General features: G+C 58.5%; 41 protein-coding genes and 1 other RNA gene (1 of these 42 running past the window's edge). 24 read left to right on the top strand and 18 right to left on the bottom strand.

Annotation, left to right across the window (positions count from 1 at the left end; all coding sequences use genetic code 11):
* Together EYB53_RS11560 and cdd are read left to right on the top strand one after the other, a co-directional pair.
* Positions 1 to 251, top strand: partial view of a hemolysin family protein gene (locus EYB53_RS11560; protein WP_254151031.1) — the end only. The gene continues 1,156 nt to the left of window position 1, outside the view; the window shows 251 of its 1,407 coding nt (coding positions 1,157-1,407); its start codon lies beyond the left edge, outside the window; the stop codon is at positions 249 to 251.
* Complete coding sequence (cdd, locus tag EYB53_RS11555) at positions 238 to 651, top strand: cytidine deaminase (protein ID WP_135478341.1); 414 nt, start codon at positions 238 to 240, stop codon at positions 649 to 651. Before EYB53_RS11560 ends, cdd begins: the two co-directional genes overlap by 14 nt.
* 59 nt (positions 652 to 710) lie before the next feature.
* Here cdd and ffs read toward each other — a convergent pair.
* Positions 711 to 807, bottom strand: an RNA gene (ffs, locus tag EYB53_RS11550) — signal recognition particle sRNA small type.
* Between the two features lie 293 nt (positions 808 to 1,100).
* Positions 1,101 to 1,670, bottom strand: coding sequence for a bifunctional nuclease family protein (locus tag EYB53_RS11545; RefSeq protein ID WP_135478380.1), 570 nt, complete (start codon positions 1,668 to 1,670; stop codon positions 1,101 to 1,103).
* Between the two features lie 143 nt (positions 1,671 to 1,813).
* Between EYB53_RS11545 and EYB53_RS11540 the strand changes: the two genes are divergently transcribed.
* Entirely contained in the window at positions 1,814 to 3,709 is a 1,896-nt protein-coding gene (locus EYB53_RS11540) for an SUMF1/EgtB/PvdO family nonheme iron enzyme (RefSeq protein ID WP_135478340.1), read from the top strand.
* Positions 3,710 to 3,718: 9 nt separating this feature from the next.
* On the opposite strand, the gene EYB53_RS11535 is transcribed toward EYB53_RS11540, so the two are convergent.
* The 3 genes from EYB53_RS11535 to EYB53_RS11525 are packed head-to-tail and all read right to left on the bottom strand — an operon-like array spanning position 3,719 to position 9,154.
* A complete protein-coding gene (locus tag EYB53_RS11535) occupies positions 3,719 to 5,092 on the bottom strand; it encodes a metallophosphoesterase (RefSeq protein ID WP_167857359.1) in 1,374 nt (457 codons plus the stop codon).
* 4 nt (positions 5,093 to 5,096) lie between these two features.
* Complete coding sequence (locus tag EYB53_RS11530) at positions 5,097 to 6,698, bottom strand: alpha-amylase family glycosyl hydrolase (protein WP_135478338.1); 1,602 nt, start codon at positions 6,696 to 6,698, stop codon at positions 5,097 to 5,099.
* The gene (locus EYB53_RS11525; RefSeq protein ID WP_254151030.1) at positions 6,695 to 9,154 is read right to left on the bottom strand and encodes a penicillin acylase family protein; all 2,460 of its coding nucleotides are present in this window, start codon (positions 9,152 to 9,154) and stop codon (positions 6,695 to 6,697) included. Before EYB53_RS11525 ends, EYB53_RS11530 begins: the two co-directional genes overlap by 4 nt.
* A gap of 130 nt (positions 9,155 to 9,284) precedes the next feature.
* On the opposite strand from EYB53_RS11525, the gene EYB53_RS11520 reads away from it, so the two are divergent.
* Together EYB53_RS11520 and EYB53_RS11515 are read left to right on the top strand one after the other, a co-directional pair.
* On the top strand, positions 9,285 to 10,280 hold the full coding sequence (locus tag EYB53_RS11520; RefSeq protein ID WP_135478337.1) for a polyprenyl synthetase family protein: 996 nt from the start codon (positions 9,285 to 9,287) through the stop codon (positions 10,278 to 10,280).
* Between the two features lie 88 nt (positions 10,281 to 10,368).
* A complete protein-coding gene (locus tag EYB53_RS11515; protein WP_135478336.1) occupies positions 10,369 to 10,695 on the top strand; it encodes a hypothetical protein in 327 nt (108 codons plus the stop codon).
* Positions 10,696 to 10,703: 8 nt separating this feature from the next.
* Here the strand turns inward: EYB53_RS11515 and EYB53_RS11510 are convergent, their stop codons facing one another.
* Positions 10,704 to 10,907, bottom strand: a complete 204-nt coding sequence (locus tag EYB53_RS11510; RefSeq protein WP_371879102.1) for a hypothetical protein — start codon at positions 10,905 to 10,907, stop codon at positions 10,704 to 10,706.
* An 8-nt stretch (positions 10,908 to 10,915) separates the two neighbouring features.
* Positions 10,916 to 12,595 carry a lipase family alpha/beta hydrolase gene (locus EYB53_RS11505; protein WP_135478334.1) on the bottom strand — a complete coding sequence of 560 codons (1,680 nt, stop codon included), beginning with the start codon at positions 12,593 to 12,595 and terminating at the stop codon, positions 10,916 to 10,918.
* A gap of 193 nt (positions 12,596 to 12,788) precedes the next feature.
* Between EYB53_RS11505 and EYB53_RS11500 the strand changes: the two genes are divergently transcribed.
* The 7 genes from EYB53_RS11500 to EYB53_RS11470 all read left to right on the top strand — a co-directional run bounded on the left by EYB53_RS11500 (position 12,789) and on the right by EYB53_RS11470 (position 23,439).
* The gene (locus EYB53_RS11500) at positions 12,789 to 15,854 is read left to right on the top strand and encodes a PAS domain S-box protein (protein ID WP_135478333.1); all 3,066 of its coding nucleotides are present in this window, start codon (positions 12,789 to 12,791) and stop codon (positions 15,852 to 15,854) included.
* A gap of 305 nt (positions 15,855 to 16,159) precedes the next feature.
* Positions 16,160 to 18,106, top strand: a complete 1,947-nt coding sequence (locus tag EYB53_RS11495; protein WP_135478332.1) for an ABC transporter substrate-binding protein — start codon at positions 16,160 to 16,162, stop codon at positions 18,104 to 18,106.
* 166 nt (positions 18,107 to 18,272) lie between these two features.
* On the top strand, positions 18,273 to 19,466 hold the full coding sequence (locus EYB53_RS11490) for an ABC transporter permease (protein WP_135478331.1): 1,194 nt from the start codon (positions 18,273 to 18,275) through the stop codon (positions 19,464 to 19,466).
* A 114-nt stretch (positions 19,467 to 19,580) separates the two neighbouring features.
* Complete coding sequence (locus EYB53_RS11485; RefSeq protein ID WP_135478330.1) at positions 19,581 to 20,573, top strand: ABC transporter permease; 993 nt, start codon at positions 19,581 to 19,583, stop codon at positions 20,571 to 20,573.
* Between the two features lie 69 nt (positions 20,574 to 20,642).
* Positions 20,643 to 21,596 carry an ABC transporter ATP-binding protein gene (locus EYB53_RS11480; protein ID WP_135478378.1) on the top strand — a complete coding sequence of 318 codons (954 nt, stop codon included), beginning with the start codon at positions 20,643 to 20,645 and terminating at the stop codon, positions 21,594 to 21,596.
* A 23-nt stretch (positions 21,597 to 21,619) separates the two neighbouring features.
* Positions 21,620 to 22,624 (top strand): ABC transporter ATP-binding protein, encoded by a 1,005-nt coding sequence (locus EYB53_RS11475; protein WP_135478329.1) that lies wholly within the window; start codon positions 21,620 to 21,622, stop codon positions 22,622 to 22,624.
* A 38-nt stretch (positions 22,625 to 22,662) separates the two neighbouring features.
* Positions 22,663 to 23,439, top strand: a complete 777-nt coding sequence (locus EYB53_RS11470) for an enoyl-CoA hydratase-related protein (RefSeq protein WP_135478328.1) — start codon at positions 22,663 to 22,665, stop codon at positions 23,437 to 23,439.
* A gap of 199 nt (positions 23,440 to 23,638) precedes the next feature.
* On the opposite strand, the gene coaE is transcribed toward EYB53_RS11470, so the two are convergent.
* Together coaE and EYB53_RS11460 are read right to left on the bottom strand one after the other, a co-directional pair.
* A complete protein-coding gene (gene coaE / locus EYB53_RS11465; protein WP_135478327.1) occupies positions 23,639 to 24,268 on the bottom strand; it encodes a dephospho-CoA kinase in 630 nt (209 codons plus the stop codon).
* Positions 24,269 to 24,272: 4 nt separating this feature from the next.
* Positions 24,273 to 26,237, bottom strand: coding sequence for an amidohydrolase (locus EYB53_RS11460; RefSeq protein WP_135478326.1), 1,965 nt, complete (start codon positions 26,235 to 26,237; stop codon positions 24,273 to 24,275).
* A 456-nt stretch (positions 26,238 to 26,693) separates the two neighbouring features.
* On the opposite strand from EYB53_RS11460, the gene EYB53_RS26375 reads away from it, so the two are divergent.
* The 5 genes from EYB53_RS26375 (at position 26,694) to EYB53_RS11435 (ending at position 32,706) form a co-directional block, all read left to right on the top strand.
* Complete coding sequence (locus EYB53_RS26375; protein WP_135478325.1) at positions 26,694 to 28,805, top strand: alpha-amylase family glycosyl hydrolase; 2,112 nt, start codon at positions 26,694 to 26,696, stop codon at positions 28,803 to 28,805.
* Positions 28,806 to 29,138: 333 nt separating this feature from the next.
* On the top strand, positions 29,139 to 30,182 hold the full coding sequence (locus EYB53_RS11450; protein ID WP_135478324.1) for a histone deacetylase family protein: 1,044 nt from the start codon (positions 29,139 to 29,141) through the stop codon (positions 30,180 to 30,182).
* Positions 30,183 to 30,185: 3 nt separating this feature from the next.
* On the top strand, positions 30,186 to 30,878 hold the full coding sequence (hisH, locus tag EYB53_RS11445) for an imidazole glycerol phosphate synthase subunit HisH (protein WP_135478323.1): 693 nt from the start codon (positions 30,186 to 30,188) through the stop codon (positions 30,876 to 30,878).
* On the top strand, positions 30,878 to 31,591 hold the full coding sequence (gene hisA, locus EYB53_RS11440) for a 1-(5-phosphoribosyl)-5-[(5-phosphoribosylamino)methylideneamino]imidazole-4-carboxamide isomerase (protein ID WP_135478322.1): 714 nt from the start codon (positions 30,878 to 30,880) through the stop codon (positions 31,589 to 31,591). Before hisH ends, hisA begins: the two co-directional genes overlap by 1 nt.
* A 14-nt stretch (positions 31,592 to 31,605) precedes the next feature.
* Positions 31,606 to 32,706 carry a coiled-coil domain-containing protein gene (locus EYB53_RS11435; RefSeq protein ID WP_135478321.1) on the top strand — a complete coding sequence of 367 codons (1,101 nt, stop codon included), beginning with the start codon at positions 31,606 to 31,608 and terminating at the stop codon, positions 32,704 to 32,706.
* Positions 32,707 to 32,777: 71 nt separating this feature from the next.
* Here EYB53_RS11435 and EYB53_RS11430 read toward each other — a convergent pair whose 3' ends face one another.
* From EYB53_RS11430 to EYB53_RS11420, 3 genes are read right to left on the bottom strand one after another with little or no spacing between them, the layout of a single operon-like run.
* The gene (locus tag EYB53_RS11430; RefSeq protein WP_135478320.1) at positions 32,778 to 33,818 is read right to left on the bottom strand and encodes a methyltransferase domain-containing protein; all 1,041 of its coding nucleotides are present in this window, start codon (positions 33,816 to 33,818) and stop codon (positions 32,778 to 32,780) included.
* A gap of 20 nt (positions 33,819 to 33,838) precedes the next feature.
* On the bottom strand, positions 33,839 to 34,576 hold the full coding sequence (gene trmD / locus EYB53_RS11425; protein WP_135478319.1) for a tRNA (guanosine(37)-N1)-methyltransferase TrmD: 738 nt from the start codon (positions 34,574 to 34,576) through the stop codon (positions 33,839 to 33,841).
* Entirely contained in the window at positions 34,573 to 35,481 is a 909-nt protein-coding gene (locus EYB53_RS11420) for an alpha/beta hydrolase (protein WP_135478318.1), read from the bottom strand. Before EYB53_RS11420 ends, trmD begins: the two co-directional genes overlap by 4 nt.
* 129 nt (positions 35,482 to 35,610) lie before the next feature.
* Here EYB53_RS11420 and msrB point away from each other — a divergent pair, with 129 nt between their 5' ends.
* Complete coding sequence (msrB, locus tag EYB53_RS11415; RefSeq protein WP_135478317.1) at positions 35,611 to 36,054, top strand: peptide-methionine (R)-S-oxide reductase MsrB; 444 nt, start codon at positions 35,611 to 35,613, stop codon at positions 36,052 to 36,054.
* 59 nt (positions 36,055 to 36,113) lie between these two features.
* On the opposite strand, the gene phnE (EYB53_RS11410) is transcribed toward msrB, so the two are convergent.
* From phnE (EYB53_RS11410) to phnD, 4 genes are all read right to left on the bottom strand, one after another.
* Complete coding sequence (gene phnE, locus EYB53_RS11410) at positions 36,114 to 36,926, bottom strand: phosphonate ABC transporter, permease protein PhnE (RefSeq protein WP_135478316.1); 813 nt, start codon at positions 36,924 to 36,926, stop codon at positions 36,114 to 36,116.
* A complete protein-coding gene (phnE, locus tag EYB53_RS11405) occupies positions 36,926 to 37,732 on the bottom strand; it encodes a phosphonate ABC transporter, permease protein PhnE (protein WP_135478315.1) in 807 nt (268 codons plus the stop codon). Before phnE (EYB53_RS11405) ends, phnE (EYB53_RS11410) begins: the two co-directional genes overlap by 1 nt.
* A gap of 2 nt (positions 37,733 to 37,734) precedes the next feature.
* Positions 37,735 to 38,562 carry a phosphonate ABC transporter ATP-binding protein gene (gene phnC / locus EYB53_RS11400; RefSeq protein ID WP_135478314.1) on the bottom strand — a complete coding sequence of 276 codons (828 nt, stop codon included), beginning with the start codon at positions 38,560 to 38,562 and terminating at the stop codon, positions 37,735 to 37,737.
* A 113-nt stretch (positions 38,563 to 38,675) separates the two neighbouring features.
* The gene (gene phnD, locus EYB53_RS11395; RefSeq protein WP_205712637.1) at positions 38,676 to 39,737 is read right to left on the bottom strand and encodes a phosphate/phosphite/phosphonate ABC transporter substrate-binding protein; all 1,062 of its coding nucleotides are present in this window, start codon (positions 39,735 to 39,737) and stop codon (positions 38,676 to 38,678) included.
* A 160-nt stretch (positions 39,738 to 39,897) separates the two neighbouring features.
* On the opposite strand from phnD, the gene EYB53_RS11390 reads away from it, so the two are divergent.
* The 4 genes from EYB53_RS11390 (at position 39,898) to EYB53_RS11375 (ending at position 44,440) form a co-directional block, all read left to right on the top strand.
* Complete coding sequence (locus EYB53_RS11390; protein ID WP_135478313.1) at positions 39,898 to 41,283, top strand: sensor histidine kinase; 1,386 nt, start codon at positions 39,898 to 39,900, stop codon at positions 41,281 to 41,283.
* 98 nt (positions 41,284 to 41,381) lie between these two features.
* Positions 41,382 to 42,251, top strand: a complete 870-nt coding sequence (locus EYB53_RS11385) for a UbiA family prenyltransferase (RefSeq protein WP_135478312.1) — start codon at positions 41,382 to 41,384, stop codon at positions 42,249 to 42,251.
* On the top strand, positions 42,248 to 43,585 hold the full coding sequence (locus tag EYB53_RS11380; protein ID WP_167857358.1) for a protoporphyrinogen/coproporphyrinogen oxidase: 1,338 nt from the start codon (positions 42,248 to 42,250) through the stop codon (positions 43,583 to 43,585). Before EYB53_RS11385 ends, EYB53_RS11380 begins: the two co-directional genes overlap by 4 nt.
* A gap of 150 nt (positions 43,586 to 43,735) precedes the next feature.
* Positions 43,736 to 44,440, top strand: coding sequence for a DUF1269 domain-containing protein (locus tag EYB53_RS11375; RefSeq protein WP_135478310.1), 705 nt, complete (start codon positions 43,736 to 43,738; stop codon positions 44,438 to 44,440).
* Between the two features lie 118 nt (positions 44,441 to 44,558).
* Here EYB53_RS11375 and EYB53_RS11370 read toward each other — a convergent pair whose 3' ends face one another.
* Together EYB53_RS11370 and EYB53_RS11365 are read right to left on the bottom strand one after the other, a co-directional pair.
* Positions 44,559 to 45,731 (bottom strand): glycosyltransferase family 4 protein, encoded by a 1,173-nt coding sequence (locus EYB53_RS11370; protein WP_135478309.1) that lies wholly within the window; start codon positions 45,729 to 45,731, stop codon positions 44,559 to 44,561.
* A 12-nt stretch (positions 45,732 to 45,743) separates the two neighbouring features.
* Entirely contained in the window at positions 45,744 to 45,986 is a 243-nt protein-coding gene (locus tag EYB53_RS11365; protein ID WP_097654551.1) for a cyclic-di-AMP receptor, read from the bottom strand.
* 421 nt (positions 45,987 to 46,407) lie between these two features.
* Between EYB53_RS11365 and EYB53_RS11360 the strand changes: the two genes are divergently transcribed.
* Entirely contained in the window at positions 46,408 to 48,573 is a 2,166-nt protein-coding gene (locus EYB53_RS11360) for a sensor histidine kinase (protein WP_254151029.1), read from the top strand.
* A gap of 49 nt (positions 48,574 to 48,622) precedes the next feature.
* The coding region (locus tag EYB53_RS11355; RefSeq protein ID WP_135478307.1) for a Calx-beta domain-containing protein at positions 48,623 to 57,671 on the top strand (9,049 nt) is incomplete at its 3' end.

The following is a 57,671-nucleotide window of genomic DNA, read 5'->3' as shown; positions in this document are numbered from 1 at the left end:
GACGGGTTCCACGGGTAGACGATGCGATCGTGCTCGACGAATTGACGGTACGGGTGCTGGCAGTCAAAGGGATTCGTGCCCAGAAACTGCAACTGATCCGCTCCTCGCCGGCACTCGACGACATGCCCCACACGTCAGGCATGCCCAATGTTGCTGCGCCTAGTCAACCAGGAATGCCAAGTTCCAGTACCCCAGGGCTTGCCGTCGCGATGAGTATCTTGAACGAAGGAGGTAAGCATGACCCTGGTTGACTACGAGGCGCTCGCTACCGCCGCGCAGAACGCTCGCAACCTGGCCTACGCGCCCTACTCACGTTTTCAGGTTGGGGCAGCAGTCTTGACTGCGTCGGGCAAGATCTTTTGCGGCGGAAACATCGAGAACGCGGCCTATCCGTTGACGATGTGCGCTGAGCGCGTAGCCATCTATAGTGCCTATGCCGCCGGCGAGCGTGAAATTCTGGCGCTGGCGGTGGTCACCGCTACTGATGATGTTGCCAGCCCATGTGGGGCGTGTCGTCAGGTGATGATCGAGCTTGCGCCACAGTGTGAGGTTCTTCTGCTCAATCTCCAGGGTGACGAGCGCCGTACCTCACCTCACGAATTGTTGCCACATAGTTTTGGGCCGAGCCAGCTGGATGAAGCAAACCGGTAGAAGCTTTTGACAACAACAACAAACGCCGCCCCCAAGGGGCGGCGTTTTGTCATTCAAAAGATTTGGCACTTCCAAACACCCAGAGGAACGCACCTACCGTTGCTGCCTTTCGGCCCTGGCGGGGTTTAGCACGTATCTGCCGTTTGTCAGTGCCAGAGGTATTATACCATATTCATGATCATGTTGATAAAAGGAGAAGGATCATAGCAATGACAGTAGGCATGTGGACAACGTGGATAACGTCATTGATTCGCCAGCCCGATGCCTCAAAGCAAGCTGGGCACGGATTGTGGATAGCCGATCACAAGGTGGGGAAAACTGGTGTCTCTTCTTGCCACAGTGAATTCTGTACACACATCATCCACGAGTCAAGCGAAGAGTTATCCACAATTGTCGAAAGTTATCCACAGATATGCGCCAGTTATCCACACAATCGTACGCTTTGGATGCTAGGATGCCTGTTCTGGCCCGCCCTTGGGTGGATCGTCAAGATCGAGGGTGTTGATAAAATTACGAAAAATCGACATTGAATCATCATTTAGTTCAGATTCAACTTCGCCTTCAGATTCACCTTCTGAGGTTCCGGGTGTTTGCTCGCTGATCTCAGCTTGCTCGTCTTCATCAAAAAAGACCCCGGCCTGATCAATCACATGATCTTCAACAAAAATGGGTACTTCTGTCCGGACCGCCAGGGCTATGGCATCACTCGGTCGAGCGTCGACCTCAACGGTATTCCCTTGTTGGTCAATGACAATGCGGGCAAAGAAGGTGTTGTCCTGGATGTCATTGACAAAGATATGGGTAATACTGCCGCCCAGATCGCCGATAGTTGCTTTGAGCAGATCATGGGTCATCGGGCGCTGCGGTTCGTGGCCCTGGATGGCCATGGCAATGGCATCAGCCTCAAAGGGTCCGATCCATATGGGGAGGTAGCGCTTGCTGTCGGTTTCGCGCAGCACAACGACCCTGTTCTGGGTGAGCAAGCTGACGCGAATACTGTCTACCACGACGCGTATCATCTCCAGGCCTTTCGTCGAAAGGATTGCTGAGCGTTTGCCCAACAATGTTATACTTGTGTGGATGTTACCACGTTCTGAAAGGGTACGTCAAGGATGATCCGTTGCCTCTTTTGCCCTGAAAGCCTCTCCGAAGAAGGGGTGATATGTCAATGAATGACATCGAGGTCAATTTCACTCAATTTCTGGACGGGTATCTGCAGGCGTTCATTGCTGAGCATGCCCAGCTTGCGTTTGATGGCGTGCCCGTCGGGTCGACTGGGGGCGAGGCTTCGCTTCCTCTGCTCAAGGTCTATACGCCCTTGCTCACCGATGGTGGCTCAACGCTGGCGAGTGTCGTTGGTTCATCACGTCGTCTTGTGCTGCTTGGTGGCCCTGGTTCCGGTAAGTCGGTCGGTCTGCGGCATCTGACGCTCTCGTTGGCAACCAGTCTGCGCGCTGGTCGCACGACGTTGCGTCTGCCCTTGCTCTGCTCGTTGCCTGAGGTTGCGCGTGTCCTCCCGCATGATCCAGCGCATGATTTCGATCACCTGCTGTCGTTCATCTTTCGTCCTTTTGCTGACGCTGGCCTGCTAAAGGAAGCGCTGTACGCGTTGCTTGTTCAGCGCAAGCTCTTGCTCTGTCTCGACAGTCTCGATGCGGTGAGTCCTGTTGCTCAACCTGCCGACGTCGGCCTGCCGTCGCCGCGTCAGCGCCTCGTTGAGGCCATCAAGCGGTTGCCGCAGGTCTACCGCAAGGCATCAGTGGTGGTGAGTTGCCGTACGCACGCCTATACGCAAGGCCCTCAGTTGCCACCCGAGGAAGGGTGGCGGGTGCGGCACTTGAGGCCCTTTGATGACGCACAGGTGCGGCAGGCGCTGAAACGTTGGTATGTTGCAATGACTGGTTCTGCCGATCAGGGTGAGGTGCTGGATCACTGGTTGCACCACCCTGACGGGCAACAGGTGCGCCGTCTGACCAGCTCGCCCCGGTTGCTCGCCACGCTGCTTGTGCGTACCTATAACCCCCACGGTGCGCCGGGGCTACGTTCGACCCTCCCCCAGGAACTAACTGACGCGCTGGGCACCATGTATGGCGAGCAGGCCTTTGTTGAGCCTGACCTTGTGCGCTATGTGGCGCAGCGGATTGAAATGCCCGCGCTGCCGCTTGCCGACCGGTTGCGTCTGGCCGAGCGGCTTGGGCGCACCGGTGATCCACGGCTGCCTGTGCAGCTGGAGGCGTGGCGTTCTACGCTGGCTCAACGAGACGGCGAGGGCTACTGGTGTGCGATGCCTGCCGGCACCTATCAGATTGGTGGATGGGGCGCGGGTGAAGCACCCGCCGACGTCAACCTAGCCTCGTTCTGGCTGGCGCGTTATCCGCTCACGGTTGCGCAGTATGCCCCTTTTGTCGCCGAGGGCTATGGTGATGAGGCCGAGCAGTGGTGGACGCCCGAGGGCTGGCGGTGGAAGTGTGAACAGGGCAGCTACGAACCTGCTGGTTGGGCTGAGATGCGTTATGCAGGCGCAAATCAGCCGGTCACCAATCTCAACTGGTACGAAGCAACTGCATTTTGCAACTGGCTCAATGCGCAGCCTGGGCTACAGCTGCCTCTAGGCTATCGGGTGCGCCTGCCCACCGAGGCTGAATGGGAAAGCGCTGCTGCCTATGACCAGACTGGTGTTCGGCGTCGCTACCCCTGGGGCGCAGTGCCAATCACCAGCGAGCACGCCCTCTTTGCCCTCGAGCGCGACGGCCGTGCTGCACCGGTTGGATGTTTCCCCGCAGGAGCGGCGCCTTGTGGGGCGCTCGATCTGCTTGGCAATGTCTGGGAATGGACGTGCAGCGATGCGCGCGCCTACCCTGCGCAGAGTGGCACGCCGCTTGCCGATGTTCCGTATACGCAGGGCTTCTTGCCCGAACGTGCCACGGTCGCCCAGCGGGGCGGTTCGTGGCACGATCATGGCGCTTTGCTGCACTGCGGAACCCGCTATCGGCTCTTGCCCGACTTCAACTATCGTTTTGGCACCCGTGGCTTCCGCCTCTGTCTCGGGCCTGCGTGACGCCGCGGTTTATGCCTGCTCTTCGTGGAACCAGCTATGGAGTGACGGCACATAGCCGCCCTTGCCATCCGGGTCGAGTTTGATATAACTGAAGAGCGTGGTGTAATTATTTTCGTCGCCTATCTCTTGCCAGCTATAACTCTGCGCGCCGTCGTCAATCAGGTGGCGGGTCCAGGTGCCACTGTTGAAATAGGCGCACTGGCGACCGTCGGGCAGGCTGATTGGATGTTCGTTGCCGTCAATCTTGGTATGGGTATGGCCCATCAGCACCGTCGAGAGGGTGGGGTCAGCCATCACAATGGCACGGGCTGCCCGGCGATAGGCATCCTCGCTGCGCCCGCCGCCAAGCACGACGATCTCATCGTCTGGCTCAGTGGTCACTTCTTCGAGGCTCATCGAGGCCAGTTCGCTATAGGCAACCATTGCGAGTTGCGTTGGATCGGCCTCGTCGATCACGCGCTCGAATTCGGCGCGGGCCGCTGGATCAGCGAGGTGAGCGCGTACAGCTGCCTGGAGCGCCGGATCGGCAATGCTATCAGCCAGCGCATCAAGGTCTGGTGGCGTTGCCTCGCTCTCTTCGATGCCCCCGAGAATGAGCGGTGGCAGCCCACTGACCATCAAGAAGCGTACGACAAGGGCAATTGCGGTTGCGGTAAAGATAAAGTCGTTGCGTAGCCCGAGCTGGATGACCCGCATGATTGGTTTGACATTGTCGATAAACCAGCGTTCGCGCTCGAGTTGATTGAAGACCTTGTCGACAAACAGGGTGCCCCAGCAGCGCTTGAGCCGTTGCATCCCCAGGTTATCCACCCCAAAGGGGCGGCTCATCATATCGCCAAAACGATTGGCGCGATCGTATTCGTGCCCGTGCTCGATAAAGACGCGGCCCTGGGTTCCGTCGCCGACGGTATGGCTATAGTTGACGAGCCGCAGATCGCCCCACGCGCCCGGCGGATAGATCGTATCAAAGACAAGTGCCCAGACCTTCTTCCAGAGCAGATCAATATCGTGGTTGCCGGCAATGATCGTGATCGAGTGGCCTTCCATCATAAAACGGCGCAGCGCCGTGAAAACCCGAGGATGGCCGCTTGAAATCTGTGGCTCGTACCCGAGGATCACGCGTGCCCGGCGCAGCGACTCGCTCTCGGTGCTCCCCAGACTATCTTCGGGCGAAGCAAGGCCAATCTCGGGCAAGGTCTGACAGAATTCGAGGAAATCGCCCGCGATGACGAGTTCGACCAGGTACCCCTGGGTACCAATATGGTCAAGAAAATGGATCAGCGCCTCATCTGAGGTGAAATCTTCGAGCGGATCAGTACGGCCATCAGGCAACCATCCCGGCCCCAGATGCAGGTCGCTGATGACATAGACAACGTGTTCCATAGGTTCATTCCTCATCAATGGCGATGACCAGTCCTTCCACGGCATCGAGCATGATCGCATCGAGGGTGACGTGGCCGGTACGCTGCATGCCCGTACTTGCGGCAATTGTTCCCGTTGGCCCAACGCTGCTGAGGTCGAGGGTCACCGGCGTTGCCCCCATATTGAGAATGACCAGGATCTGTTCACCCCCTGCCCGGCGCAGATAGGCAAAGAGATCCGGCTCGCTGGTGGCGACGGTGGCATAGCTACCACGGTTGAGCGCTGCCGAAGCCTGCCGTAGCTCGAGCAGGTGGTGCGTCAGGACCAGCATGCTCTGCGGGTCGTCTTGCTGACGTGTGACGTTGCGGGTGGCATAGTCAGCGGCGATCGGCAGCCACGGCGTGCCTGTGGTAAAGCCGGCCCCCGGCGTGGCGTCCCATTGCATGGGCGTACGCTCGGGGTCGCGCCCGTGCCCCGGTGTTCGGATGCCTTGCGGGTCAACCACAAGCTCGGCGGGAATGGGCACATCTTCCATGCCGAGCTCGTCGCCGTAATAGAGCGTTGGGGTGCCGCGCAGGGTCAAGAGCAACATCTGGGCGAGTCGCGCCATTGGCTGGCCCAGACGTGAAGCGATGCGGGGTTGATCGTGGTTGCCAAGCACCCAGTTGGGCCAGCCACCTGGCGGCAAGGCCCGTTCGTAGTGCTCGACCAGTTCGCGGATCGCGTGGGCGTTCCACTCACCAAGCGTCACGAGATTGAAATTGAAGGGCAGATGCACGCCATCAAGGTTTTCGCCATAATAGGCGACCAGATCATCAATGGGAAGGTAAATCTCGCCAATCAAGACCCTGTCCTGATACTCATCGGCGACCATGCGCATCTCGCGAATGATCGCATGCACCTCGGGTTGATGCTGATCGTGCCGCCGCAAGAGCCGGTGCTGTTCAGGTTGGCCTGGTTTCCACTGCGGATCAGGCGGGTTATCGGGCAGATCGGGATGTTTGATCAGCATCCAAATGACATCAATGCGAAACCCGTCAATGCCGCGGGCAAACCAGAAACGCATCGCATCATAGATCGCCTGGCGCACCGCCGGATTGCGCCAGTTGAGATCGGCCTGCTTTGGGTCAAAGAGATGCAAATAGTACTGCCCCGTGGTATGGTCGAGGCTCCAGGCAGGGCCACCAAAATGGCTGAGCCAGTTGTTGGGCGGGCCGCCATCGGGGGCCGGATCACGCCAGATATACCAATCGCGATACGGGTTGTCGCGTGAACTCCGCGCCGCGACAAACCAGGGATGTTCATCAGAGGAGTGATTGGGCACAAGATCGAGCAGTACTCGCATCCCGCGCTGGTGGGCTTCGCTCACGAGTTGATCGAGCTCGGCGAGCGTGCCAAACATTGGATCAACATCAACATAATTGGCGACATCATAGCCAAAATCGGCCATTGGTGAGGGGAAGATCGGCGAGAGCCAGATCGCGTCAATGCCGAGCCATTGCAGATAGTCAAGCCGTTGCCGAATGCCAGGAAGATCGCCGATACCATCGCCATTGCTGTCTTGAAAACTACGTGGATAGATCTGGTAGACTACGTCGGTTTGCCACCAGTGATAAGATGCTTTCATGCTGACTCCAGGATCAATGTCTCGACCGTGTGCCGCTCGACGGCTTCACGGGTCCAGAAGAGAGGAAGATACCCGCCGGTTCGCCACGTACTGGTCAGGCTGGCGTAGTGCTTGCTGGCGGGATGGCCGCTTTGCCCAGTTGGAATGATGACTCGTGCGTTATCCCAGTCGCCTGGATCGAGGATCTGACGATATGAGGGACCATTATAGGCTGGCCCTGCTGCCGTTTCGCGCGGCACATACTGGTGATTGACCGTGTCAACATCACCGACCATCGGCCAGGGGCCACGGTTGAAGAGCGAGGCAAGGGCCGGGACGCTCCCCAGGGGATGCCGCAGGGTCAGCGTATGGACGCGTTTATAGACCCAGCGTTTTGGATCGGTGCCGAGGCGGTTGCGCAACTCGGTGACAGCGCGACTGAAAGCCTGCGCGAGCACCTCGTTCCAGGTGCGCCCGTTGCCGAGCCAGGGATCGGGTCGATCAGGGAGGGGGGCTGCTTCGATGCGTTCCAGAAGGGTTGGCAGCGCATGTTCGAGATAAATATTCGCGGGAATTGCGCTGAACGCACCAACAGCTGCGGCCACCCCAATCAGCCCGTCGAGTTCGCGGTAGGTCACTCGCGTAAGGTGGTAGCGCAGGCTATCATAGACGGTTGCCGCACTGCTCTCGATATTCAACACGCCATCCCAGGCAACCAACAGATCGCGGGCGGCCTGTTCAAGCGGATCTGACAGTTCAAGAGTTGCGATCAAACGTGCCAGCTTCAGCCCTGGAAGCGCGAGCGCATCCTGCTGGATCTGGGCAAAACTCCGGGTATCGTGACGTTCGGTCGCCTCAAGCAACGTGGTGATGCGCTCGGCGCGATACGGGTTGGCATATTCGCCTTGGAGCAAGGCCGCAAGCGGATGGTCGGGGCCAACGATGCGGTTATTGGCCGTGACGACCATCCCATCGGGGGGGTTAAGGCTGGCCGGTACGTGCTCGGGGGGAAGAAAGCCCTGCCACTCATACGCACCATCCCAGCCTGGCACAGGCAGATGCGGATGGCCGTGGGGACGGAGCGGGATCTTGCCGGCGAGCGCGTACCCAATCTGACCATGGGTGTCGGCATAGACAAAATTCTGGGGCGGCACATGCCAGTCGGCCAGCGCCGCACGAAACTCGTCCCAGTTCCCAGCCCGGTTGAGTTTGAGCACCGCCCGACTGAGGTCTGGCGATGGATCGAGCGCTGTCCAGCGCAGGGCAAGCGCCGTATTGGGCGCGGGATCAATGATAGCATCGCCAATCCGCCCGCGCACCTGATCAATGATCGGCCCGTGATGGGTCAGATGCACATCAACCAGCACAACCTCTTTTTGCCCCTTGACCACAATCTCTTCGCGCAGCGTCTCCATCGTACGCCACTCGCCCTGCCAGGCATACCGGGTCGGATCTTCTGGATGCAGACGTTCAAGATAGAGATCCTGGATATCAAGCGGCGCATTGGTCATGCCCCAGGCGATATCGCGATTATGGCCGATGACCACGCCACAGGTACCGGGCATCGTCACCCCGGCGACATGAAAATCGCCCCCTTCGAGATGGGCCAGATACCAGAGGCCCGGCAACCCAAGGCCAAGGTGGGGATCGTTGGCCAGCAGAGGCCGCCCGTGGACGGTGCGGTCACCGCTGACGACCCACGCATTCGAGCCTTGTGGCCCACTTGTATCGCCGGTAAAGCGCGTTGCATCGCCGGCGATGCGCAGGATTGTTGCCCCGAGATCTTCTGGGTAACTGGTTCCCCGGGGCAAGGTCAGCATCTCAGGCTGGCAAGACCGCGCCGCGAGTGCGGTGGCCCGTTCTTCACCAACGAGCGCAACCATCTGAGCATTGAAGAGCTCGCTCATCCAGTTAGTTGAAAGATTCAGCGCCATCATCTTGGGCCACGCGAGAATATCGACAAGATCCCAGGGACGTGGTTGAAACCCGAGGATCGTATATTCGAGCGGGAGGCGACCGCGCAGGGTCTCGACGCCTTGATTGATGCCGGTGACATAGGCTTCAATCAGCGATGCCGTCTCAGCATCAATCAGTTCAGCTTCACGTTCAGCCACGCGTGAAAAACCGAGGGTACGGATAAACTGATCTGAACTGAGGGCAATTGGTCCGAAGATCTCGGCCAATTGGCCGCGGGCGGTACGGCGATGCAATTCCATTTGCCAGAGCCGATCCTGGCTATGGACAAAACCGAGGGCGGCGAAGAGATCTTGATTCGTGCTGGCATAGAGATGAGGAATACCCCAGCGGTCGCGGTGAACCGTGGCACGAGCCGTCAGACCCGGCAGTGCCACGCGCCCCGTTGTGCGTGGCAAAGGGCGGCGCAGGGCTGCAAGGGCACCCACACCAGCGGCACCGGCGGCGAGGCCCATCGTGAGCCCGAACGCTCGGGCAAGGCGAGAAAAGTCAAACATTGACATAGCTTCTCCTGGTGGCCTGTGGCCCTCGTTCCATCAAATTCAGCGTGAAACGGATTATCAGCACAATTGTGAGTGTGCTCGGCTATAATGTCAACCCACAGCGAGGCCGAAACAACGTATAATAAATTGTATGATACCGTCATCCATTTTATCAAAGCTTGCAACCGAGCTTGGCTACGTCCAGACTATTGTACGGCAACGCACCGCGCAACGTACGGCGATTATCCAGGTTGTTGAGACGCATCTCTTTGCGACCGAGGATGCCTATGTGCGTGCGGCGCTGGTCATTCTTGCGGCACAGACGGGAACCTACCATCCTGAGTCGGTCGCGCATGTTGCTGCCGCCGTTGAATTGATTCATGCGGCCACCCAGACGCATGACGTGCTTGTTGACGCTGCTGCGCGTCGGCGTGGTTTCTTGTCGGGCGATCCCTGGTCGCACGGGATTCCTTTGATGGTGGGTGACTATCTTTTTGCCTTGGCCTCGGGTGAAATGGCCTTGAGCCCTGATCGACGCGTCATTGATGTCTATGCCGAGGCGGTGATGCAGATCAGCGCAAGTGCGCTTGCCCCCGTGATCAACCTGGTTCCCTTCGACGAAGCGCGCCGTGCTCACTATGATCATATGACTGACGCTCATGCCGCGCTCTTTAGGGCTGCCTGTCGCGCCGGGGCAATCTGTGGCGGGTTTGGCGAGCAACACATTGATGATCTTGGCCGCTTTGGGGCCGCGCTCGGGTGTGCCTGGCGCCTCATCGATGAAGTGAGCCTCTTCGCTGACGTTGCAGTGGATGCCCATGCTGCTGCGGTGCGTCTGGGCATGGCAACAGTGACGCTCCCTATGATCTTCGCTGCGACGCAGAGCGACAGCGAGCGCCTCGCTGCGGCACTGGATACCACTGATCCCGCCGAGCAGACGTGGGCTATCAATGAAGTGCGGTGTCTCGGGATCGCACCGACGTGCCACGAAATCCTGCGCCTCACCGACTATGCCCAGAAGGCCTTGAGCGATCTCCCGCACTGTCAGGCGCGTGACGATCTGCTCACCATTGCTCAGGCAATTGGACAATCTTCTCATCCAGATCTCATTCAGCAGCGATCTGTTCATCATCACGATTCGCTATAATTTGAAGAGAAGGTTTTCTGCTGTTGGAAAAAACCAGCTTTGCTGGCTTTTTCCAACAGCAACGAAGTAGATGCGAAGGAGAAGATCGATGCGGGTGCGTCGTGATGGGAGATATAAGCTGAATCCACTGCTTCGGCGCACACTCGGGCTAGCTTTGCTTGGTGTCTGGGTGCTTGGCATGGTCTTGCCAATCATTCCTGGTTGGCCTGCCTTGGTTCTGGCAATTGTTCTGCTTGGTCGGCGTGATCGAATGCTGCGCCTAGCCCATCTCTCGTGGCGGCGTTCGTTGCGCTGGTTGCGTCGGCACCCGGTACCCTCATTGCGCCAGACGGGGCGCTGGCTCTCGGTACGTTACTATGAGTTGCGTCGCGCTGTTACGCCGCGCATTATTGCCGCCGAGCGTGTCTTTGGCTAGGACAAGCCTCACATCTTCTGCTTGAAACGCCCCATGGCCCAGCCCAACCATGTGCCCCCTATTGCGAGTAGCAACACGGCACCACCGAGCCCAAAGGCCAGGTGGTGCCAGCTAAAAGCCCCGCCGATCAACCACCAGGCCAGCAAGGTTGGCCCTGCAATCAGCAGCGCGGCCACGAACAGCAGCGGGATGGCACCGCGCAGAAAGAGCACAACCCGTTTCACTTGACGGCGCGTAGCTGCATAATGACTGCCTCGGCCAGATCTTCGTTGTGTGGCCCCAGCATATGCTCGGCGAGATTGCAGAGGGCGTCAACCTGATCCGAGGGTTCGGTGGCACTCCGCATGGCGGCATTGACCATCTCGTCGCCCTCACTGCCCCCACCGAGCACGGTCGGCTCGGTTGTTTGCATTGCCGTGCGCAAGCGTTCTACGGCATGGTTCATGGTTCTCGTCTTATCGAGCCACATCGCCGGGGCTACATCGAGATGCTGACAATCAACGGCAAAGAAGAGTTCGGTTCCAGCCGCAACCTGCCCATGACGAGTTGTGATGGACGTGTTCTCTGAGCGATTGATGGAGCCCTCGCTCGTTTCACTCCCACCAAGCACGGTTACCTCTTCACCGCCGATCAGCATCGCCCCAACGGCAAACACGCCGGTGGCGGTGCCGGTCACATGCACGCTATATGAACCAGCAACGGGCTGCGGAATCACCACCATATTGAGGTGTTTGCCCTGATGGCCGTGGTCGCGCCCTTTGATCACCCGTTTACGGCGCGTTGGTGCCTGTTCGGGTGTGCCACCAAGGACAGTTGGGGCCTGCATTGCTCTGCCAGTGGGCATTTCGACCTGCATCGTCACAGGCGAGGCGGTCATAATCACCAGACGCGGCTCGGTAACAGGAATACCGCCGAGCACTGGGGGCGGATCGGCTTGGAGTGAGGCAAAGATACGCTCGATGGTCGCGGGATGATCGGGCATTGTCCCGTGGCCGACATCGTGCAAGGGTGGACTATTGTTGACCTGGGGATGATCGACCTGGGCATTCGAGCGTAACACCGTACCATCGCCATCACTGCTACTCTGATCGCTGACTGGTGCCCCATCGGGAAAGCGGGGCGGATCGCCCGGTGGGATAGGGGGCGACGTTACGGTAATGGTCGCGATGGTTGCTCGGCCAATACCGCTGATGGTCGTGACAGGCACCCGTGACAAGAGCGTCTCGAGACCGGGAGGCTGATTGAGCATATCGCCCACAAGATTGCGTTCAACCAGGGTCGCGGGGCGTTTAGGGAGTGCAGGCCCACCCTCATTGAGCAAAAAGCCATCAATTGGCAAAAGGTCGCGCACCCCTGGTACCAGCGTACGCATGGCGCGCAGGCGATCCAGTTCAGTCTGGAAAGGATGGGCATGGCGGAGGTACCAGAGATAGACATCGAAGACAAGCTTGATCTGCCCATCCGACTTTGGTTCGCCGCCACCCCAGGCATAGTAGGAATCGGCGGCACCGCGATGGGGTGTCCCGAGTGTGATCAGATGGGCAACATCATCTTCATACGCAGGGCTTTGCAGGTAGCTACGCGCCACCAGGCCACCCATGCTATGGCCGATCAGAATCACGGTTGCCGCCCCCGAGCGCTTCTTGGCCAGGTCGATCCAGGGCTTGAGATAGGTTGTCGCACTATCCTTGACCGACATCCGCCAGTCATAGAAGGCGACAAAAAAGTCGTGGTCACGACGATAGCCAGCCGCTGTGAACGCTGCCGTCAACTGCTTGCCATAATCGGTAAAAGGCGGAAAATTCCAATCCTTTAACGTTGATCCTCGCCAGTTGAGCAGCACCCCCAGGTTAAACGAACCAGTGATGCCAGGGATAAAGAGCACCGGTAGACGGGTCATCGAGTTTCTCCTCTTCTGGGAGGCCCCTACAGAATGGCGATCTTGTGCATCAGGTATTCAAATTGTACACCCTACATGGTACACTAGGAAAGGGTATCCAAACCCTGTTTTCATCATGCTGTCGTGCTGGATTATTGTGATGCGTACCTCATCCTGACCTGAGAACGCAGTTGCGCTTGCCAGGCTGTTTCACATGGATACGAGTCATAACCACCCGGTGCATCACAACTTGCTACAAGTTCAGAGTTATGTCACTGCGATGATCGAGGCTGCCCCGCAGCCTATCTACACCATCAGCCTCGATGGTCTTGTCCTTACCTGGAATGCAGCTTCAGCACGGATCTTTGGTTGGTCAGCCGCCGAAGTGATTGGGCGGCCATTGCCCATTGTCAATGCAGCGCAACGCGGAGAATTTGATGAATTGCGCCGCCGTGTCGTCCGTGATGGTTTGATCACGGGTGAGGAGGTTGCACGTGAGCGTCGTGATGGGCACACGATTTTTCTGCTGATTTCAGCCTCGATGGTCTATGATGCCGCGACCGGTATGCAATCGATCATCACTGTGGCGATGGACATCACTGAGCAGAAGTTGGCTCATGAAGCGGTACGCGCCTCTGAGGTCCGTTTTCGCACGATGGCGGAACATGCGTTTGATGTAATCTACCGTTATCGCCTGGTTCCCGAGCCTGAACTTGAGTATATCAGTCCGTCCATTGTACAGTTGACCGGGTATCATGCCGATGAATTTTATGCGCATCCTGAACTGGTGCATCAACTGGTACATCCTGACGATCGAGAACAGTTCAAATGTGCGATTGCAAGCAAACAAGCGCATACCACCCTGGTCGTGCGTATCTTGACCAGAGATGGCTCGCTCAAATGGGTTGAGCAGAGCAGTAGCCTGGTTACCGATGCCGACAACAAGGTGCTTGCGCTGGAAGGGGTGGCTCGGGATGTCACGATGCGGGTCACGGCCCAGCGTAACCTAGAGCGTTACCGCTTGCTGGCGGAACATACCCGCGATATTGTCTTCTTTGTGCGCCCCACGGATGGACAGATCATCGAGGCCAACCAGGCGGCCAGTGAGGCATATGGTTACACCCATGGAGAGTTGTTGCAAATGACGATGCCCCAGTTGCGTGCTCCTGAAACACAGGATCTGGTGCCACAGCAGATGGCCGAGGCCTTGAAGAGTGGGATCATCTTCGAGACACGCCATCAACGCAAAGATGGCACCTACTTTCCGGTTGAGGTGAGTGCAAGCTCGGCAATGATTGATGGTGAAACGATCATCCTCAGTGTTGTCCGCGATGTGAGTATGCGGCATCAAGCTATGCACGACCTTGAACTGCTGCGCACGGCATTGAATGTTGCCGCTACTGCGATGGTGATCACCGATCTCAATGGCATGATCGAGTGGGCCAATCCTGCGTTTACGGCCTTGACCGGCTATAACATTGGTGAAGTTATGGGCCGCAAGACGTCGGTGTTGCGTTCAGGTCATCATGATACGGCCTTTTATACCGAGATGTGGCAGACCGTGTTGAGCGGAAAGGTCTGGCGTGGTGAACTGATCAACAAGCGCAAAGATGGCAGCCTCTATAGCGAAGAGATGACGATCACCCCGGTGCTGGTGGATGATCAGTTGAGCCATTTTGTGGCGATCAAACAGGAGATCACGAGCCGGGTTGAGCGTGATCGCGAGCGTCAGGCGCTGCTGACATTAGTTGATGCCATGCGCAATACTTCCAGCCGCCTGGAACTGCTACCAACCCTGCTGGCGCAGACCTGCATTCTCGTCGGGGTCGAGGCGACCGCTCTGGCGATGCGCGACCCGCGGAGTGGCGAGACTGTCTTTGAGCTCGGACTAGGGCCGTGGGTGCATCTGCGCGGACTCCGCCTTCCAGCAGGGGTTGGTGTAAGCGGACATGTGATGGAGACCGGTGCGTTGTATCACTGCAATGACCTTGCGAACGACCCCTCCATTCAGCCAGCCGCCGATCTCAATGGCGTGCAGGCGGGCGTGTGCGCCCCGTTACGTACCGACGATACGATCATCGGCGTGTTGTGGGCTGGGCGGACGGCCCCCATCAGTGAAGCTGAGGCACGGCTGGTGGGGGCGATTGCCGACCTTGCGGCGAGCACGCTCTATCGGGTAACCTTAATCGAACAGACGGAACGACGGTTGCAGCGTCTAACCTCCTTACGTTCCATTGATCGGGCGATCACCAGTAGCTTTGATGTGCGGCTCACGCTTGATTTTCTGGTTGAGCAAACGATCCAGCAGCTTGGTGTCGATGCAGCCGCCGTGTTGCTGTTGCATCCGCACACCCTCACGCTCGAATATCATACTGGACGCGGCTTTCGTACCGGGTTGATCTTGACCTCACGGGTACGGATCGGCGAGGGGTTGGCAGGTCGGGCCGCCCTAGAGCGGCGTACGATCATTGAGCCACACCTGACTAGTCCTGCGAGTATTTTTCTTCGGAAGAGCCTGATCGTAGGTGAAGGCTTTGAAGTCTATATTGTGGTACCCTTGATCGCCAAGGGCCAGGTGCGAGGCGTGCTCGAAGTCTTTCAGCGCACCCCCCTTGAGCTCGAATCGGAATGGCTCGATTTCCTTGAAACATTGGCAGGGCAAGCAGCGGTAGCGGTTGACAACGCCGAACTCTTTGAACGGATGCAACGGGCCAACCTGGATGTGACGCTGGCGTACGACACCACGTTAGAAGGCTGGTCGCGAGCGCTCGAATTGCGTGACAAAGAGACGGAAGGCCATTCACAACGGGTCACCGAGATGACGGTGCAAATGGCCCGTGCGATGGGGATCAGTGAAGAAGAGATTGTTCATATCAGACGGGGTGCCCTGTTGCATGACATTGGCAAAATGGGCATTCCCGACGCGATTCTGCTCAAGCCGGGGCCATTAACTGAACCCGAACGTGATGTGATCAACCTGCACCCAGGGTACGCCTACGAACTCTTGCGCCCGATCCCCTTCTTGCGACAGGCGATCGACATTCCCTACTGCCATCACGAAAAATGGAATGGCACGGGCTATCCACGTGGCCTGCGTGGCCTCGAAATCCCCCTTGCAGCCCGCATCTTTGCGGTCGCCGATGTTTATGATGCCGTGACCTCAGATCGCCCGTATCAGCGGGCGTGGCGTCACGAAAAGGCGATTGCCATGATTCGCGAAGAGGTCGGTGCCCATTTTGACCCCGATGTGGTGACAATCTTCTTACAACTGTACGAATAATTTTGACAGTGCCCTACTTGCAACGTATAATTAGTGCCAAACACTTGAAACTCGCTGCATAAGACTACAAAGGCCGTTGTTTCCACGTACGATACCCCCCACAGAAGATGATGCACTCTCTTGCAGACAGGCAGCTGTGTGGGTTTGGTCGCGTACTCCTGAAACAGCGTTATCCTGAGGTCTCTTGTCGAAAGTGACGAGTGTTCTGGCTGCGAACCCAGATCTCCCCCAGATACGCGGTAAAGCAGCACCCCGTTCGACGTGTGTTTCGAAGAGCGGTTTCGTTAACGGAGGGAAAAGCCAAGATGAGTATTGCTTTCAGACGTGCTGTCGTAGTGACCCTACTGGCGGTATTGGTTCCCATTCTCGCAGCCTGTGGTGGCGCAGCGCAGACCGAGGTTGTGCGAGAGACGGTCGTGGTAGTACAGACTGCTGAGCCGGTACGCGAGACGGTTGTCGTTGAGCAGACCGTAGTTGCCGAGCCGGAGCCCGGTGAGCCGGTGACGGGTGGGGCGTTTACGACCCCGCACCCAGTTTTGAGTGACATTAATGTGCGTCAGGCAATTGCCTACTGCACCAATCGCCCCGAGTTGATTGCCTCGGTCTATCCGTTCCTTGATGAGGAGCAGCAGACCGGCTTGTTGATGGATACCTTTATCCCCAAGAGCCACTGGGCCGTCAACACTGATGTGACTACCTATCCGTTTGATCCCGAGCAGGGTCAGGCGCTGCTTGAGGCGGCTGGCTGGACAGGAACCCCGGTTCGTGCCAATGCTGATGGTGATCCGCTCGCTCTGAGCTTCACCACCACCAATGCCCAGTTCCGTCAGACCTGGTCGGCGGTCTTTATTCAGCAGATGGCTGCGTGTGGCATCCAGGTCATCCCGACCTATGCCCCTGGCTCGTGGTGGTTTGGCAGCAGCACCGGCCTGGCGCGCCGCGACTTCGAGCTTGGTGCCTTTGCCTGGGTTGGTCAGACTGACCCCGCTGGCCGTACGCTCTATGCCTGTAACCAAATTCCGACCCCCGATAACAACTGGGAAGGTCAGAACTACATGGGTTGGTGTAACGAGCGTGCCAGCCAGGCCATCGTTGCTGCCAACAATACGCTTGATCGCGACGAGCGCATCCGCCAGTACGCGATTGTCCAGGAAGAGTTCGCCAATGATATGGTGAGCTTGCCCGTCTTCAACCGCCTTGAGGCTGCTGCTGCCAGCAACCGCATTGAGGGCTTCATCGCCGACCCGACCGAATACTACACCGCCAACATCGAAGAGTGGACGCTCACCGATGGTGGTGACACCGTGGTACTTGGCTTTACGCAGGAGCCGGCTACGCTCTGGAGCTTGATCGAGAGTGCTGCTGTCCAGCGTACGGCTTCGTTCTTGCTGAGCTACCCCTTTGCCACTGAGTATAGCTACGACTATCAGGCCAAGGGTCAGACTGAGCTTTCAACCATCGAGTCTGGTCTTGCGACCAACGAAGACATTGAAGTAACGGCGGGCGACATTGTCTGGAATATTGATGGCGAAGCCGTCGAACTCGCCCCCGGCGTGACGGTTGTTGACGTCAATGGTGAGACGGTTGTCTATGAGAGCGGCACAGTCACCCTCAAGCAACTGGTTGCGACCTACAACTTCGTTGAGGGTCAGGTCTGGGAAGATGGCGAGCCACTCAAGCAGGCTGACTTCGAGCTTGCCTACAGCATCAACTGTGACCCTGACTCGGGTGCGGTCTCGTTTGCTACCTGTAACTCGATTGCTGAGATTGATTTCAGCAGCGACACCAGCTACACCGTGACCTATCATCCTGGCGTGCAGTGGCCGACCTACTTCCTGGCACCGATTGGGGCCTACCCGTCGCACCAGGAGATCAGCGATGGCCGCGTGCTGGCTGATGTGCCTGCTAGCGAGTGGAGCAGCCTGCCCGAGATCGTTGAGCAGCCGTTGAGCAATGGCCCCTTCATCCTGGAGAGCTGGGAGAAGGGTCAGAGCATGACCTTCCGTGCGAACCCGAACTTCTTCCTGGGTGAGCCAGAGGTCAAGACGGTTGTGATCAAGTTCATTGCCGATACCAATCAGGCCGTAGCCCAGTTGCTGACTGGTGAGGTTGACGTGCTTGGTTCCGAGACCCTGGGTGCCGGACCTGAGGTCGAGACGGTGCTGCAGGCTGGTGTCGCTGGTGATGTTCAGGCCTTTACCATTGCAAGCTCGACCTGGGAGCATATCGACTTCAACCTGAACGTCAGGTAAAAGTTGTGCCTCACGCGTATCTGGGGGTATGGGGTAACGTAAGCGGCTGCCAGGGGCTTTGCCTCTGGCAGCCGCGCCTACGAATGACGTACAGGCGGAAGTTTGTGATCAAGCCTGGACGATGCAAGGTCTACGACCACATGGGACCAGGGCGAATGGGTTGGCGATGGTAGCATTTCTTGTTCGACGCATCTTTCAGATGTTTGTGGTGACGATTGTCGCGGCTCTGCTCTCGTATGGGTTGCTCTATCTCGTCCCTGGTGGCCCTGTTGATGCGTTGCTGGCTGAACGTCAGAATTCGGGGCAGGATCGGATCAATCAGGCTGATATTCAGCGCGTGCAACAGCGCTTTGATCTTGATGTCTATCTGCCCTTTCGCTTTACGCGCTGGCTGATCGGTTGGCCCTCAGGCCCGCTCTTTGGTTCGATCGGCGCTGACTGGGCGATTGGCTGTCAGACGCCCGGGCAGGTGCGCCTGGTCTATCCTGATGGTACGTTTGAACTGGTGGAAGAGGGTTGTGCTGATTACTTGACCCTAGCCGAACTCGAGGGGCGCCGCGTGAGTCGTGGGGTCTTCTTTGGGGATTTTGGGGTGAGTCAGGTGATTTTGCGTGATCGCCCCGTAAGTGACCTGATCGCAACCCGTCTGCCCTATACGCTCTCGCTGATGGGGGCTTCGATTCTCTTCGCGATCCTGATCGGCGTCCCAATCGGGATCTACTCGGCGGTCAAGCAGTATTCACGCTTTGACTATACGATGACGACGATTGCCTTCATTGGTTCCTCGTTACCCAGTTTTGTCTTTGGTATTTTTGCGATTCTGATCTTTTCGATTCTGGCCCAACGGGCCGGTTTGCCCTTTTTGCCCCCTGGCGATGCCGTCGGTGTGCGCGACTATACCATTCCCTGGATTGGCACTGTGGAGGCTGGTTCGTTCCTCGACCGTTTCCTGCGCTTCTTGATGCCGGTTAGCGTGCTCACGTTTATCAATATTGCTGGCTGGAGCCGCTTTGTACGGGGCAGTATGCTTGAAGTATTGCAGCAGGATTATGTACGTACCGCCCGTGCGAAGGGTGTCCGTGAACAGGTTGTGATTACCAAGCATGCCCTGCGGAACTCGCTGATCCCGTTTGTGACCCTGCTGGCTGGTGTGCTTGCGGCCCTTTTTGGCGGCGCATTGATCACCGAGTCGGTCTTTAACTGGCCTGGCCTCGGGCGGCTCTTTATTGATGCGCTTGGGCGTAATGATTACAATGTGGTCATGGCCCTGCTCTTTATCAATGTGGTGTTGCTGTTGATCGGTATTCTGATCACCGATATTTTGTATACGATCGTTGATCCCCGGATCCGTTTGGGTTAAATGTGTATATAAGACAAGGTTTCAGGGATCAGGGGGCAGATCGTGCGTCACAAAACGCGGTGCATAGCCCTGAACTCTACAGTAGCCTGAAACCTTGCATAAGGAAAAGAGTGGATGACTGCAACAACCACAGTTGTACCAGGTGACGAGACCTCACGAGCACCATCAGAAACGCAATGGCAAATTGTGCTCCGTCGCTTTCGCAAGCATAAAATTGCCGTCGTTAGCCTGGTCTTGCTGGTGATGCTGGTGATCATTTCTGCGCTTGCCCCTGTGATTGCTCCCTTTCCCCGTGATGCGCCCAATTTGCAGACCCGCTTTGTACCCCCGTTTACCGTCGACTCGCAGGGTAATTTCCGGCTTTTTGGCACCGATCACCTGGGGCGCGATTTCTATACCCGTTTGCTCTATGCATCGCGGGTGTCACTCGGGACGGCCTTTTTTGCGACCTTGATTGCCTCGACCATCGGGATTCTGCTTGGGATGATTGCAGGATATTTTGGTGGTTGGGTGGATATTGCCATTAGCCGTACCCTTGAGGTGGTCGCAACGTTTCCAACCCTGCTCCTTTTGCTGATTATGTCTTCGATTCTGGTACAGAATATTAACAGTATTCCAATACCAGATTTCTTTGCGAACTTTCTGGCCTGGATTTTTGCCGTGAGTCCACGTGAGGCGCGCATTATTTTTGCCGTCATCCTGGTACTCTCGCTCTTTGGGTGGACCGGAACCGCCCGTCTGATGCGCGGGATGGTACTTTCGGTGCGTGAGAATGTCTATATCGAGTCGTCACGTGCGCTCGGGGCTTCGAATGTGCGCATCCTTGGTCGTCACGTCTTCCCTAATGCGTTACCACCGATGATTGTCGACTTTACCCTTGGCATCAATGCGACGCTCGTAGCTGAGTCGGCACTCAGTTTTCTCGGGTTCGGGATTCAAGATCCGACGCCAACCTGGGGTAACATGCTTTCCTTTGCACAGAGCTATATGTTTCAGCATCCCTGGATGCCATTGATTCCTAGTTTGCCCATTCTCTTCTGCTCGATTGCGATTAACTATATCGGTGATGGTCTGCGTGATGCGCTTGATCCGCGCCAGAGAGGATAAGAGTCTGTGGCTACCGCACCAGAGACGTCTGCACGGGTTCAACAAGCAGTTGATAGTAGTGACAAGCGCATTTTGTTGCGCGTAGAGGGCCTCAAGACCCATTTTTTTACCGATGAAGGGGTTGTGCAGGCCGTAGATGGCGTTGACTTTGAAGTCAAACGTGGCGAGACCCTCAGTATTGTCGGGGAGAGTGGTTCGGGCAAGAGTGTGACGTCACTCTCGATTTTGCGCTTGATCAGCCGCCCTGGTCGTGTGGTCGAGGGGCGTATGATCTTTGATGGCGAGGATCTGCTGGCCAAGAGCGAAGAGGACATGCGCAAGATTCGGGGTGACCGGATCTCGATGATCTTTCAGCAGCCGACGACCGCGCTCAATCCTGTCTTTCGTGTCGGCGCTCAGATCACCGAGACGCTCAATATTCACCAGGGTTTGACGGGCGACGAGGCCGATCGCCGGTGCATCGAGTTGTTGACGATGGTGGGTTTGCCTGACCCGGCGCGCCGGATGAGCCAGTATCCGCACGAGTTGTCGGGTGGGCAGTGCCAGCGTGTGATGATTGCCATGGCGCTCGCCTGTACCCCCGAGTTGCTCATCGCTGATGAACCCACGACGGCGCTTGATGTGACGATCCAGGCCCAGATCCTCGATCTGATGCGCGAGATGCGCGAAAAGATTGATACCGCGATTATCCTGATCACCCATGATATGGGTGTTGTTGCCGAAATGGCTGACAATGTGATCGTGATGTATGCCGGTCAGGTGGTCGAGTATGCCAGTGTCAGGGCGATCTTTGCTGAACCGAAACATCCCTATACGGTCGGGTTGCTCAATTCGATGCCGGTGCTCGGTGAGGTGCGCGAGGAGCTCGCCGTCATTCCCGGTACGGTACCGAGCCTGATCAATCCGCCGACAGGGTGTCGCTTTGCCTCGCGGTGCAGCCATCGGTTCGAGAAGTGCGATGAGGCACCCCCGATGGTCTCGCTCGAACATGGACGCAAGGTGCGTTGCTGGTTGTTTGAATGATGGTAGGTTGAGGAAGAAGACGTATGACAACAGTACCAACATCTGCGCCAGCAGATCCCAATGTGTTGCTTGAAGTGAATGATCTGAAAAAGCATTTTCCGATCAAAGGTGGTGTGTTGCGCCGGACGGTGGCGACGGTCAAAGCGGTTGACGGGGTGAGTTTTGTCGTCAAACGCGGCGAGACGCTTGGTCTGGTGGGCGAGAGCGGTTGTGGCAAGACGACGACGGGTCGTACCGTGCTGCGCCTTGAAAAAGCAACGTCGGGCGAAGTGCTCTTTGAGGGCAAAGATGTTCTCCGCTCTGGCAGTCGTCAGATGAAGTTGCTGCGCCGCGATATGCAGATTGTCTTCCAGGATCCCTACGCTTCGCTCGATCCCCGCATTACGGTTGGTGAGAGCATCGCCGAGGGTCTGGTGATCCATAATATCGGCTCTTCGGCTGAGCGTCGTGAACGGGTGCGCGAAGTGCTCGGGCGGGTGGGGCTGCATGCCAATCAGATGAACCGCTTTCCGCACGAGTTTTCGGGTGGGCAGCGTCAGCGCATTGGTATTGCGCGGGCATTGATCATGGAACCCAAGCTGGTCGTGTGTGATGAGCCAGTCAGTGCGCTCGATGTGTCGATCCAGTCGCAAGTGCTGAATCTGCTCAAGAATCTACAGCGTGAATTTGGCCTCACCTATCTCTTCATTGCCCACAACCTGGCCGTTGTTGAGCACATCAGTGATCGCGTTGGCGTAATGTATCTCGGCAAGATGGTCGAACTGGCAGGCCGTGATGATCTCTTCCGTGAGCCATTGCATCCTTACACCAAAGCGTTGATCTCGGCGATTCCGAGTGCTGATCCAACGACGCGCCGTGATCGCATTGTGTTACAGGGCGATGTGCCGAGTCCGATCAATCCGCCGCAGGGATGCCGCTTTCATCCCCGTTGCTGGATTGCCCGTGATATCTGCAAAGAACAGGATCCGGTGTTTGAAGAGAAACGCAAAGGTCACTGGGCCGCCTGCCATTTTGCGGGAGAGTTTTAAGGGGTTCAAGCACTTTTCATCATCAGGGTCACGTCACTATGCTTGAATTGACGCGTGATGGTGCTATGGCAACGCTGACGCTACGTCGCCCCGAGGTGCGCAATGCCTTCAATGCGGCGTTGATTGCCGCGCTGCGCGAGGTGTGCGCCGGGTTGTCACGGGATCGTTCGGTGCGCGTGCTCGTCTTGCGGGGTGAGGGTGCGGCTTTTTGTGCCGGGGCCGATCTACACTGGATGCAGGCGAGCATGGCTTTTAGTCATGAAGAGAATCTTGAGGATGCCGGATATCTTGATGCGATGCTGGCCGCCCTCAATGAATTGCCCCAGGCGGTGATCGGGTGTGTGCATGGCGCAGCACTTGGTGGTGGGGTCGGGTTGGTTGCCTGTTGCGACATGGTGATCGCCACTGAGACGGCCACTTTTGGCTTTACCGAGGCCCGCCTGGGCTTGCTGCCGGCGGTCATTGCGCGCTACGTGATACCCAAAATTGGCCTGGGCCATGCCCGTGCGCTCTTTACCAGTGCGCAGCGTTTTTCGGCCCAGCATGCGCTGGCAATTGGCCTGGTGCATGAAGTTGTCCCCGAAAGCGAACTTGAGACGGCGGTTGCGCGTGCGATCGAAGCGTATCTGGCCTGTGGCCCGCAGGCGGTGGCTGAAGCCAAGGCTCTCGTTGCCGCCGTCAGCATGCTGTCACCAATCGAAGCGCGTGATTATGTGGTAGGCGCGATTGCTGCTGCTCGTACCAGTGCCGAGGGGCAAGAGGGCTTGCGGGCCTTTCTTGAGAAGCGACGCCCTGCGTGGAGCACCCTCCCGTAGGGGCACGGCGCCGCCGTGCCCCTACGGGGGCGGGCAGGGGCACGGCGGCGGGGCACGGCGGGGGCACGGCGGGGGCACGGGCAAGCCGTGCCCCTACGGGGGCGTCGGTGGGGCACGGCGGTGGGGGCACGGCGGCTGTAGGGGCACGGCGGCGCCGTGCCCCTACGCGGGGCGATGCGGGCACGGGCAAGCCGTGCCCCTACGGGGGGGTGGACGCCCAGGCGGCTTCCACCTGGGCGCGTAGGGTGGTCAGTGAGCCACTGTTGTCGATAACGACCGTCGCGTAGGGCAAGCGGTTTGCCTGGGGTACCTGGGCGCTGACGCGCTGGCGGGCTTCGGCTTCGTTGAAGCCACGGGTGGCCATGAGGCGGGCGATCTGCTGGTCTTCGGGGCAGGTGACGACCCAGACCTGGTCACATTCGTTGATCCAGCCTGACTCGATCAGTTTGATGGCGTCGAGCACGACAACTGGGCGTGCAAAGCCTGGTGGGGGCGTTGCAGTACCAGCCGTGTCGAGGAAGGCGCGGATTTCGGTGCGCACTGCCGGGTGGACGATCTGCTCGAGCTCGCGCAGGCGGGCGGGATCGCTGAAGACAAGCGATCCCAGTTGCCGTCGATCGATTGGTGCGCCAGGGGCAGGCACAATCCCGGGGCCAAAGGCAGCCAGGATCTGTTCGTAGACAGGGGTGCCGGGCACCTGGACACGATGGGTTACCTGGTCAGCGTCGAGCGCTTGGGCACCAAGTTCCTCCAGCAGCTTGAGTACCGTACTCTTGCCACAGGCGACACCTCCCGTGAGGCCAAGCAGATAGATACTGGTCTTCTTCACCCCGTTACCCCATCTCTACATACTCTTGCTTGACCAGATTGCGCTCGTTGAGACCGGCGAGCGTCAGAAGTTCACCAATCAACGTGGCCCGGTGAGCGGCGTCACGGCTACTCCATGTACGGGCTTTAATTTCGAGGTAGGGGCCAGGGTCAGCGCTGTCGGCGAGCGTATCGAGGTTGAGGGCAAAATCATAGCCCTTGTAGAGAATCCGCCAGCGTCGGCGCTGCTTCTCGAGTTCGTGAACTCGGTCGGGCTGGAAATACTCGCGATAAAAACGGGCACTGTGATCGGCAGGGGCTGTGTAGCGTGCCCGTGAGAGCACGATCGCGTGCGGATATTCGCCACGAACGGCTTCGGCGACCAGGGTGATCGTATACTTGGGTTCGGGACGTGCACCGGGATCGGTGCGATGATCTTCACGAATGCGGATGCGTTCCTCATTCTGGAAAAGAAAGTACGTATCGTACTGGGTACGCACACTCTGCTTGCTAATCGTAATCTCGGGGCTCTTGAGCAGCACTCCAACGGCGGCCTCACTATCGAGGTGCGCCTTGACCTGGATCTCAAAGATCTCGGCCTGTTCGACCCCACCGAGGGCAATAATCTTGGCGAGCAGGTCGCGTTCACGGCTGGCGAGGAAGGCATTGATGCGTTCGGCGATCACCTGTGACTGGCGCAGGATCGCCTCTTCATCAAGCGTTTGCAGGGCACCATTGAGCAAGAGTGCTCGACCATCAACGAAAACATCGCGCACATCGGCGGCGCGGGCACCATAGACGAGGTGCGAATAGATCGCATCGTTACTGTAGGTGTAGCGTGGTGCGCTATGCAAGCGTCCGAGCCCCACGACCGCGATATCAGCCTGCTTGCCGGGCTCAAGCGAGCCAGTCAAATGGTCGAGATGGATCGCACGGGCACCCCAGCAGGTTGCCATGGCGAGCGCATCGCGGGCGGGCACGGCAGTTGGGTCGCCGCTGACACCTTTGGGGAGCAGCGCAGCGAGCTGAATCTCGGTAAACATATCCTGGTCATCATTGGAAGCCGGCCCATCGGTACCGAGGCCCGTGCGTACGCCGACTTCGATCAGGCGGCGAATGGGCGCGATGCCACTAGCAAGTTTGAGGTTACTTGTTGGACATGGCACTGCGCCGACCTGAGCCTCGCGGAGGAGGCGCATATCATCTTCGGTAGCGTGGACGCAATGGGCGGCAATGCAGGGCACATCAAAGGCCCCGACACGCTTGGCATAGCGAATCGGGGTCACCTCGCGATCACGGATGCTCTCTTCGACCTCGCGGGCCGTTTCCGAGAGATGGGTAATCAGTGGTACGCCAAAAGCCTTGCAGAGCGCCGAGGCTTCATGGTAGATCTGGTCGGTGCAGGTATAAGGAGCGTGCGGGGCAATTGTCGGCACAATGCGCTCGTGGGTATGCCAGGCTTCCATAAAGCGACGTGAGCGCTCGATACCCTCGTCAAACGAGGCGGCATCGGGCGTGGGCAAGCGCATCACGGTCTGCCCGCAGATAGCGCGCATACCGGACTCGTCGGCGGCGCGGGCGACCTCCTCTTCAAAATAGTACATATCAACAAAGGTCGTCGTGCCCCCACGGAGCATCTCGGCACACGAGAGCAAGGTACCGACATAGGAAAACTCAGCATCAACAAACTGGCTCTCGACAGGGAACATATAACCAAAGAGCCAGACGTCCAGTTGCTGATCGGCAACCATCCCGCGCAACAGACTCATTGGGACGTGCGCGTGGGCATTGATCAGACCGGGCATAATCGCGCACCCGGCGCAATCAATGATCGTGTCTGCGCTATACTGGTCGACGATCATCGGGGTTGGGCCAACGGCGAGGATTCGTTTATCTTTCACCGCCACGGCACCATCGGCAATGATTGTCCAGTTGGCATCCATCGTCACCACGGTACCCCCAATGAGGAGCACATCTATCTTTTCTTGCATGGTCAGCAATCTCCTTTCATATGACTGATGATATTCTACCTCACTTTCCAGGGGCGGTCTGTACAGATAACAACCCTAACCAGGGGGGGGGTTGGCATCTTCTGCCGTCGCCGTGATGGTCTTCTCAATGCTTGCAAGCTGCGCTTGCGGCATTGAGTGGGTACGTAGTGCATTTTTCAGGGAGGACTTGCCCTCCCTGAGACCCTCCCTACCGCAACTTCTCCTATCCGCTTTAGCGTAGGTGCGCTAAACGGCTTGGCTCGTAGTTTGCGATAGGCCACCTTTATGGCATGAGCCAACCGGCGCAGGTCGGCTTCGCCATATATATATAGGGTCGGGATGCTATAATAAAACCTGAGTTCATCATGCTTGAGCACCTAAACCGGATGAACACTCTTTTGCTGATCGCCCGCTCGCTTTGTTCGAGCGGAAGATCTAGAACCAGGGCATAGCATTGTGCAAGGCGATCTGATCGAGACAGGTAGTGAAGTGCGTTTGCGCACCGCCTTCCTTGAGCTTGGCTGGTCGCGTGAGAATGGCGCTCTGGTTGTGCTGGCACGTCCTGGTGGTTTGAATGTACTGGGGCATGGGCCGCTTCAAACGGGCCTGGATCTTGCGCTTGGCCATGTAACAGGATGGACAGCGGCGCGTTCCTTTCCGCGGTTTCTCTGGCACACGCTGGCTGAGCGTGATGATGTGTTAGAGATGATGATCGCGATCGGGTTGGGGCCACTGAAGGTGCGAGAGTATTACACCTTGCGTGGTGATCTGGTGAAGCGTTCGGTGCAGATCGAGAATGTTGGCCTGGATGCAGTACGGATCTATGGCTTGCGATTCTGGTTGCCGAACGTACGGGTGGGCAACCCGCAGCAGTGTCGCGTCGAGGCACCTGGCAATAGTGTGCGCCCACGGGTACCGCTCGATCTCGCGAGTACCCAGCGACGGGATGTCTTGCCGCGACGAGTTTTTGCGCCGGGCCTGCGTGGTGGGGGAGCGTTTGAGCCTGCGCCAACGCAGGGCATTGGCCTGCTCGCAATGCATGGGGGCCTTCCAGATCAGACCTTGCTCTGTTGGTACGACAGCATGACCGATGCCGCAGTGCCCTTTGTCGAAGGAACACCGGGTTGGGTGGATGCCGTCTCGTTTGCTCACGAGGTTGGCGTTGTGGGTGCGCTTGAAGCGAACGAACGACTTGAGGTTGGCGCGCAGTATCTCCTCTTGCTTGATGAAGCGTGGCCGAAAGCGCGTGAGCGTTTTGCCCAGGTGACTCGCCCTGATATGTATGGACCGCAGGTTGATCGGTTTGAGCGAACGGCGATCTATACGACCAGTGCAGTATTGCATGGCGGCTTAGCAGTCCTGGCCCATGAAATGGATCGGCTTGCTGACCTGGGGATCGGGACGCTCGTTTTGCGCCCGATCCACACTGACGATAGTCAAGCTGATGCCTTTTCCGATCTTGCGACGCTTGCGCCTGCTCAGGGAACCGATGCCGATCTGCGCTACCTGGTGGCACGGGCGCATGAACGAGCGGTGAAGGTCATCCTTGACCTCCCCTTGCAGGGGTGTACCCCTTTGTCACGGTATGTTCATGAGCATCCCGACTGGTTTGTGCGTGACGAAATGGGCCGCCTCGCATGGTCTGAGCCTGAGGAGGTACCGGCGGTGAGTCGACACCCCGGGGCTGTGGCGTATCCTGGCGGCTATTATCTTGATTGGCACAACAGCGAACTGCAAGCGTTGTTGCTCGATCATGTTTGTCACCTGGCCGAGACCTTTCAGCTTGATGGGTTTCGTGCCCTGGGGCCATACAGTCCGTTTGCCAACTGGAAACGTTCGATGCCAGGGCATGCCAGCGATCACGCGCTGATTCCGCTCACCTGGTTGAGCGATGTCCGTCGCACGTTTGCCGAACGGGGTTGGGCGTTCACCCTCTTCTCGACGCACGCGGGAGCGGCTTCGAGCGCCGTGTGTGATGGCGTCTATGATTATGCAGCGCATCATATGTTTGTGCATACCGCGCTGCAACGCCTGGAAGCAGCCGAGCTTGGGGTCTATCTGGATGATCTGTTCCAGACACGTCCATGGGGTGCGGCCCGGATCGGTTTTACCGAGAGTCACGACACAGCCCTGATCAACCCGCTGGCCGATGGTTTGCGTGGCTCGCGCTTGAGTCGGATGATGCTAGCAGGCATGGTCATCTGCGGCTTTATTCCCTCACTCTGGATGGGCCAGGAGCGCCACGACGAGGCGTTTGTGCGGGCTTTGCTGAAACTCTGGCAGGCCGAGCCAGCGTTACGGTATGGTCGTGCTTTGTTTCGCGACGTGCGCTGTGATCGATCGCAGGTGATGCTTGTGATCCGTGAATATGCGGGACGGCGGTTGTTAGGGGTGATGCACACAGGAGCGATACCGATCACAGCGACCATTGAACTGCCAGGGCGTTGGAAGCGGGGCAAACTCGTGGATCGGCTTGGGCTTGCACCATTTGGTGCCCCGCATACCGAAGCAGCGAGCATCCGCCAGCTTGAACTGGCCCCGTTCGGGGTCTATTGTTTTGAGCTTTAGATACGTAGTGTGTAACGTCAATTTACTAGTCTGTAACCTAAGGTTTCTGCTCTCGGGCTTGGCTTCGACAAGCTCAGCCAACGGCGGACGATGGGCGTTGCGAACGGACGAAGGCTGAGCCTGTCGAAGCCCCCGTTGGTAGAAGAAAACTTCGTTGACAGACCATTTACGCTGACGGTATGGGCGCATGGGGATCTTCCGCCGGCCTGACGGGGTGCATAAAGGGAAGAGGCAATCGTCTTAGGGGTGCAAGTGAGCATGTGTCGGTCTGGGCTGATGTGCGGTACAATACGAATATGACAGATATCGCTACACTGGTGATAGGGAGTGCCGATGAGCAGTAGTGTCATTCTCACTGATCCGTCTTTTGATGCCCATACATGGCATGGTCATGTAGAGATAGCATCACGTCTTGTAGCGATTCGGCAGGCGATCACGCGGTCGGGTTTGCATCAACAGTTGCAACATCGTTTCCCTCAACCTGCCGCTGAGGCGTGGCTCGAAGCGGTGCATACGCCGCGTCTGTTGCGGTTGGTGCGCCAGATGGCAAGCTATGGTGGGGGGCAGTTTGACTCAGATACCTATGTGACTGCGGACTCGTGGGACGTTGCGTGCCTTGCTGCCGGGGCAGCGGTTGGGGCGGTCGAGGCGGTGGCTGGTTCAAGTGTGCGCCATGCTTTTGCGCTGGTGCGCCCACCAGGGCATCACGCGACCCCTGGGCAGGCGATGGGCTTTTGCCTGATCAATAATATTGCAGTTGCGGCACGCTATGCGCAGCGTCAACTCGGGGTACAACGGGTTGCCATTGTTGATTATGATGTACATCATGGCAATGGTACCCAGGATATCTTCTACGACGATCCGCATGTGCTCTTCTGTTCGACCCATGCGGCCCCTTTTTACCCTGGAACCGGTAGCCTGGCCGAAATGGGTGATCGCGTTGATGCACTAGGTCAAACACTCAATGTGCCGTTGCCCTTTGGGACAGGCGATCGTGGGTATGCCACGGTCTTCCGCGAGGTCATTACCCCTGCGTTGCAGCGTTTTCAGCCCGAGTTGATCATGGTTTCGGCTGGGTACGATGGGCACTGGTCTGATCCACTCGGGCCGATGATGCTCTCGGTTGATGGTTTTGCGGCCTTGAATCGACAAATGCTTGATCTGGCTGATGAGTTGTGTGATGGTCGGATGGTGATGGTGCTCGAGGGTGGTTATAATCTGGAAGCCTTGAGTGCCTGTGTCGTTGCTTCACTCCGTCAATTGCTCGGCCTGTCACCAGGGCCTGATCCGATTGGAGCGATGTCTTCGCCGGAACCGATGGAGGAGATCGAGCAGATTATCACGACCTTGCGGGCACGTCACCCGCTGTTAGGCTAGCGTATGAAAATTGCCGTGATTAATTATGGGGCAGGCAATCTGCCCAATGCAGTGCGGGCCTTGCAGGCGGTTGGGGCGGATCTCTTTGTGACCGAGCGCCCCGAGGATCTGTCACAAGCAGATGCCGTGGTGTTGCCCGGTGTCGGTGCAACGGCGGATACCATGCAGAGCCTGCAACAGATGGGGATGGCCACAGTGTTGCCCGACCTGGTGGCAAGTGGTTGCCCCTTCCTGGGGATCTGTGTTGGGATGCAGGTTTTGCTTGCGACAAGCACTGAATTTGGTGATCACGCCTGCCTCGGGGTTGTTGGAGGTGCCGTGCAACGGTTACCTGACGAGGCGGGCAAGATCCCGCAGATCGGCTGGAATCAGGTTCACTATCGCCCGGCTTTCGCCGCTCATCCCCTGTTTGTGGGGATTCCCGATGGCACTGATTTCTATTTTGTCCATTCGTACTATTGCGCAGTCGATGATCCTGCAGTGGTCGCCGGTCAGACCGATTATGGCCTGGGTTTTCCGTCGGTGCTTATCCGCAACAATCTGGTTGCGGTGCAGTTTCATCCTGAAAAATCTGGACGCTATGGGCTCCAGTTGCTGCGTAATTTTGTCAACTTTGCTGCCCATAGGCATGGAATATCTGGTGGGGGGCCTGACTCTGGACGGGCCGAGCCTCCTGCCACTACCTCAAACAGCTAATGGAAATCATACCTGCGATTGATCTGAAAGATGGGCGCTGTGTGCGGCTCTTTCAGGGTGATTTTGCCCAGACGACCGTCTATAGCGATGATCCGGCAGCAATGGCACGCCAGTGGGAGGCCCAGGGGGCGTCCCGTTTGCATGTCGTTGACCTTGATGGAGCGCGCTATGGTCAACCGACCAATCTTGAGGCCGTGCGTGCGATTGTCCGGGCCGTGACGATCCCGGTGCAACTGGGGGGCGGGTTGCGCCGCGACCACGATATTGAGACCGTGCTGAACCTTGGGGTTGAGCGAATCATTCTTGGGACGGCGGCGGTTGAAGATGTTGCACTTGTTTCCCGCCTGCTTGAACGGTTTGCTGAACGGGTCATTGTTGGCGTGGATGCCCGCAATGGCAAGGTGGCAACCGCCGGTTGGCTCGCAACGGCGGACGTCTGGGCGACTGATCTGGTACGTCGTATGGCTGACCTCGGGGTGCAACGCATTATCTATACCGATATTAGCCGTGATGGTACCCTGACCGAGCCGAATTTTGAAGCGATGGCGGCACTGCTCGATCCCAATGGGCCTGCCTTGATTGCGAGCGGGGGCATCGCCGAGATTGCCCATTTGCAGCGCCTTGCCTTGCTGGGGGTCGAAGGGGCCATCGTGGGTAAAGCGCTTTATGATGGCAACATTGATTTGCCGCAGGCTCTTGCGGCGTTACGATAGCGAAGGGTGTTTGTATGACCAATCCTGATTTGACGGTCAAATATGAAGAAGAGCGGTTGCGTTCGCATGCGCAATCGCAGGTTGTTTATCTCCAGGGCCAGATCGATGAACTCCGTCGCTTGATCAAAGAGCAGACGAACAAATATAATCTGGTAGTTGAGCAGGTGCGGAAGACTGAGGGTATGGTGACCCAGGTTCAGACCCTTTTTGAGCGCCATACGAATGAGGTTGCCCAGGCAACCGAGACCGTTCGTCGCGATGTGACGAATTTGCGCAAAGAGGTCGCCGGGGCGCTGGTCAAGATTGACGAAGGGGTGCGCCCGATTCGCGATCTTCAGACGCAGATCCAGCAGATTGCTGAAGCCCGCAAGACTGATCGTGATTATATTGCCTCATGGCTCGGGCGGGTTGAGCATGTCGAGCAGCAGATCCCGTCGCTTCAGGCGCAGCTGAAGGAATTTGATGATCGCCAGCGCCAGATTTTGCTTCAACTCGACCGCCTGCGTGAGGCTGACACCGCGACGGTGCAAGAAGTTCGCCGCGTCAATGACGAGTTGCAAATTGAGAAGCAGAGCCTGCGCCGTCAGGCGGTTGAAGCGCAACAACTGGTGGCCGATGTCTTCCCCGTGTTGCAAGAGCATGCCTCGCGCATTGAACGCATTGATGAGATCCGCCAGCATGTCAATCTCTTTGCTGAAACCCTTCCCGGACAGATTACCGAAATTGCTAGCAAGTTTCCTGATATCAATGCCGAAATTAAGCGCATCGAGCGTATTTCGACCGAGCGCTTTTTGATGAATCAGGAGCGGTTGGAGGATGTGCGGCAGCAGGCTGATGAGAAGATTGGTGATTTGCAAGAGGCCGATGAGCAGCATTTGCGTCAGTTGACCAATTGGCTAGAACGGATTGATAGCTATATTCGCGAGATCGAGCAACGTCTGACGGCAACAGTGTCCAAGATGGAGGTGACTGATCAGACGCATATTGCGCGCATCACCGAGATCGAGCGTCGTGAGATGGAACGGCTCAATGCGTTGCTGTTGTCGTTGCGCGGGGTTGTGGAACGTAACCAGACTGCCCTCATCGAGGCGAAGGGTGGCGAAGCCGCGTTATAAGCCGCTGCTTGACACACAAAAAAGTCAGCGTAGCTGGCTTTTTTGTGCGTCAAGCAGCGGCTTTGCACGTCTCAGACGCTCTGGTTGGTGCGGCGTAGCAGAAAGATCCGTGGGTAGAGCCCACCGAGATCTACCCGCAGGTTCTCGATGAGGCGCCAGGTGGTCATCGTTGCGAGCAGGTGTTCCATCAGGCGTACTTCGTGCGAGAGCAGGGCGCAGCGGGCGTGGGGGCGGGCAACCCGAGCGGCTTCTTGCAAGAGTGCCGGGTAGAGCTCAAGGTTTTCGTTGTGGCTGCCGACCAGATGACCAAAGGGCAGATCGGCGGTGATGACATTAACACTGCCATCCGGCAACGGTAACTTCCGGGCGTCCCAGGGCGTGATTTCGCAGCGATCCATTAGCTTGGCCGCCTCAAGGTTGGTGCGGGTGCATGCCAGGGCTTCACTGTTTGTATCGCAGCCAATGGCGCGTTGGGTTCGACCGAGTTGCAGCCGTTCGATCAGCAGTGTCCCGGAGCCGCATCCCAGGTTGAGATAGAGGTCATCGGGTTCTGGGTGGGTCAGCAGGGCCATCGCATGGGCGACCGGGCCATTCAACGCCCCCTCGCGATTGCAGACGCGCCACGCTCGGGTTGCCAATGGCCGTGGCGTCAGGCGTACGAGCAGATCCCAGCCATGCCCGCCTGTGCCGCGCCGCAAGCGCACGAGCAGATCGCCATCCTCTTGCCCGAGTTGTAGCCCGAGGCTCGTGCTCAGTTCATCTTTGAGCCGTGTCAGGACGGAAGATTCTGCACCGGCGGCACTGAGATAGAGCGTTTGAAAGCTGCCGCGAGGATGGAGGTTCAGCGCTGTTTCGGCAAGCCCCAGGGCGGTGCGCAGATGCTGATCGCCAAGCAGGGCGCGCGGGCGGGGAATGGCGAAGTGTTTGACCAGGTAGACCGAGGTTGCCAGGCGCAACGTAAAGAGCCGTTGCAAGGAGCCATCGTAGTGGACGGTCAGAACACCCGGAGTTTGACCTGGTGCGAGACGTGTGCCCCGCCCAAGGCGCTGGATCTCTTCACGGGCAAGGCTTTCTAAACCGGCGGCGACGACAACTTCAAGGTGATATGGCATAACAATGTTTCCGCAACTGTTCAATCCGGCGCTTGCAATGATGCGAGAAAGGCGCGGTCGGTGTCGGTGAGCAAGCCAGCCGCATTGGCACGTTCAAGCAAATCGGGCCGACGCAGCCAGGTACGACGCAGGCGTTCCTGGCGACGCCAGCGAGCGACTTCGCCGTGGTGCCCCGACAGCAAGACCGGCGGCACGGCGTGCCCGTCCCAGACGGCAGGGCGAGTGTAGTGTGGGTATTCGAGCAGAGAGTCGCTGTGACTCTCTTCGGTGATCGACGCGGCATCAATGACGCCCGGTACCAGGCGGGCAACGGCATCAACGATGACCATCGCGGCCAGTTCGCCGCCCGTCAGGACATAATCGCCAATGCTGATTTCGCGGGTGATCAGGTGCTCGCGTACCCGTTCGTCGACGCCCTCATAGTGCCCACAGACGAGCAGCAGGCGCGGGTAGGTCGCCAACTCGTGGGCGAGCGCCTGGGTAAAAGGTTCGCCATCAGGGCTGAGCAGAATCACCGGTGGCGCTTCATCGCCACGCACGGCGCGAATCGCGGCGGCCAGCGGTTCGGCTTTCATCACCATACCCGCGCCGCCTCCATAGGGGGCATCGTCGGCGGTGCGATGGCGGTCGGTGGCCCAGTCACGAATATTGTGCATCTGCACCGTAATGTGTTCGGCCTGCTGCGCCCGTTTGAGGATGCTTTCGGTCAATGGCCCGGTAAACATTGCCGGGAAGAGCGTCAAAAGATCGAATTTCAACTGAGACTACCCAGATATTGAGCGAAGAAGCTACGGACACGGTGACAATACTCAGGCCGGTCAAGAAAATAGCCGCCGCAGTGTTCGACCCCTGGCACAACCCAGAGGGTACGTGGTTCACTGGCCGCCGCATAGAGGCGGTGGGCGTGGGCAACTGGCACGAGGCTATCGTCCTGGCCGTGGATGATCATCACCGGGCGAGGGGCAAGCTGGCTGATCGCATCGAGCGGGCGCACATGGCTAAAGCGATACCCGTGGCGGCGATGGACAAGCTCGTCGGCGGCAATCACCAGCATAGCGGCAGGAATGCGCAGGGTTGCACGAATGCCGTGCGCGACCACATCGCTGCCTGAGGTAAAGGCACTATCGGCGACAACTGCCGCAATGCGTGGCTCACTCGCCGCGGCGAGCAGTGCGACCGCGGCACCCATCGAGAACCCGACGACACCAATGGGCAACGCTGGCGCACGCTCGGCAGCAAACGCAACGGCGGCATGCAGATCGTCAACCTCGCGGCTCACCAATGTCTGCGGCCAAGGATCTGAGTCACCGCGCCCGCGAAAATCAAAAACCAGCACACTATACCCGGCCTGCCAGAGCTGCGAGCCAATGCCGAGCAGATCATCTTTGGTGCCACCGTGCCCGTGGCACCCGATCACCACACCGCGAGGTGCCTCGTGAACCAGCCACCAGCCACGCAGGCGTAATCCATCGCGGGCGACAAAACTGACGGTCTCAAAAGGGATGCCCAGTTCCCATGGGGTAAACGTATAGCTATCCATAAACGAGCGGCGCGGTTCGGGACTGACGCGGTTGGTCACATACCAGGTTGCCCCGACGGCCCCGCCCGCAAGACCGAGCGCCGTCGTGAGCAACAAGGAGCGTAATGAAGAACCTGTTTGCATAGGGTTGCCGTAAGGGATTACTTTTTTGCTTGTATCTTCGCTATTGTACCTCAAAATGTACGGGGCGGCAGCCATGTACATTTTGAGGTACAATAGATAGGTAAAGACTATTCAAAAGGAGCATTTTGCATGAAAACATACACCAAGCCGGCAGAGAGCGAATTGCGCGAGCGCTTGACCCCAACGCAGTATAAAGTGACCCAGCACGAAGGTACCGAGCCAGCCTTTCACAATGAGTACTGGGATAACAAAGAACCGGGGATTTACGTGGATGTCGTCTCGGGCGAGCCGCTCTTTAGCTCGCTCGACAAGTTTGACTCGGGAACCGGGTGGCCGAGTTTTACCAAACCACTCGAACCTGACCATGTCATCACCCGTACTGATCGCAAACTCTGGATGACACGCACCGAGGTTCGTTCACGCAACGGCGACTCGCATCTGGGCCATGTCTTCGATGATGGGCCTGCGCCGACAGGCATGCGCTATTGCATGAATTCGGCCTCGCTCCGCTTCATTCCTGCCTCGAAACTGGAGGAAGAGGGCTACGGCGAATACGCCGCGCTCTTCCGCTAGCTGCGGTTACGGAGACAACCAAAACCAACCAGCTTCGCTGGTTGGTTTTGGTATCCCGTTTAAATAATCGCCTTGCGCACACGTGCTGAGATCCACTCGCTGATCAGCACCATCACAAAGATGACCACAAAGATCATACCTGCCCGATCCCATTGCAGCGAATTGATCGAGGAATTCAAGGCAATGCCCAGGCCACCTGCGCCGACAAGGCCGAGCACGGTTGACTCGCGGATATTGATATCCCAGCGAAAGACGGTCACACCGGTAAAGGCTGGCAGTACCTGTGGGAGATAGGCGTAGGTCAGTACCTGGAAGCGACTGGCGCCGGTGGATGCAATCGCCTCAATTGGCTCGATGCTTGTCTCTTCAATCGCTTCATAGAAGAGTTTGCCAAGAAAACCGATCGAGCGCAGGCCAATCGCGATAATGCCTGCGAGTAACCCCGGGCCAATCAGCGCCACGAGCATGAGCGCCCAGATCAGTGAATTGACCGAGCGTGACACGACAATGATCAGCAGGGCAATGATGCGGATCACCGGATGCGGCGTCGTATTGCGCGCTGCGAGAAAGGCCACGGGAAAGGCGATGATGAGCCCCACGAGGGTGCCCAGGGTCGCAATGTTGACGGTATCCCACAACGGCTTCCACAACTCGCTCATGTAGTCCCAGCGGGGTGGAAACGCACGAACGACAAGTTGCGCAAGCTGTTGGGGCGCATCAGCGACAAACTCCCACCGTGTTGCCCCCGAAATGATTTGCCAGCAGCCGAGGACGACAATCGTCGCGACAATCCACCAGGCCCATCGCTTGAGCACGGTGGCCCGGTCGTACCGTTGCCAGACCCGTCGATCCTGTTCGAGAGAGACTGGCATTATTGGAGCCTCCGCCGGATATAACTTGAGATCAGTTCGGTGATCATAACGAGTACAATAATGATAATTAAAATAGCACTGGCAATATCAAAATCATACCGTGTAAACGCTGTTTGCAATGTTGCGCCAATGCCTCCGGCGCCGACGACGCCGACGATCGCCGACTCGCGCAGGTTGATATCAAAGCGATAGATGCTGAGGCCAACGAGGCGAGGTGAGACCTGTGGCAAGACACCATAGGTAACCGTCTGGAGCCATGAAGCACCGGTTGTGCGGGTCGCTTCGACCTGGGCCGCGTCAATCTCTTCGATATCTTCGGCGAGCAGTTTCGCCAGAAAGCCAATCGTCGCGAAGCTCAGGGTCAACACACCGGCCAGTGGCCCAAAGCCAAACATGACGACAAAGACGATCGCGATAATCACCTCTTGAAAGGTGCGCGAGATCGTGATCAAGCCCCGGCAGAAGAGATAGATCGGCATAGGCGCCATATTGCGGGCTGCGCCAAAGCCAATCGGAATCGAAATAATGATCCCGATAACGGTGGAGACAACCGTCATGGTCAGACTCTCGATGAGGCCGGCCTGAATATCGCGCCAACGGGTTGTGAAATCGGGTTGCAGAAAGCCGGCGAACATGCGGCTGCCCCGATCAAGGCCACGGATAAGGCGCTCAACATTGATATTGACCGAACTAAGCGCAAAGTAGAGATAGACGACCACACCAATGATGATCAACCAGCGCAGGCGTGGATCACTAATGAGTGGCGGTGGGCGCCAGCCTCGGGTTGAAGGTGCCTTGATGCTCATAGCTACACCACCGGATCAAACCGCCTGGCATCGGCGATCTGAGCTTGCTCTTCGGTTGAAAGATCTTCTTCGGCCTTGAACTGACCTTCCCAGTTCTCTTCGCCATAAATATCAGTCAGGCGGTCAGCAGTCAGGCCTTCGGGCGTTCCGTCATACACGAGAGTGCCCTGGCGCAAGCCAACAATGCGTTGGGCAAACATCTGGGCAAGGGGCACATCGTGGATATTGATGATCACCGCCAGGTTGCGCTCGCGGGCAAGCTCGGTGATGAGGCGCATAATTTGACGGGAAGTTTTGGGGTCAAGGCTGGCGGTAGGTTCGTCAACCAGCAGAAGATCGGGTTGTTGGATGAGCGCACGGGCAATACCGACGCGCTGGCGCTGCCCACCCGAGAGTGCGTCGGCTCGTTTATCAGCAAACTCGGCGAGGCCGACCCGGTCAAGCAACATAAACGCATGATCAATATCGGTCTGAGGAAACCGGCGAAACCAGCTTTGCCAGAAACCGACATACCCCAGACGCCCCGAAAGCACATTTTCCATCACCGTCAGGCGTTCGACGAGGGCATACTCCTGAAAGATCATCCCGATCCGGCGTCGGGCACGGCGTAATTCGCGTGCATTGAGGCTGACCATTTCCAGATCTTTCAGCCAGATACGCCCCGAGGTTGGCTCGACCAGGCGATTGATACACCGGATCAAGGTACTCTTGCCTGCCCCGGAAGGGCCAATCAGCGCCATAACTTGATGCTCAGGCACCTCAAGATCGACTCCTCTGAGGGCATGGTCGCCCGTGGGATATTTTTTTACAATCTGTTCGAGACGTAACATGCAGTCGGGCCTCTCTTCTCTTGGCTCAAGCATCACTATATCTTCGCCCGATGCGCCCGTGAAACGGGCGCATCGGGCGAAGATAACAAGTGACGCACTCTATCTTACGGTCTCTACGGTTGCGTATAGACAACCCCAAGCGCGGCGTCAATTTCGCGAATCACGGCCCAGTACTCTTTGTAGGTAATTGGAATGAACTGAGCTTCGCCCGACTTGCTAAATTCTTCTTCAAGCGATGAACCAGCCCACTCGAAGCTAAAGAAAGCCTCGCGCACCTTCTCGGCCAGGGCCGGGTCAAGGTTGTAGACATGGCCATAGCCGGTGGTGGGGAAGGTGTCTGAGGTGTAGATCGTGCGGATCTGGTCTGCTGTCAAAGCACCACGCTCGATCATACGGGTCATGACCGAGTTGGCAATCGCCGCAGCCTCATAGTCTTCGTTGGCAACACCCAGGATCGAGTTGTCGTGACCACCCGAGAAGGTTGCCTCGAAATCAGTTCCTTCAACCATGCCAAACTGGGCGTCGAGCAGGGCCGACGGTGCCTTGAAGCCCGAGTTCGACGTTGGTGCAGTGAAGGCGATCTGGCGACCACGCAGATCTTCGATGGCTTGAACATCACTCCCGGCAGGCACGATAATTTCCATTTCATACCCAAAGGAGCCATCTTCGGCGGCCATCATCGCAAACGGCACAAAGCCGGAAAAGTTGACGGCAAAGGGGTTGCTGCCAGTGTTAAAGCCGGCAACATGCAGGCGACCGGCGCGCATTGCTTCAAGCTGGGCGGCATTCGACTCGACCGGGAAGAACTCAACCTTCTTGCCTGTAACTGCTTCCATGTGCGCAAGGAAATCAGACCAGACATCGCGGTAGACCGCTGGATCTTCGACCGGGGTATACGCAAAGATCAGGGTATCTGGGTTGACCCACAGGGCAGGATCAGTCGGCGCATCGGCCACAAGATCGCCATCGGCGTCACAAAAACGTTCATCCATCTCGGCTGGGCGCGGGCAAGCTTCGGGGGCTGCTGCCGCTGGAACCTCTGTCGCTGGTGCTGCAGCCGGAACATCTGTCGCTGGTGCTGCGGCTGGTGCTGCGGGCTGAGCACCACATGCCGCCAGGATGATTGTGGCGAGCATCACCATTGCAAGGATACGAAGACTCACAAGCATACGCATCGGGTATCTGTCCTTTCATTCGAAAAATCTGACCCCAATTACTATAGCGATTGATGTTAAGAGAAGATGAAACTCACTTCAAGCATATGTTAAGAATCTGTTGAATCGAGGTTGTTGTGGTACGATACAGGTCTCAAGGTATGTTCATCTGTAGGAGCTTATGCCCCTCACGTTTCGTCTGGTGCTAACCTATCTTTTTGTGACGCTGGTCGGGCTTTTGCTTGTTGGCGGGGGCTTGCTCGCGTTGACTGGGCGGTATCTCGAAACGCAGCGGGTGCAACAGTTGCAAGCACAGACGGCGATCTATGCGGCGCTGCTTGGTGAACTTGCCGCGACACCCGCCCAACTGCAAGCGCTTGCCTCGCCCCGTCCCGGGGCTGATTTGCTGCCCGTTGATACCCAGGCTCGTCTCTTTTCGGCGACCGGGGTGCTCCTGTATGGCGATGCGGCGTTGGGGCCATTTCCGAGTCGCCCGGTACTTTCCTTGATTGCTCCGCCTTTCCCGCTCCCCGCTTCGCAGGTTCAAGGCCGTCACTATGCGGCCAGTCCGATCAACGGGGCTGAGGGGCCAATCGGGGTGGTTGAGCTTTCGCGTGAGACGACGGCTGAGACGCGCTTACTCGCGGCCTTGAGCCGTCTGGTGGTGCAGGCTACCCTTGTCGCAGCGCTGGTGATGAGTCTGGTTAGTGTGATGGTTGCACGTGGCTTGGTGCGCCCGATTGCCCGTCTGACCGGGCGCGCCGAGGCACTCGCCGCAAGCTATGGAGCTCCAGTTGGCCCACCTGATGCCTCGCGTAGCCGTGACGAACTGGTGGCGCTTACCCAGAGTCTCGATCGCCTTGAGGCGGGGGTGCAGGCGTATCATGCCCGTATTCAAGAGCTTGAGCAGATGCGGGCGCATTTTTATCGCAGTCTTTCCCACGAGTTGCGCACACCCCTCACGGTGATGGCGACGACGATCGAGAATCTGGCCGAAGCGCTTCCCGACGCTCAACGCCAGAACCTTGCGTTGCTTGAGAGCGAAACGGCGCGCCTGGGTCGCCTTGTTGATGACTTGCTCCGTCCTCCTGATGATGGTCGTCTTCGTTTACTGGCGCGTACCCCGGTTGATCTTGGTGAACTCGCGACGGAGGTTGTAACCATGCTGATGGGGCGAGCGCGGCGTGCCGGCGTGACGCTGACGGCGGTGCCTTCTCCTGCGTCACTGAACATTGCTGGTGATCGTGATCGGCTCAAGCAAGCGCTGCTGAACCTGGTTGATAATGCCATCCGGGTGACGCCACCAGGCGGTGCGGTGAGCGTGCAAAGCTTGCCAGGGGCGACTGGTGCGCAGGTACTGGTGAAGGATACCGGCCCCGGTGTCCCAGAGGTGTTGCGTGAGCGTATCTGGCAGCGGGGTATCCGTGGTGATGATCCGGCTACTGATGGCAGTGCTGGCCTGGGGCTTGCGCTGGTGCGTGAGATTGCCGAGGCGCATGGTGGTCGGGCGTGGCTTGAGGGAACGGAAGCGCCCGGGGCATGTTTTGGGCTTGAGGTTCCTTATTAAGGTGCGGGCGGGTGAAGTTCGTGTATACTGCATCAAAAGAGATGTTGGTACGAGGTGCGTTTAGGCGCGAGTGCCGAGTTGCAAAGTAAGGAACTGGTGTGGTTGCAAGTGGGGTACGGCAACAATTGATCGGGCTCTTTGAAGTTACCCGGTTTACCAATAGCCTCTATGCAGGGATGTATACACTGGTTGGGGCCTATCTGTCTGGTGGCATTGTGGCGCTCTGGTCGGGCGCGGCCTGGGTATCGGCGGTGATTGTAGGCCTGGTGGTGGCCTTTGGCTTTGTCATCAATGATATGGTTGATGTCGAAGTTGATCGTCTTGCCAAACCCCATCGCCCGCTTGTCGCTGGTCGCTTGAGCCAGGCCGATGCCCGGATCTTTGCCCTTGTGCTGGCGAGCCTGGCCCTCGGCCTGGCCCTCGTGCTCGGATGGCTCCCCATGGCCCTGGTTGCGACGACCCTTGCCCTGGCAACCTTCTATTCTTTTGTGCTCAAGGGAACCGTGCTGCTCGGCAATGTGTGCATGGGCGTCTTAATTGCGCTGATTCCGCTTTTCGGTGCCCTTGCCGGTGGAGGCATTACCCTGGCGGTCTGGGTTGTGGCAGGGTTGATGTTCCTCTTTGATGTGAGCCATGAAGTCTTGAAGACAACGGCTGACCACGAGGGCGACCGGGCCGCTGGCTTGACGACGGTGGCGACGTATGCCGGTGTGCCGGGTGCGATCCGCATCTTTCAACTTCTCGCGTTGCTCTTTTGTCTGGTGGCTTTGCTTCCATGGCCGCTTGGCCTGGCTTCGTGGGCCTATGCGCTCGCTCTGGTGCCCTGTGCCCTGCTGCCTACGCTCTTTGTGATCGTACTTTTGCTGCGTTCAACCAGTGATGAAACGATCACCTTGAGCCTCAAAATAATGCGCTATATGTGGATCACGAATCTTCTTCCTATTCTTTTGCTTAGCTCACGATCTTGAAGCAACAACGACACATTCTGGTTATCGGAGGAGGCCTCGCGGGCCTGGCGGCAGCGCGCTATTTACAAGCGGCTGGTTTTACAGTAACGCTGCTCGAACGTGAGCGGGAGGTTGGTGGGCGTGCGCGCACCGCCCTGGTTGATGGCTACGCCTTTGAGCTTGGGGCCGAGTTTCTCGCCAGTTTTTATACGCGTACCCTGGCGTTGCTTGGTGAGCTTGGCTTGCGCCAGGCTCTGCAGCGTATTCCGCGTAGTTCGGCGATTTTGCGTGACGGGCAACTCTATCCGCTCTGGCCTAATCTGCGCCTGGCCTTCACCCATCTGATCAGGTCACAGCAGAAACTGCCGTTGACGTACCTCCTCGCTTCTCTGGTGCGTCATCGCAAGCTGCTCGATCTCTATGCGTTCCACAAAGCCTATCCGATTGATGACCAGGATGTCAGTCGCTATGCACTGGATCACTTCTCGCGTGAGTTGCTCGAATATGTGTTGCAACCACCGATTGCAGGGATTTTCTACTGGACACCCGAGCGTACCTCGCGGGCACTCCTGCTGCTGGTGCTCAAGGCCGGGTTCAGTCGACCGACCGGCTTGCAACTCTTTACGCTGCGTGGTGGTCTGGGGGGGCTGGCACGCGCACTTGCCGGTAATCTTCAGGTACGCCTTGGTGTCGAAGTGCGTACCATTACACCCCATGCAGATGGCGGCTACACACTCCATGTTCAGGATGAGGATGGGGGAGCGACGCTTCAGGCTGATGGGATTGTGATCGCAACCACAGCAACGGTGGTGCCGCATCTCTTGCCCTGGCTTGATCACGAGCGGCGGTGTTTTTTCGAGGCGATTGTCTATTCGCAGACCGCCAACCTTGCGCTTGGGACGCGGACACCTTTGCCTCAGGCGACCTACGGCCTGCTCTTTCCCCGCCGAGAAACACCATTCCTTGCCTCGGCGACGCTGCAAACAGTCAAAGATTCGACCACAGCACCCGCAGGCCGTGCAGCGCTCTGCCTGCACTTGAGCGGGCCGGCCACCACAGCCCTGCGGCAGCAAGATGATGACACCCTGGCACGTTTGATGCTCGCCGATCTACGGCGGCTCTTGCCAATGTACGATCCGACCCCCGGGCTCGAGGTGCAACGTCTCTACCGGTGCCCCGAAGCGCTCCCAGAATTCAATGTCGGCCACTTCCGGCGACTCAATGCATTTGCCAATGGTACCATCGAGCAGGGACAGATCGTCTTTGCGGGTGACTACCTGGGGGGGCCTTTCATTGAAGGGGCGCTGGTCAGTGGCGAGCAAGCCGCCCAGCGTTTATTGCAGCGAATGGCTTGAGGTACTGCTGCCAAGCGACCAGTGACGCTGGTCGCTTGGCAGCAGCACGAGATGTGGGAGCCGCAGACGCCTATCCTTGGGGACGATCCCGGCCCTGGTTTGATTGTGGTACCATATAATAGGTAAGATATGTTTAAATGGAGGATGTAGATGAGCGATACACCAATTGAATTCATTGTTGCGGCTTTTCAGGATGAGCGTGCGGCTGGCGATACGTTGAAGATGCTGAAGCAAGCGCGACGCGAGAAACTGATTGGCATTCAGCGAGCGGCGGTCTTGCGGCGCGACAGCAAGGGCAAGCTCCATATTAAAGAGGCCACCGATATTAGCGGCAAGCGTGGCATGCTTGGTGGCGGCGTCGTAGGGGCGGTGGTTGGTGTTATGGCTGGGCCAATCCTCTTGCCCACGGCTATCGGTGCATTGCTCGGTGGCCTGGCGACCAAACTACGCGACACGGGCTTTTCGGATCGGCGGTTGCGCGAGATGGGCGAGGCCCTCCAGCCTGGCACGTCGGCGATCATTGCGGTGATCGAGCATCGCTGGGTCGCCGAGATCGAGCAGATGCTAGCCGAGGCTGGGGCACAGTTGATCACCGAGGCGATCACCGCCGATATTGCTGCGCAGCTTGAGACAGGCAACGAGGTTGCCTACACCGTGCTCGAGACGACCGAAGGTCTGCTGGCCTCACGGATGGCCGGGGGCGAAGACGAGATCGAGATTGCCGGCATTCTCGTCACTGAAGAGGGCGTCGTTGCGGCGAATGCCCAGATCAGCATTGAGACGGCTGGTGAGCAGATCATCGAAGGTGAAGCGACCGAAGTTGAGCCGAAGCAAGCGGACGAGCCCAAGGTCTAGGGACAACACCTTGGCAAAAAGGTGGTTTGTTTGACGCAAAGGCGCAATGTTTTGCTGCATCTCTTTGCGCCTCTGCGCCTTTGCGTCAACACGGGTGCTTGGTTGGTGCGCTGACCACTCAGGCGAGGCCTGTGAGGGCAGCGCTAATTTTTTCTAATGCTGCGCAATGGTGCTGCCACGAATAGTGTTCAACCACGCGTGCCCGTGCGCGCTGACCCATCGCATGGGCGGCCACTGGATCAGCCAGAACCTGCCTGATCGCAGTGGCAAACCCGGCGACATCCCCCTCGGCAAAGAGTGCCCCTTCCTCACCTTCGCGGATCACGGTCTCAAGCGGTGGGATCGCCGTAGTGACGACGGGCAACCCGGCGGCCATATACTCATAGATTTTGAGGGGCGACCAGAAGAAACCGGCGGCACGGAGGGCGGGATGCGGTGCGGTCGTAAAAGGGGCCACACCCAGATCGGCCCTGGCGAGTAACGCCGGGATCTGCGCATACGGCACGGCCCCGGTGAAATGAAAATGGCTTGCCCGTGGAGCGGCGAGCGCCTCGGCGGCCGAGCGTTCAGGCCCATCGCCAATCAACATGACCTCAAGATCGTACCCCTGGGCGAGCAGCAACAAACTAGCGCGGATCACATCGGTGACGCCGTGCCAGGCACGGAACGACCCCATAAAGACGATCCGCGGGCGGCCTGAGTGGCGAGGTATGCGTTGTTCCGCCACAGCGGCAAACCGTTCCACATCGGCTCCCCAGGGTAATTCGATCACCTTTGCGCGGGGGATACTTGCCGGAACGGTTGTATGCAATGGGGTAATAATTGCGGCGGCGTGGTGACACTGCCACTCGGCCCAGCGGCGCAACGGGCCACCCAAGGCATCATCGAAGCGGCGTTTGGCAACCTCGGGCGGATCAACGATCAACGCATTGACTTCGAGCAGGGCAGGGATGCCCAGTTTGTGCGCCGCAACAACTCCTGCACCCGCAAAGTTATAGTAGCGCTCGATGAGCAGATCGGGCTGCACCGCACGTGCCAGGCGCAGTACCGTTGGCACGGTCAGCAGGCTTAGCGCCTTGGGGACATCCTGTTGATGCAACATGAAGCCATCGGCAGCGAGAGAAACTGGCCGCACAAACGGAGCAAGGCCGCCCCACCCCTCGTGGGAAGAGGCGAGCAGATGCACCGTATGCCCGCGTTGCGCGAGCCCCCGGGCGACTTCATAGGCATGGGTACTGCCCCCGAGCGTGCCAGGAACAGGAATGCCAGCAGCAATATAGAGGATACGCAAAGTATATGTATATCAAAGCCGCTCGTAACGGTCGAGATCCATCGTAATCGCAAGGGTGCCTGGGGCAACTTGCTTGAGCAAAGCATGCGCCTGCTCGACCTGTGAATCTTCAACACCTACAAGCAGCGTCGTATTGCCACGTCTGAGAAAACCACCAGTTGTTGCCAGGCGTGTCACTCGAAAGCCCTGCTCTACCAAAGCATCAACGCTTGCGTCAGCATCGCCATCATTTGTGACAAAGACGATAAGTTTCATGATTTTTCTCGGTGCGAGCGTGCCCTGTTCTTCGGCAAATCTGTGTCTCGAACGGTGACATTATAGCATGATCTGTTGTGTATGAGGGTGCGCCCTCGACCGTGACATTCTTTGCGGGAACAACGCCGACGTAGCTGACGTTGTTCCCGCAAAGAATGTAACAAAACTGTTATCTAAAACCCCCATCCAGGTCTTGCCCTTCCCTCTTTGACCTTTTATACTTATGGTTGGGGGTTCAGGTTCTGCGCAATCCCGTGATATTGTGCTGTTTGTCCATTGACAAACGAATATAGGCCAAAGGTGGCTTTTCATGGATAAGATCTGGAAAAAGCTGAACTCCCGGCTTAGTTACCAGATCACTCTACCATTTTTATTTCTGACTATCTGTGTAGTGCTAGTCGGGGCGTCATATACATTTTTCTTGTACACTCGTGTATTCAACCGTCGCCTGGACGATCAGGTGATTATTGTTACCAATCTGGTACGCAATTCATTTACCTTGCAAGAGGAGATGAATCTCGACTTTCTGCGTGATGTGACCTTTGCGGCACCAGATGAAACCTTGAAGATAGCAGGGGTGCCTGACGCGCTCGATGCTCAAGACCCTGACGAGCTGGCCTCAGTGCTTGATCTCTTCTTTCGGCTGGGAACGAATCGCAGTGGAGTGCGCCTGGATCGACTGATTGCGTTTGATCGTGATGGGCAGGCACTGGTTGATTTTGAGCGTCCAGTTGATTCCACGCAGACAACATATCTTCGGCATCCTCGGCGTGATATTCGGGATGTCTGGTTTGTTGACGCGATCTTGAGGCTTGGGGTTGACGATTCGATCGATAAATTTCCTGCCCTGATCGAATTTACCGATACCAACACCTTTTATTTTGCGACGGTCGCCCCGGTGCGTTATGAAGACGAGGTGGTGGGGGGCGTGATCGTCGCGATGCGTGCCGATAACCTCGTCAATACGTTGCTTATGCGCTCGCAATCCGATGGTGTGCTGCTCTATGGTCCTGATGGTACGTTCATCCAGGCTGCCTTTAATCCGAAATTGATCGCGCAACCCGTTGTCGTACCGCCGATGAGTCCGGAGGCGCTGGAGCGCTTTCTGAACAATGCTGATTCGTTCAATCGCTTTAGTGAACCATTGCTGGTGCAACAAGCGATCGCCGATGAAGAGTTCAAGTTTGCGTACGTGCCCCTGATCGTGCATGGCACCCATCTCGGCTATGTTGCGACCGGGCTTTCGATGCGTGAGATTATTCAGGCGACGAATACGGTCTTCTGGCCGATTCTGGCGGTTGTTTTTGCGCTTGCGCTTTCGGTTTTCGGTGCTGGCATCTGGATTGCGCGGCGTGTTACTTCTCCACTGGAAGAGTTGGTGCAGACAGCCAATGAGGTGAGTAGCGGCAACTTTGTGCGGCGGGCCAATGTGCGTGTGGTGAATGAGATTGGCGATCTTGCCCTCAGTTTCAATACGATGACCGAGTTTCTGACCGAATTGTTAGCTCGGGTCGATGCCGATTCGACGCAACGGGCCGCTATCGTTGATAGCATCACCGATGGCATTGTGGTTATTGATGATCAAGGGATTGTGACGTTGATCAACCAGGCCACACGGAAGTTGCTTGGCATCGACGAGAGTGCCCCTGGGCCACAGCGCCTCAGCGATATTCCGATGAAACGCCTGGTGGAGGGGGTGCCTGAGTTTGCTTCTCAGCGAGATCAGGAACTCTATATGCTTGGCAACTATATTGTTCGGGTGTCGCTGGCACCTGTCAGGCGGGCGGATCAAACCCGTTCGGGTTTTGTCTGTCTGTTGCAAGATATGACCGCTGAGGTTGCTGTTGACCGGGCGAAAACAAACTTTATCGGGACTATTTCGCACGAGTTGCGCACCCCGCTTACGGTGATCAGTGGCAATGCCGATCTGTTGCTCCGTGGTCTGGTTGGGAAACTCGACGATGACCAGGTGGTCTTTGTGGATGCGATCCGTCAACACTCCCATAATATGGCTGGTTTGCTCCAAAATGTGATTACAGTGGCGAACCTTGACGCCGGAGTGGTGATGACTGAGCTTGGCCCGGTGGATTTGCGTTTGCCGATTGATGAGAGCCATTGGCGCGTGCAGAGCCAGATCAAAGCCAAGGGTCTGACGCTGCAGATCCAGATCCCTGAGCATTTGCGGATGGTGATGGCCGATTTTGATCATGTGCGCCAGGTTGTGTATCAGTTGCTTGATAATGCCCGTCGGTATACGGTACAAGGCACGATTATCTTGCGTGCCATTGATTGTCACGATCATGTCCGGGTCGAAGTCGAGGATACCGGTCAGGGTGTGCCCGTTGATATGCACGATCAGATCTTTCAGCGTTTCATTCGTGGCGATGGTACCAGTGAGGGTATTAATTCTACGGAACGCGGAATTGGACTGGGCCTTTCGATCTGTAAACAGTTGGTAGAACGTCAAGGGGGCACGATTGGGGTGCAGAGTGTCCCTGGCCAAGGCAGTACGTTCTTCTTTACGCTGCGCTACGCTGATGATATTCCAAGCCCTGAAAAGACGACCCAAATGGCTGCGGCTGCCTAATCGCACGATCTTTAAACAGCCGCTGCCATGGTTAATAATCTTAGCTCTTATGCTCCTTGGGGTGGGCTTCTTTGGTGTTGCTCGCCTTGCGTTAGAGTTCGCGATGCCGGGGATTTCACGTTACACTGGCGAATTTGGTTTTCTGGACGAGCGTCCAAATTATTCGTTCTGGCCCTTGCCTTTCCGGAGGAGTCAGCCGCCCAGTCCACCATTGATCCAAGCGGCTGAAACCGATCGCAATGCACCTGCCCCTAATTTGCCAGGGGATGCTTTGCCGACGGCCCCGCCGGTGAGCCAGTTTGGCTTGCCAGATCCGCTTGATCCGACGCCAACTCCCTCGCCTACAGCGACCCAGGCTACGCCTAGTCCGACGTCGTCACCAACGTCGTCACCAACGGTCTTGCCTGCTGGCCTGACAACGGCTACCCCTGTCGCGACGGTGGCCGCTCCGTCGAGCCCAACACCGCTCCCTGGGCCTCCTCTGGTCGCAACACCGACGTCGGCGACGCCTGTGAATGTGTCACCGACGGCAACGCCAATCACGGCCCCTGGTGGTTCGGTGACACCAGTGCCAGCAACACCAGTTGCCACCACCGGTACCTCGCCCCCAGCGACACCAACGACGCCTGGGCAAGCCACGGCGACGCCAGCGCCGCCAACGGCGACGCCAGCAGCGCCGCCAACGGCGACGCCCGTGCCCCCACCGGCGACGCCAACGAATATGCCGACCCCAACGGCAACGCCTGAACCCGAAATACCGTCAGTAGGCTTTTCAACGACTGCGGTGACGGCAAGTGAAGAGGATGGTTTTGCGATCTTTGAGGTTCGCCTGAGCGAACCTTTTTTCCGTACGGTCTCCTTGGCCTATCAGACCAGTGATGGAACGGCGACGGCTGGGCTTGACTATCGCCCAGCCAGTGGAACCCTGGTCTTTCGCCCTGGCGAGGTCTTTCAGACGATTCGGATCGAGATTTTGCCCGATCAGCTGAACGAACCGCCCGAGACGGTCTTTCTGCGCTTGAGTAATCCGGTCAATGCGATGCTGGTTGGCTCGCCAACCGCAGTGCTCACTATTCTTGATAGCAATGCGCCGCCGACAGTGCGCTTTCTCGGGAGCGGTCATCGGGTAAGTGAGGACGTTGGAAGCACGTCGGTGACGATCGAGTTGACCCAGCCGAGTGCCTTTGATGTCCAGGTACCGTTTGTTGTTGGCGGTACCTTGCCCCGGAGTGAACATACGCTTCGGGATGGGACGGTTCTGATTTCGGCTGGTTCAACGAGTGTGCGGCTGCGTTTCGGGATCAGTGATAATCGCATTGATGAAGATGATCGCAATCTGATTATTACGCTTGGTTCACCAACCAACGCGAACCTTGGTAGCCCGAGTATTTATGTGCTCACGGTGGAAAATAATGATACCGCCGGGGTCATTCTGAGCCAGACAGCGTTTACGCTGAACGAAGGTCAGTCGGCCACCTATACGGTCGTGTTGAAGAGCCAGCCTGTGCATCCGGTCGTGGTGCGCCTGAATCCTGATGTGCAACTAGCGGTTGCCGTACCTGAATTGCTCTTCACTCCTGACACCTGGAATGTTCCTCAGACGGTATCCTTTTCGGCAGTTGATGATCAGATTGATGAGGATGACCTGCATACGGGCCGCCTGAGTCATACCCTGGCGAGCCTTGATCTTCGGTATAACCAGCCGACAGCCGCCTTTGCGGTGCCTGATGTGGTCGTGAGCATTCGCGATAATGATACGGCAGGTGTTGAGCTTGTGACCGGGAATCGGCAGTTGAGTGAACATCCTACGGCACCTAACCATCGCACGACCTATTCGTTGCGCCTGAAGACTCAACCGCTTGCTCCGGTCACCGTCAGTGTCGTCTTTGATCGTGCTCAACTCTCACTTGAACCGGTCGTGCTCCAGTTTAATGCGGGCAATTGGAATGTGCCTCAGGTTGTGAATGTTACCGCCGTCAATGATGCGATTGATGAACCGGATCTGCATACGACCTTTGTCGATCATCTGGTGGCAAGTAGTGACCCCAGATATGATCAGAGGACAGCGCCTTTTGTCCCGTTGCCACCAATTGAGTTTACGATTCTTGATAATGATACGGCAGGCTTGCTGATTGCTCCGTTGAGTCTTGATCTGCATGAAACACCTGGGCATCCGAATCATATGCGTACCTATACGGTGCGGTTGAATAGTCAGCCAATTGCCCCGGTTTCGGTCGTGCTCAGTTTTGATCCGGCCAACCCGCTCGATGCACAGTTGCCGCGTGAAGTGACGGTCAGCGCCAATGAACTCCGCTTTACGGCGGAAAATTGGAACGTGCCTCAGACCATCGTGGTGACAACGATTGATGATCGCGTTGATGAACTTGATCCCCATTTCCAGCGTATTCATCACACAACAACAAGCAGTGACCTGAACTACGAGGGTTTGCGTCAGACGGTCGTTGGTCGTATTACTGATAATGACGCCTCGGGGTTGGTTGTCATCACGGGCAACCTCCGGCTGAGTGAAGATCCGAATGCGGCGAATCATGAGACAACCTATCTGATCAATCTCTCGAGTCAGCCAGTGGCACCGGTTGTCGTCAACCTTGATTATGATGCTTCCCAGGTTACAGTTACACCATCGTCGTTGATCTTTACGCCCGATAATTGGAATGATGCACGGGTGGTGACTGTCAGGGCTGTTGATGATCGTATTGATGAAGATGATCTGCATGCAACTGATATACGCCATACTTTACTAAGTAGTGACCCGAATTATAATCAAGTTGCGGATCTGATTGTAACAATTGAAATTCTTGACAACGACACGGCGGGCGTGGCGATCACGCCGACGACGGTGGAGGTGACCGAGGGCGGGGCGAGCACAAACTACAGCGTGCGCCTGTTGAGCGAACCGACGGCGCCGGTCAGCATCACGCTGGCCTTCGACGCGGCCCAGGTCAGCGTCAACCGCAGCAGCCTGACGTTCACGCCGCAAAACTGGAACGACGCGCAGAGCGTGCAAGTGACGGCGGTGAACGATGCCCTTGATGAGGCGGATGTGCATCTGAGCCTGATCACGCACACGACCGCGAGCGCTGACCCGAATTACAACCAGGCGACCGCGCCCTTCCGTCCGTTGCCGAGTGTGACGGTGCGGATAACGGATAACGACACGGCGGGGGTGGCGATCACGCCGACGACGGTGGAGGTGGCCGAGGGCGGGGCGAGTGCGAACTACGCGGTGCGGCTGGAGAGCCAACCGACCGCGCCGGTGACAATCACGCTGGCCTTCGACGCGGCGCAGGTGCGCGTGAACCGGAGCAGCCTCACCTTCACGCCGGGCAACTGGAACACGGCGCAGAGCGTGCAAGTGACGGCGGTGGATGACGCGATCGACGAGGCGGATCTCCACCTGAGCTTCATCACCCACACGACGGCGAGTAGTGACCCGAACTACAACCAGGCGACCGCGCCTTTCCGTCCGTTGCCGACGGTGACGGTGCGGATAACGGACAACGACACGGCGGGGGTGGCGATCACGCCCACGACGCTCGACGTCACCGAGGGTGGGGCGAGCGTGAGCTACAGCGTGCGGCTGTTGAGCGAGCCGACCGCGCCGGTGACGATTACGCTCGTGCGTGACGCGGCCCAGGTCAGCGCCAACCGCACGACGGTGAGTTTCACACCGCAGAACTGGAACACGGCGCAGAGCGTGCAAGTGACGGCGGTGGATGACGCGATCGACGAGGCGGATCTCCACCTGAGCTTCATCACCCACACGACGGCGAGTAGTGACCCGAACTACAACCAGGCGACCGCGCCTTTCCGTCCGTTGCCGACGGTGACCGTGCGGATAACGGACAACGACACAGCGGGCGTGGCGATCACGCCGACGACGCTCGACGTCGCCGAGGGCGGCGCAAGTGCGAACTACAGCGTGCGCCTCTTGAGCCAACCGACCGCGCCGGTGACGATTACGCTCGTGCGCGACGCGGCCCAGGTCAGCGTCAACCGCAGCAGCCTGACGTTCACGCCACAGAACTGGAACACGGCGCAGAGCGTGCAAGTGACGGCGGTGGATGACGCCATCGATGAGGCGGATGTCCACACGAGCCAGATCACGCACACGACGGCGAGTGCCGACCCGAACTATAACCAGGCGACGGCGCCTTTCCGTCCGTTGCCGACGGTGACGGTGCGGATTACCGATAACGACACGGCGGGGGTGGCGATCACGCCGACGACGGTGGAGGTGGCCGAGGGCGGGGACAGCGCGAGCTACAGCGTGCGCCTCTTGAGCGAGCCGACCGCGCCGGTGACGATTACGCTCGCCGTCGACGCGGCGCAGGTCAGCGTCAACCGCACGACGGTGAGTTTCACGCCACAGAACTGGAACACGGCGCAGAGCGTGCAAGTGACGGCGGTGGATGACGCCATCGATGAGGCGGATGTCCACACGAGCCAGATCACGCACACGACGGCGAGTGCCGACCCGAACTATAACCAGGCGACGGCGCCTTTCCGTCCGTTGCCGACGGTGACGGTGCGGATTACCGATAACGACACGGCGGGGGTGGCGATCACGCCGACGACGGTGGAGGTGGCCGAGGGCGGGGACAGCGCGAGCTACAGCGTGCGCCTCTTGAGCGAGCCGACCGCGCCGGTGACGATTACGCTCGTGCGTGACGCGGCCCAGGTCAGCGCCAACCGCACGACGGTGAGTTTCACACCGCAGAACTGGAACACGGCGCAGAGCGTGCAAGTGACGGCGGTGGATGACGCCATCGATGAGGCGGATGTCCACACGAGCCAGATCACGCACACGACGGCGAGTCGTGACCCGAACTACAACCAGGCGACGGCGCCTTTCCGTCCGTTGCCGACGGTGACGGTGCGGATAACGGACAACGACACGGCGGGCGTGGCGATCACGCCGACGACGGTGGAGGTGACCGAGGGCGGGGCGAGTGCGAGCTACAGCGTGCGCCTCTTGAGCGAGCCGACCACGCCGGTGACAATCGCGCTCGCCGTCGACGCGGCGCAGGTGAATGTCAGCCGCACGACGGTGAGTTTCACGCCGCAGAACTGGAACACGGCCCAGAGCGTGCAAGTGACGGCGGTGGATGACGCCATCGATGAGGCGGATCTCCACACGAGCCAGATCACGCACACGACGGCGAGTAGTGACCCGAACTACAACCAGGCGACCGCGCCTTTCCGTCCGTTGCCGACGGTGACCGTGCGGATAACGGACAACGACACGGCGGGTGTGACGATCACGCCGACGACGCTCGACGTCGCCGAGGGCGGCGCAAGTGCGAGCTACAACGTGCGCCTCTTGAGCGAGCCGACCGCCCCGGTGACGATCACGCTGGTGCGCGACGCGGCCCAGGTCAGCGTCAACCGCACGACGGTGAGTTTCACACCGCAAAACTGGAACACGGCGCAGACGGTGCAAGTGACGGCGGTGGATGATGCGATCGACGAGGCGGATCTCCACCTGAGCCTGATCACGCACACGATGGCGAGCGCAGACCCGAACTACAATCAGGCGACGGCCCGCTTTACCCCGCTGCCCACCGTGACGGTGCGGATAACGGATAATGACACAGCGGGCGTCGCAATCACCCCGACGACGCTCGACGTCACCGAGGGCGGGGCGAGCGCGAGCTACAGCGTGCGCCTGGAGAGCCAACCGACCGCGCCGGTGACGATTACGCTCGTGCGTGACGCGGCGCAGGTCAGCGTGAACCGGAACAGCCTCACCTTCACGCCGGGGAACTGGAGTATCACGCAGACGGTGCAAGTGACGGCGGTGGATGACGCCATCGATGAGGCGGATGTCCACACGAGCCAGATCACGCACACGACGGCGAGTGCCGACCCGAACTATAACCAGGCGACGGCGCCTTTCCGTCCGTTGCCGACGGTGACGGTGCGGATAACGGACAACGACACGGCGGGGGTGGCGATCACGCCCACGACGGTGAACGTGACCGAGGGCGGGGACAGCGCGAGCTACGCGGTGCGCTTGTTGAGCCAACCGACCGCGCCGGTGACGCTCACGCTGGCCGTCGACGCGGCGCAGGTCAGCGTCAATCAGACAAGCCTTGTCTTCACGCCGCAGAACTGGAACGACGCGCAGAGCGTGCAAGTGACGGCGGTGGATGACGCCATCGACGAAGCGGATCTCCACACGAGCCAGATCACGCACACGACGGCGAGTAGTGACCCGAACTACAACCAGGCGACCGCGCCTTTCCGTCCGTTGCCGACGGTGACGGTGCGGATAACGGACAACGACACGGCGGGCGTGGCGATCACGCCGACGACGGTGGAGGTGACCGAGGGCGGGGCGAGTGCGAGCTACAGCGTGCGCCTCTTGAGCGAGCCGACCACGCCGGTGACAATCGCGCTCGCCGTCGACGCGGCGCAGGTGAATGTCAGCCGCACGACGGTGAGTTTCACGCCGCAGAACTGGAACACGGCCCAGAGCGTGCAAGTGACGGCGGTGGATGATGCCATCGATGAGGCGGATCTCCACCTGAGCTTCATCACCCACACCACCGCGAGTGCTGACCCGAACTATAACCAACCGACGGCGCCTTTCCGTCCGTTGCCGACAGTGACGGTGCGGATAACGGATAACGACACGGCGGGCGTGGCGATCACGCCGACGACGGTGGAGGTGGCCGAGGGCGGGGACAGCGCGAGCTACAGCGTGCGCCTCTTGAGCGAGCCGACCGCGCCGGTGACGATTACGCTCGTGCGGGACGCGGCCCAGGTCAGCGTCAACCGCAGCAGCCTGACGTTCACGCCGCAAAACTGGAACGACGCGCAGAGCGTGCAAGTGACGGCGGTGGATGACGCCATCGATGAGGCGGATCTCCACCTGAGCCAGATCACGCACACGACGGCGAGTGCCGACCCGAATTACCAGCACGCGACGGCACCCTTCCGTCCGTTGCCGACGGTGACGGTGCGGATTACCGATAATGACACAGCGGGCGTCGCAATCACCCCCACGACGCTCGACGTGACCGAGGGCGGGGACAGCGCGAGCTACGCGGTGCGCTTGTTGAGCCAACCGACCGCGCCGGTGACGCTCACGCTGGCCGTCGACGCGGCGCAGGTCAGCGTGAACCGGAACAGCCTGACGTTCACGCCAGAGAACTGGAGTATCACGCAGACGGTGCAAGTGACGGCGGTGGATGATGCCATCGATGAGGCGGATCTCCACCTGAGCTTCATCACCCACACGACCGCGAGTAGTGACCCGAACTATAACCAGGCGACGGCGCCTTTCCGTCCGTTGCCGACGGTGACGGTGCGGATTACCGATAACGACACGGCGGGCGTGGCGATCACGCCCACGACGCTCGACGTCACCGAGGCTGGCGCAAGTGCGAGCTACAGCGTGCGCCTGTTGAGCGAACCGACGGCGCCGGTCAGCATCACGCTGGCCTTCGACGCGGCCCAGGTCAGCGTCAACCGCACGACGGTGAGTTTCACACCGCAGAACTGGAACACGGCGCAGAGCGTGCAAGTGACGGCGGTGGATGACGCCATCGATGAGGCGGATGTCCACACGAGCCAGATCACGCACACGACGGCGAGTGCCGACCCGAACTATAACCAGGCGACGGCGCCTTTCCGTCCGTTGCCGACGGTGACGGTGCGGATTACCGATAACGACACGGCGGGGGTGGCGATCACGCCGACGACGGTGGAGGTGGCCGAGGGCGGGGACAGCGCGAGCTACAGCGTGCGCCTCTTGAGCGAGCCGACCGCGCCGGTGACGATTACGCTCGTGCGGGACGCGGCGCAGGTCAGCGTCAACCGCAGCAGCCTGACGTTCACGCCGCAGAACTGGAACACAGCGCAGACGGTGCAAGTGACGGCGGTGGATGACGCCATCGACGAAGCGGATGTGCATCTGAGCCTGATCACGCACACGACGGCGAGTAGTGACCCGAATTACAACCAGGCGACGGCACGCTTTACCCCGCTGCCGACGGTGACGGTGCGGATTACCGATAACGACACGGCGGGGGTGGCGATCACGCCGACGACGGTGGAGGTGGCCGAGGGCGGGGACAGCGCGAGCTACAGCGTGCGCCTCTTGAGCGAGCCGACCGCGCCGGTGACGATTACGCTCGTGCGGGACGCGGCGCAGGTCAGCGTCAACCGCAGCAGCCTGACGTTCACGCCGCAGAACTGGAACACAGCGCAGACGGTGCAAGTGACGGCGGTGGATGACGCCATCGACGAAGCGGATGTGCATCTGAGCTTCATCACCCACACGACGGCGAGCGCTGACCCGAACTACAACCAGGCGACGGCGCCTTTCCGTCCGTTGCCGACGGTGACGGTGCGGATAACGGACAACGACACGGCGGGCGTGACGATCACGCCGACGACGGTGGAGGTGGCCGAGGGCGGGGACAGCGCGAGCTACAGCGTGCGCCTCTTGAGCGAGCCGACCGCGCCGGTGACGATTACGCTCGTGCGGGACGCGGCCCAGGTCAGCGTCAACCGCAGCAGCCTGACGTTCACGCCGCAAAACTGGAACGACGCGCAGAGCGTGCAAGTGACGGCGGTGGATGACGCGATCGACGAGGCGGATCTCCACCTGAGCTTCATCACCCACACGACGGCGAGTGCCGACCCGAATTACAACCAGGCAACCGCGCGCTTTACCCCGTTGCCCACCGTGACGGTGCGGATTACCGATAATGACACAGCGGGCGTGACGATCACGCCGACGACGGTGGAGGTGACCGAGGGCGGGGCGAGCACCAGTTACAGTGTGCGGCTCTTGAGCGAACCAACCGCGCCGGTGACGATCACGCTGGCGTACGAAGGTGCGCAGGTGAATGTCAACCGCACGACGGTGAGTTTCACACCGCAGAACTGGAACACGGCGCAGAGCGTGCAAGTGACGGCGGTGGATGACGCGATCGACGAGGCGGATCTCCACCTGAGCTTCATCACCCACACGACGGCGAGTAGTGACCCGAACTACAACCAGGCGACCGCGCCTTTCCGTCCGTTGCCGACGGTGACGGTGCGGATAACGGACAACGACACGG

The sequence above is a fragment of the Candidatus Chloroploca mongolica genome, from assembly GCF_004762035.2.
Taxonomy (GTDB): Bacteria; Chloroflexota; Chloroflexia; order Chloroflexales; family Chloroflexaceae; genus Chloroploca; species Chloroploca mongolica.
The sequence above is the reverse complement of the archived record's forward strand: the minus strand, read 5'-3'. Positions and strand labels throughout refer to the sequence as shown.

Bases quoted from the DNA above. Each gene is read 5' to 3' on its own strand.
- cdd (WP_135478341.1), top strand. From the start codon at position 238: ATGACCCTGGTTGACTACGAGGCGCTCGCTACCGCCGCGCAGAACGCT.
- EYB53_RS11545 (WP_135478380.1), bottom strand. From the start codon at position 1,670: ATGATACGCGTCGTGGTAGACAGTATTCGCGTCAGCTTGCTCACCCAG.
- EYB53_RS11540 (WP_135478340.1), top strand. From the start codon at position 1,814: ATGTCAATGAATGACATCGAGGTCAATTTCACTCAATTTCTGGACGGG.
- EYB53_RS11535 (WP_167857359.1), bottom strand. From the start codon at position 5,092: ATGGAACACGTTGTCTATGTCATCAGCGACCTGCATCTGGGGCCGGGA.
- EYB53_RS11530 (WP_135478338.1), bottom strand. From the start codon at position 6,698: ATGAAAGCATCTTATCACTGGTGGCAAACCGACGTAGTCTACCAGATC.
- EYB53_RS11525 (WP_254151030.1), bottom strand. From the start codon at position 9,154: ATGTCAATGTTTGACTTTTCTCGCCTTGCCCGAGCGTTCGGGCTCACG.
- EYB53_RS11520 (WP_135478337.1), top strand. From the start codon at position 9,285: ATGATACCGTCATCCATTTTATCAAAGCTTGCAACCGAGCTTGGCTAC.
- EYB53_RS11515 (WP_135478336.1), top strand. From the start codon at position 10,369: ATGCGGGTGCGTCGTGATGGGAGATATAAGCTGAATCCACTGCTTCGG.
- EYB53_RS11505 (WP_135478334.1), bottom strand. From the start codon at position 12,595: ATGACCCGTCTACCGGTGCTCTTTATCCCTGGCATCACTGGTTCGTTT.
- EYB53_RS11500 (WP_135478333.1), top strand. From the start codon at position 12,789: ATGGATACGAGTCATAACCACCCGGTGCATCACAACTTGCTACAAGTT.
- EYB53_RS11495 (WP_135478332.1), top strand. From the start codon at position 16,160: ATGAGTATTGCTTTCAGACGTGCTGTCGTAGTGACCCTACTGGCGGTA.
- EYB53_RS11490 (WP_135478331.1), top strand. From the start codon at position 18,273: ATGGTAGCATTTCTTGTTCGACGCATCTTTCAGATGTTTGTGGTGACG.
- EYB53_RS11485 (WP_135478330.1), top strand. From the start codon at position 19,581: ATGACTGCAACAACCACAGTTGTACCAGGTGACGAGACCTCACGAGCA.
- EYB53_RS11475 (WP_135478329.1), top strand. From the start codon at position 21,620: ATGACAACAGTACCAACATCTGCGCCAGCAGATCCCAATGTGTTGCTT.
- EYB53_RS11470 (WP_135478328.1), top strand. From the start codon at position 22,663: ATGCTTGAATTGACGCGTGATGGTGCTATGGCAACGCTGACGCTACGT.
- EYB53_RS11460 (WP_135478326.1), bottom strand. From the start codon at position 26,237: ATGCAAGAAAAGATAGATGTGCTCCTCATTGGGGGTACCGTGGTGACG.
- EYB53_RS11450 (WP_135478324.1), top strand. From the start codon at position 29,139: ATGAGCAGTAGTGTCATTCTCACTGATCCGTCTTTTGATGCCCATACA.
- hisH (WP_135478323.1), top strand. From the start codon at position 30,186: ATGAAAATTGCCGTGATTAATTATGGGGCAGGCAATCTGCCCAATGCA.
- hisA (WP_135478322.1), top strand. From the start codon at position 30,878: ATGGAAATCATACCTGCGATTGATCTGAAAGATGGGCGCTGTGTGCGG.
- EYB53_RS11435 (WP_135478321.1), top strand. From the start codon at position 31,606: ATGACCAATCCTGATTTGACGGTCAAATATGAAGAAGAGCGGTTGCGT.
- EYB53_RS11430 (WP_135478320.1), bottom strand. From the start codon at position 33,818: ATGCCATATCACCTTGAAGTTGTCGTCGCCGCCGGTTTAGAAAGCCTT.
- EYB53_RS11420 (WP_135478318.1), bottom strand. From the start codon at position 35,481: ATGCAAACAGGTTCTTCATTACGCTCCTTGTTGCTCACGACGGCGCTC.
- msrB (WP_135478317.1), top strand. From the start codon at position 35,611: ATGAAAACATACACCAAGCCGGCAGAGAGCGAATTGCGCGAGCGCTTG.
- phnE (WP_135478316.1), bottom strand. From the start codon at position 36,926: ATGCCAGTCTCTCTCGAACAGGATCGACGGGTCTGGCAACGGTACGAC.
- phnE (WP_135478315.1), bottom strand. From the start codon at position 37,732: ATGAGCATCAAGGCACCTTCAACCCGAGGCTGGCGCCCACCGCCACTC.
- phnC (WP_135478314.1), bottom strand. From the start codon at position 38,562: ATGTTACGTCTCGAACAGATTGTAAAAAAATATCCCACGGGCGACCAT.
- phnD (WP_205712637.1), bottom strand. From the start codon at position 39,737: ATGCGTATGCTTGTGAGTCTTCGTATCCTTGCAATGGTGATGCTCGCC.
- EYB53_RS11390 (WP_135478313.1), top strand. From the start codon at position 39,898: ATGCCCCTCACGTTTCGTCTGGTGCTAACCTATCTTTTTGTGACGCTG.
- EYB53_RS11375 (WP_135478310.1), top strand. From the start codon at position 43,736: ATGAGCGATACACCAATTGAATTCATTGTTGCGGCTTTTCAGGATGAG.
- EYB53_RS11365 (WP_097654551.1), bottom strand. From the start codon at position 45,986: ATGAAACTTATCGTCTTTGTCACAAATGATGGCGATGCTGACGCAAGC.